General features: G+C 47.0%; 54 protein-coding genes and 1 pseudogene (1 of these 55 running past the window's edge). 27 read left to right on the plus strand and 28 right to left on the minus strand.

From position 1 onward, the window contains the following. Positions 1–299, plus strand: a pseudogene (locus tag BM082_RS07845) (IS4 family transposase); the annotation flags it as partial. A gap of 53 nt (positions 300–352) precedes the next feature. On the opposite strand, the gene BM082_RS07850 reads toward BM082_RS07845, so the two are convergent. Both BM082_RS07850 and BM082_RS07855 read right to left on the minus strand, forming a co-directional pair. After that, positions 353–748: a (deoxy)nucleoside triphosphate pyrophosphohydrolase gene (locus BM082_RS07850; RefSeq protein ID WP_074926428.1), complete on the minus strand. Its 396-nt coding sequence runs from the start codon at positions 746–748 to the stop codon at positions 353–355. 19 nt (positions 749–767) lie between these two features. Continuing rightward, on the minus strand, positions 768–1409 hold the full coding sequence (locus BM082_RS07855) for a YecA family protein (RefSeq protein ID WP_017012071.1): 642 nt from the start codon (positions 1407–1409) through the stop codon (positions 768–770). A gap of 302 nt (positions 1410–1711) precedes the next feature. On the opposite strand from BM082_RS07855, the gene BM082_RS07860 reads away from it, so the two are divergent. Then, positions 1712–2386, plus strand: coding sequence for a Rossmann-fold NAD(P)-binding domain-containing protein (locus BM082_RS07860; RefSeq protein ID WP_074926431.1), 675 nt, complete (start codon positions 1712–1714; stop codon positions 2384–2386). A gap of 113 nt (positions 2387–2499) precedes the next feature. On the opposite strand, the gene dusC is transcribed toward BM082_RS07860, so the two are convergent. Continuing rightward, positions 2500–3474 (minus strand): tRNA dihydrouridine(16) synthase DusC, encoded by a 975-nt coding sequence (gene dusC, locus BM082_RS07865; RefSeq protein ID WP_074926434.1) that lies wholly within the window; start codon positions 3472–3474, stop codon positions 2500–2502. Positions 3475–3476: 2 nt separating this feature from the next. Further along, positions 3477–3920: a YcgN family cysteine cluster protein gene (locus BM082_RS07870; RefSeq protein ID WP_017012068.1), complete on the minus strand. Its 444-nt coding sequence runs from the start codon at positions 3918–3920 to the stop codon at positions 3477–3479. Positions 3921–4114: 194 nt separating this feature from the next. Here BM082_RS07870 and BM082_RS07875 point away from each other — a divergent pair, with 194 nt between their 5' ends. Then, complete coding sequence (locus tag BM082_RS07875) at positions 4115–4381, plus strand: YkgJ family cysteine cluster protein (protein ID WP_017012067.1); 267 nt, start codon at positions 4115–4117, stop codon at positions 4379–4381. 34 nt (positions 4382–4415) lie between these two features. On the opposite strand, the gene BM082_RS07880 is transcribed toward BM082_RS07875, so the two are convergent. Beyond that, positions 4416–5003 carry a sugar O-acetyltransferase gene (locus BM082_RS07880; RefSeq protein WP_017012066.1) on the minus strand — a complete coding sequence of 196 codons (588 nt, stop codon included), beginning with the start codon at positions 5001–5003 and terminating at the stop codon, positions 4416–4418. A 61-nt stretch (positions 5004–5064) separates the two neighbouring features. On the opposite strand from BM082_RS07880, the gene BM082_RS07885 reads away from it, so the two are divergent. Continuing rightward, positions 5065–6519 (plus strand): hypothetical protein, encoded by a 1455-nt coding sequence (locus tag BM082_RS07885; RefSeq protein ID WP_074926436.1) that lies wholly within the window; start codon positions 5065–5067, stop codon positions 6517–6519. Between the two features lie 82 nt (positions 6520–6601). Here BM082_RS07885 and BM082_RS07890 read toward each other — a convergent pair whose 3' ends face one another. From BM082_RS07890 to BM082_RS07930, 8 genes are all read right to left on the minus strand, one after another. Next, positions 6602–7060 (minus strand): FKBP-type peptidyl-prolyl cis-trans isomerase, encoded by a 459-nt coding sequence (locus tag BM082_RS07890; protein WP_017018053.1) that lies wholly within the window; start codon positions 7058–7060, stop codon positions 6602–6604. Between the two features lie 246 nt (positions 7061–7306). Further along, positions 7307–8044: a 3'-5' exonuclease gene (locus BM082_RS07895; RefSeq protein ID WP_017018052.1), complete on the minus strand. Its 738-nt coding sequence runs from the start codon at positions 8042–8044 to the stop codon at positions 7307–7309. A gap of 7 nt (positions 8045–8051) precedes the next feature. Then, complete coding sequence (locus BM082_RS07900; protein WP_017012062.1) at positions 8052–9935, minus strand: DUF294 nucleotidyltransferase-like domain-containing protein; 1884 nt, start codon at positions 9933–9935, stop codon at positions 8052–8054. Between the two features lie 169 nt (positions 9936–10104). Further along, positions 10105–11712, minus strand: a complete 1608-nt coding sequence (locus tag BM082_RS07905) for a BCCT family transporter (protein WP_267867757.1) — start codon at positions 11710–11712, stop codon at positions 10105–10107. Positions 11713–12304: 592 nt separating this feature from the next. Beyond that, the gene (locus tag BM082_RS07910; RefSeq protein ID WP_017012060.1) at positions 12305–13936 is read right to left on the minus strand and encodes a BCCT family transporter; all 1632 of its coding nucleotides are present in this window, start codon (positions 13934–13936) and stop codon (positions 12305–12307) included. A gap of 340 nt (positions 13937–14276) precedes the next feature. Then, on the minus strand, positions 14277–15587 hold the full coding sequence (locus tag BM082_RS07920; protein WP_074926438.1) for a dicarboxylate/amino acid:cation symporter: 1311 nt from the start codon (positions 15585–15587) through the stop codon (positions 14277–14279). 472 nt (positions 15588–16059) lie between these two features. Continuing rightward, positions 16060–17259 carry a putative manganese transporter gene (locus BM082_RS07925; protein ID WP_074926442.1) on the minus strand — a complete coding sequence of 400 codons (1200 nt, stop codon included), beginning with the start codon at positions 17257–17259 and terminating at the stop codon, positions 16060–16062. Between the two features lie 227 nt (positions 17260–17486). After that, the gene (locus BM082_RS07930; RefSeq protein ID WP_017012056.1) at positions 17487–17990 is read right to left on the minus strand and encodes a lactoylglutathione lyase family protein; all 504 of its coding nucleotides are present in this window, start codon (positions 17988–17990) and stop codon (positions 17487–17489) included. A 106-nt stretch (positions 17991–18096) separates the two neighbouring features. Between BM082_RS07930 and BM082_RS07935 the strand changes: the two genes are divergently transcribed. After that, entirely contained in the window at positions 18097–18978 is an 882-nt protein-coding gene (locus tag BM082_RS07935) for a LysR family transcriptional regulator (protein ID WP_026024800.1), read from the plus strand. Positions 18979–19107: 129 nt separating this feature from the next. Here BM082_RS07935 and BM082_RS07940 read toward each other — a convergent pair whose 3' ends face one another. The 3 genes from BM082_RS07940 to BM082_RS07950 all read right to left on the minus strand — a co-directional run bounded on the left by BM082_RS07940 (position 19108) and on the right by BM082_RS07950 (position 22684). Beyond that, a complete protein-coding gene (locus BM082_RS07940) occupies positions 19108–20733 on the minus strand; it encodes a methyl-accepting chemotaxis protein (RefSeq protein WP_074926446.1) in 1626 nt (541 codons plus the stop codon). A gap of 466 nt (positions 20734–21199) precedes the next feature. Beyond that, positions 21200–22063, minus strand: a complete 864-nt coding sequence (locus BM082_RS07945; protein ID WP_074926449.1) for a LysR family transcriptional regulator — start codon at positions 22061–22063, stop codon at positions 21200–21202. A 228-nt stretch (positions 22064–22291) separates the two neighbouring features. After that, positions 22292–22684, minus strand: coding sequence for a hypothetical protein (locus BM082_RS07950; protein ID WP_074926452.1), 393 nt, complete (start codon positions 22682–22684; stop codon positions 22292–22294). A gap of 616 nt (positions 22685–23300) precedes the next feature. Between BM082_RS07950 and BM082_RS07960 the strand changes: the two genes are divergently transcribed. Continuing rightward, a complete protein-coding gene (locus BM082_RS07960) occupies positions 23301–24506 on the plus strand; it encodes a pyridoxal-phosphate-dependent aminotransferase family protein (protein ID WP_017012761.1) in 1206 nt (401 codons plus the stop codon). Between the two features lie 126 nt (positions 24507–24632). Here BM082_RS07960 and BM082_RS07965 read toward each other — a convergent pair whose 3' ends face one another. The 3 genes from BM082_RS07965 to BM082_RS07980 all read right to left on the minus strand — a co-directional run bounded on the left by BM082_RS07965 (position 24633) and on the right by BM082_RS07980 (position 28136). Then, complete coding sequence (locus BM082_RS07965) at positions 24633–25604, minus strand: hypothetical protein (RefSeq protein WP_074926461.1); 972 nt, start codon at positions 25602–25604, stop codon at positions 24633–24635. A gap of 682 nt (positions 25605–26286) precedes the next feature. Then, entirely contained in the window at positions 26287–26496 is a 210-nt protein-coding gene (gene cspE / locus BM082_RS07970; RefSeq protein ID WP_005423776.1) for a transcription antiterminator/RNA stability regulator CspE, read from the minus strand. A gap of 635 nt (positions 26497–27131) precedes the next feature. Continuing rightward, positions 27132–28136: a sialic acid TRAP transporter substrate-binding protein SiaP gene (locus tag BM082_RS07980; protein WP_074926468.1), complete on the minus strand. Its 1005-nt coding sequence runs from the start codon at positions 28134–28136 to the stop codon at positions 27132–27134. A gap of 259 nt (positions 28137–28395) precedes the next feature. Here BM082_RS07980 and BM082_RS07985 point away from each other — a divergent pair, with 259 nt between their 5' ends. The 4 genes from BM082_RS07985 to BM082_RS07995 all read left to right on the plus strand — a co-directional run bounded on the left by BM082_RS07985 (position 28396) and on the right by BM082_RS07995 (position 31825). Next, positions 28396–29460 (plus strand): MBL fold metallo-hydrolase, encoded by a 1065-nt coding sequence (locus BM082_RS07985; protein WP_074926471.1) that lies wholly within the window; start codon positions 28396–28398, stop codon positions 29458–29460. A gap of 185 nt (positions 29461–29645) precedes the next feature. Continuing rightward, positions 29646–29792 carry a hypothetical protein gene (locus BM082_RS25060; RefSeq protein WP_017012045.1) on the plus strand — a complete coding sequence of 49 codons (147 nt, stop codon included), beginning with the start codon at positions 29646–29648 and terminating at the stop codon, positions 29790–29792. 159 nt (positions 29793–29951) lie between these two features. Then, positions 29952–30854, plus strand: a complete 903-nt coding sequence (locus BM082_RS07990; RefSeq protein WP_074926475.1) for a pyridoxal-phosphate dependent enzyme — start codon at positions 29952–29954, stop codon at positions 30852–30854. 101 nt (positions 30855–30955) lie between these two features. Further along, complete coding sequence (locus BM082_RS07995; protein WP_074926478.1) at positions 30956–31825, plus strand: hypothetical protein; 870 nt, start codon at positions 30956–30958, stop codon at positions 31823–31825. Here the strand turns inward: BM082_RS07995 and BM082_RS08000 are convergent, their stop codons facing one another. Then, positions 31826–32719 (minus strand): LysR family transcriptional regulator, encoded by an 894-nt coding sequence (locus BM082_RS08000; RefSeq protein WP_074926481.1) that lies wholly within the window; start codon positions 32717–32719, stop codon positions 31826–31828. 146 nt (positions 32720–32865) lie between these two features. Between BM082_RS08000 and BM082_RS08005 the strand changes: the two genes are divergently transcribed. Continuing rightward, positions 32866–33537, plus strand: a complete 672-nt coding sequence (locus BM082_RS08005) for a type 1 glutamine amidotransferase domain-containing protein (RefSeq protein WP_017017882.1) — start codon at positions 32866–32868, stop codon at positions 33535–33537. A gap of 28 nt (positions 33538–33565) precedes the next feature. Here BM082_RS08005 and BM082_RS25420 read toward each other — a convergent pair whose 3' ends face one another. Then, the gene (locus BM082_RS25420; RefSeq protein ID WP_017017881.1) at positions 33566–33691 is read right to left on the minus strand and encodes a hypothetical protein; all 126 of its coding nucleotides are present in this window, start codon (positions 33689–33691) and stop codon (positions 33566–33568) included. 348 nt (positions 33692–34039) lie between these two features. Here BM082_RS25420 and BM082_RS08010 point away from each other — a divergent pair, with 348 nt between their 5' ends. The 11 genes from BM082_RS08010 to BM082_RS08060 all read left to right on the plus strand — a co-directional run bounded on the left by BM082_RS08010 (position 34040) and on the right by BM082_RS08060 (position 44139). After that, a complete protein-coding gene (locus BM082_RS08010) occupies positions 34040–35293 on the plus strand; it encodes an aromatic ring-hydroxylating oxygenase subunit alpha (protein ID WP_074926484.1) in 1254 nt (417 codons plus the stop codon). Positions 35294–35455: 162 nt separating this feature from the next. Continuing rightward, positions 35456–36571, plus strand: coding sequence for an FAD-binding oxidoreductase (locus BM082_RS08015; RefSeq protein WP_017017879.1), 1116 nt, complete (start codon positions 35456–35458; stop codon positions 36569–36571). A 378-nt stretch (positions 36572–36949) separates the two neighbouring features. Further along, the gene (locus BM082_RS08020) at positions 36950–37468 is read left to right on the plus strand and encodes an Hcp family type VI secretion system effector (RefSeq protein WP_017012035.1); all 519 of its coding nucleotides are present in this window, start codon (positions 36950–36952) and stop codon (positions 37466–37468) included. An 84-nt stretch (positions 37469–37552) separates the two neighbouring features. Continuing rightward, complete coding sequence (locus BM082_RS08025; RefSeq protein ID WP_017012034.1) at positions 37553–39562, plus strand: type VI secretion system Vgr family protein; 2010 nt, start codon at positions 37553–37555, stop codon at positions 39560–39562. After that, positions 39559–40575 (plus strand): DUF4123 domain-containing protein, encoded by a 1017-nt coding sequence (locus BM082_RS08030; RefSeq protein WP_074926487.1) that lies wholly within the window; start codon positions 39559–39561, stop codon positions 40573–40575. Before BM082_RS08025 ends, BM082_RS08030 begins: the two co-directional genes overlap by 4 nt. Next, the gene (locus BM082_RS08035; RefSeq protein WP_017012032.1) at positions 40572–41432 is read left to right on the plus strand and encodes a hypothetical protein; all 861 of its coding nucleotides are present in this window, start codon (positions 40572–40574) and stop codon (positions 41430–41432) included. The genes BM082_RS08030 and BM082_RS08035 overlap by 4 nt, the downstream gene beginning before the upstream one ends. A 2-nt stretch (positions 41433–41434) precedes the next feature. Beyond that, positions 41435–42019, plus strand: a complete 585-nt coding sequence (locus BM082_RS08040) for an SMI1/KNR4 family protein (protein ID WP_017012031.1) — start codon at positions 41435–41437, stop codon at positions 42017–42019. Continuing rightward, positions 42016–42567 (plus strand): SMI1/KNR4 family protein, encoded by a 552-nt coding sequence (locus tag BM082_RS08045; RefSeq protein ID WP_017012030.1) that lies wholly within the window; start codon positions 42016–42018, stop codon positions 42565–42567. Before BM082_RS08040 ends, BM082_RS08045 begins: the two co-directional genes overlap by 4 nt. A 1-nt stretch (position 42568) precedes the next feature. Next, positions 42569–43141, plus strand: coding sequence for an SMI1/KNR4 family protein (locus BM082_RS08050; protein ID WP_074926490.1), 573 nt, complete (start codon positions 42569–42571; stop codon positions 43139–43141). A 1-nt stretch (position 43142) separates the two neighbouring features. Further along, positions 43143–43829 (plus strand): hypothetical protein, encoded by a 687-nt coding sequence (locus tag BM082_RS08055; RefSeq protein ID WP_074926494.1) that lies wholly within the window; start codon positions 43143–43145, stop codon positions 43827–43829. 10 nt (positions 43830–43839) lie between these two features. Beyond that, positions 43840–44139, plus strand: coding sequence for a PAAR domain-containing protein (locus BM082_RS08060; RefSeq protein WP_017017874.1), 300 nt, complete (start codon positions 43840–43842; stop codon positions 44137–44139). A 164-nt stretch (positions 44140–44303) separates the two neighbouring features. On the opposite strand, the gene BM082_RS08065 is transcribed toward BM082_RS08060, so the two are convergent. Then, the gene (locus BM082_RS08065; RefSeq protein WP_074926497.1) at positions 44304–45068 is read right to left on the minus strand and encodes an EAL domain-containing protein; all 765 of its coding nucleotides are present in this window, start codon (positions 45066–45068) and stop codon (positions 44304–44306) included. A 262-nt stretch (positions 45069–45330) separates the two neighbouring features. Between BM082_RS08065 and BM082_RS08070 the strand changes: the two genes are divergently transcribed. From BM082_RS08070 to BM082_RS08085, 4 genes are all read left to right on the plus strand, one after another. Next, entirely contained in the window at positions 45331–48162 is a 2832-nt protein-coding gene (locus BM082_RS08070) for an Ig-like domain-containing protein (RefSeq protein WP_074926501.1), read from the plus strand. Between the two features lie 15 nt (positions 48163–48177). After that, positions 48178–48885: a winged helix-turn-helix domain-containing protein gene (locus BM082_RS08075; protein WP_017012744.1), complete on the plus strand. Its 708-nt coding sequence runs from the start codon at positions 48178–48180 to the stop codon at positions 48883–48885. Next, positions 48848–49357 carry a hypothetical protein gene (locus BM082_RS08080; RefSeq protein ID WP_017012743.1) on the plus strand — a complete coding sequence of 170 codons (510 nt, stop codon included), beginning with the start codon at positions 48848–48850 and terminating at the stop codon, positions 49355–49357. Before BM082_RS08075 ends, BM082_RS08080 begins: the two co-directional genes overlap by 38 nt. Positions 49358–50317: 960 nt before the next feature. Continuing rightward, entirely contained in the window at positions 50318–51466 is a 1149-nt protein-coding gene (locus tag BM082_RS08085; RefSeq protein WP_017012021.1) for an iron-containing alcohol dehydrogenase, read from the plus strand. 82 nt (positions 51467–51548) lie between these two features. Here BM082_RS08085 and BM082_RS08090 read toward each other — a convergent pair whose 3' ends face one another. Together BM082_RS08090 and BM082_RS08095 are read right to left on the minus strand one after the other, a co-directional pair. Next, positions 51549–53078 (minus strand): hypothetical protein, encoded by a 1530-nt coding sequence (locus tag BM082_RS08090; RefSeq protein WP_017012742.1) that lies wholly within the window; start codon positions 53076–53078, stop codon positions 51549–51551. Positions 53079–53126: 48 nt separating this feature from the next. Next, positions 53127–53558 (minus strand): cupin domain-containing protein, encoded by a 432-nt coding sequence (locus BM082_RS08095; RefSeq protein ID WP_017012019.1) that lies wholly within the window; start codon positions 53556–53558, stop codon positions 53127–53129. A gap of 201 nt (positions 53559–53759) precedes the next feature. Here BM082_RS08095 and BM082_RS08100 point away from each other — a divergent pair, with 201 nt between their 5' ends. Beyond that, positions 53760–54419, plus strand: a complete 660-nt coding sequence (locus tag BM082_RS08100; RefSeq protein WP_017012018.1) for a helix-turn-helix domain-containing protein — start codon at positions 53760–53762, stop codon at positions 54417–54419. A gap of 7 nt (positions 54420–54426) precedes the next feature. Here BM082_RS08100 and BM082_RS08105 read toward each other — a convergent pair whose 3' ends face one another. From BM082_RS08105 to BM082_RS08125, 4 genes are all read right to left on the minus strand, one after another. Further along, positions 54427–55680, minus strand: coding sequence for a hypothetical protein (locus BM082_RS08105; RefSeq protein WP_074926504.1), 1254 nt, complete (start codon positions 55678–55680; stop codon positions 54427–54429). A gap of 34 nt (positions 55681–55714) precedes the next feature. Next, complete coding sequence (locus tag BM082_RS08110) at positions 55715–56200, minus strand: hypothetical protein (RefSeq protein ID WP_017012016.1); 486 nt, start codon at positions 56198–56200, stop codon at positions 55715–55717. A gap of 46 nt (positions 56201–56246) precedes the next feature. Then, a complete protein-coding gene (locus tag BM082_RS25290; protein ID WP_244275965.1) occupies positions 56247–56987 on the minus strand; it encodes a hypothetical protein in 741 nt (246 codons plus the stop codon). A gap of 250 nt (positions 56988–57237) precedes the next feature. After that, a protein-coding gene (locus BM082_RS08125; protein ID WP_017012738.1) for a LysE family translocator crosses the window boundary here: on the minus strand, positions 57238–57671 show its 3' portion. The gene runs 199 nt beyond the window's last position; only the last 434 of its 633 coding nucleotides appear in the window; its start codon lies off the right edge, out of view — the gene reads right to left on this strand; it ends in the stop codon at positions 57238–57240.

Below are 57671 nucleotides of genomic sequence, written 5' to 3' on the forward strand. Positions count from 1 at the left end.
GGATCCTGACGTCTTACAATATCGTCCGTTTAGAAATGGCAGCGATGGCGAAAGAGCACAAAGTTGAGCCGCTTAGGATAAGCTTCCTCAATGCGCTATATCTCATCCAAGATGAGTTTATCTGGGCGAGTGGCAGAAGTCCTGGTGCAATCCCAAATGCACTAAAAATGCTTAGAGAAAATGGCAAACGGCTGATATTACCTAACAAGAGAAAGAGGAAAGCGTACCCTCGGGCAGTGTTGAAAAGACCCGCAAAATATCCAACCAGAACCAGAGAGAAAAAAGCCACTCGCTCTTAAGCGAGTGGCCTTATGCCAAGGCAGGGATTTTTTATGGGTGCAGGGTAAGCGAATCAGCGCTGTTCACGCAGCAAAGAGACCAAAGGCTTGTCGGCATCACTGAAAACATATTCCGCAAGCTCTGACGGTGTTACCCACGCCATCGCCTGATGGCAATGCAAGGTAATTTCCCCCGCTTCGCATCGACAACGGTAGCTGCGTAGCAATACCGATTTAGTCGGATAGTGATGTAACGTTTCGGTGAGAAATTCTCCGACCTCAACAGTAACATCGAGTTCTTCTTTCAGCTCACGCGACAAGGCTTCAGGTTCAGTTTCTCCTGCTTCGACCTTGCCACCAGGAAACTCCCATAACCCTTTTGCATCTTCGGTATCATGGCGCTGGGTAATGAGTACACGCTCACCGTCAGTCACCACACCTGCAACCACCCACAGTGGCTTTTCCATCATGATTAGTTACCGCTCTCGCTTACTTGCCGCAGCACTTTTTGAATTTCTTACCGCTACCGCATGGGCAAGGATCGTTGCGGCCAACCGATTTGTAAGGATTCACGGCACGTGCGCCCGATCCTTGTTGCACTTCATCCGCCGCCAGCGCCACTTCGTTAATCATGAGAGGAAGCTGCTGATAGTATTTTTCTGGCGATGGCAGAGACGAAAGGCCCGCTTCTTCCATTTGTGCCAGCGTGCCCTTTTCGTCGTGCAAAAACAGCATGGTGGTCATTAACGCTGACAACATACGACGGCTACCGTCTGATACCGTCACTTCCTGCCACGCAGGTTCAATGTGAGGCCATACCGCCAAGAAGCCTTCTGCAAACGCTTGGTGCGTTTCGGTGCGGGCTGATTCCAATGAAAGCTCAGAAGGCAACGCGTATTCGTGCTTCATGAGCAACACATATTGCTGCTCGAAACGTAGCATGATGTTGCGCTTTTGTTCTGCGCTCAGCGGCTCAACATCGTCTTCTTCAACACCGCCTGTAATGAGCAAAGGAAGCCACATGTCTGGGTCTAGTGGTGCTGGCGATAGATTTGCCGCCAAGAGTGCGCCTTCAATAAACGAGGCTGGCATACCTGCCCAATCGTCATGCAGTTCAACAAGTTTGGTCATTACGGATCTCAAGGTTCAAAATTAGAAAGTAGTCGCCCCTCGCGCGTTACTGATAACAAGCACAGAGGACGATAAATCAGCGAATGTGATAGTAGCAAAAGAGCCGTTACAGATTCTTACGCTTTTCTCTTGATGATTGTCTGATTACGATCATTTCGCTAAAGCGCATTCTACATCGCTTATGCTATTTTTCAGCAAAACAGACGACGATTTGTCTCGAATATCCACATCATCAATATGATCACTTTTCCTCACTTCATGATAGCCTCGTTGTGTTGTCACTTATTTAAAAGGACTTATTAGTGCCATCGTCTCGAAGTGTCATTTTGGCAGGCGCAACTGGCTTGGTGGGCGACGAAATTCTCCATCAACTGCTTGGCGAACCTGACGTTACACAAATACACGTGGTCACGCGCCGCCCTATCGCTGTTAGTTCACCGAAGATCATTGTTCATCAAAGTCAGGATCTTACGGTGACACATTGGCAACCTGAATGGGCTGTTCCACTGCAGGGCTATATCGCCCTTGGCACCACGAAAAAAATCGCGGGTTCCAACAAAGCCTTAGAAGATATTGATCTGCACTTAGTGGTGAAAGTCGCACGCATGATGGCAGTGATGGGCGTAAAACACGTTTCTGTCGTGTCTAGCATGTTCGCCCACCCTTGGTCACCCTCTCACTACCTACGTTGTAAAGGGAAAATGGAACGCGCGCTCTCTGAAATGGGATTTGAGCGCCTGCTTGTCGCAAGACCAGGGCCTCTGCTTGGACAGCGTGATGTTGAAAGAAAAGACGAGCAAATGCTTCAACGCATCATGCCAATCTTCAAACCTTTCCTCGCAGGGCCATTTGCGGATGTTGAACCCGTTGAAGCGGTCAGAGTCGCTCGCGGTATGATCCATGCGTTAACGGAGCAAAACTGGCCGGGAAGGTTAGACATGCGCATCCTCCCAGGCCGCGTATTGACGCTTTCCTGATCACGCCATTATCACTGACAAAGATCGACATGAACGAAAAAGGCAGACCTAGGGTCTGCCTTTTTACTGTCTACATCGCGACATTACTGACGAGATCAATCACGCAGCAGCGTTTAGCACACGCCTACTAAAACGGGTTTCTTCTCGAGCTTGTTAAGCGCATCAACGATGATGGAAAGCACTTTGAATTTGTCGTTGTATTGGCGCAGTTCCATGAACACAGGATGAGCTTCTGGATACTGATCTTTGAGATACCGGAACCATTGCTTCACACGGTTTGCGTAGTACAAGCCCTTGTCGCCACGGATCTCAAACTCTGAGTATCGCACCAATAAAATCAGCACTTCATGCCATGTCATCAGCGCTTGCCCCATTTTAATGTGGGCACCAAGGTTAGGAATATTCAACGCGCCACGGCACACCATTAAGGTGTTGCAACCTGTCACCTCTTGGCAACGAATGGCGTCGTCTTGTCCCCAAATATCACCGTTTGCCGTAACAGGAATGGTGAGGCGATCAGCGATGTCGCCAATCAAATCCCAACGCACCGTGCCCGGTTTATAGGCATCCGCCTTGCTTCGACCATGTACCACGATTTCATTCGCACCCGCGGACTGCACGGCATCCACAATTTCACGGTAAGGCGAACAATCATCAAAGCCCAAGCGCACTTTTGCACTGACAACCGCATCACTAGGCACAGCGTCACGAACGGCTTTCACCACTTGATACATTAACTCAGGGTTTTTCAACAGCGCCGCACCACCGTTGCTGCCATTCACCATTTTTGAAGGGCAACCAAAGTTGATATCGACACCCGCAGAGCCAAGCTCAATGACCTGCGCCGCGTTTTCAGCCATATACTGTGGCGATTGCCCCAACAATTGAATACGCACCGGCGTACCCGATGCCGTTTTACCACCCGCAGCAAGCTCAGGGCTCATCCGGTGATATACACGCGGAGGAAGCAACGCATCAACAACGCGTACAAACTCTGTCACACAGAGATCGTAACCATTAATTTCAGTGAGCATTTGACGCATCAACGCATCAAGCACACCTTCCATCGGGCCAAGAACGAGTTTCACGTCTAGTTGCCCTTGCGCGGATGGTTCAGGATGTGGTCTTCCCAGTCGATCACGTCAATTTCGTACACGACTTTTTCACGCACAGATTCATCCGCCGCGTGCATGGCATCCTTTGAGCCCGTAATGAGCGGGTGCCATTCTGGAAGTGGCTTTTTTTCAGCCAGTAAGCGGTATGCGCACGTGTCGGGTAGCCAGTAAAATTCTTCGATTTTCTCACGAGATAGCTTCAAACAATCTTCGTCATAGCTGAAACGGTTCGTATAGTCTTTGCACGAACAGGTTTTATCATCCAGCAGGCTGCAAGCGACGTTGGTGTAGTACAACTCTTCTGTCTCTTCATCAATCAGCTTGTGAAGGCAGCACTTACCACAACCATCACAGAGTGATTCCCACTCAGTGTCCGTCATGTCGGTCAGTGTCTTTTGTTGCCAGAAGGGTGTTGTCATTATTACGTGTCCTGCCAGAAAATGATGAAGCTATAACGATGTAGCCATGAGGCGGTGTTTATACCACCCACTAACGAAAGTGCAAGGCCTATCAGACAAGATCAATAAGTTACGTGTGAGTGACGGCAACCTTTTGTGTTAGTCACTAACGAGTGATAATGTGCGCGCCTTCTTTTGAGTGTTGAGTGGAATGGATGAAAGAGCAAGAAGTAGAATGTCGACTCGGCTGCGGAGCCTGTTGCATCGCGCCAAGCATTTCATCGCCCATTCCGGGTATGCCAAACGGCAAAGCGGCTGGTGAACGCTGCATTCAATTGAACGAAGAAAATCTGTGTAAGATTTTTGGCCAACCAGACCGTCCCGCGGTATGCAGCCAATTCAAAGCAGATAGAGAGATTTGCGGCGTGACCAACGCCCACGCAATGACAGTTTTGATCGAACTAGAAACGCTTACCTTTTAATATCCAGTAAGCGCTCTACAACGCGGATAAAACGCTATTCCGCGGTTTTCAACGCCACTTCGTCTTCCAACAAGGTTTTCACCACGCGACACGGATTCCCCACCGCAACGCTGTTGTCTGGAATGCTTTTGTTCACTACACTGCCCGCGCCAATCACGCAGTTCTTTCCGATCGTGACGCCGGGTAAAACAATCACCCCGCCACCAATCCAGCTGTTCTTACCAATGGTGATCGGTAAACCGTACTCTTCCAAATTGCCCACGCGGCGCTGCACATCCAATGGGTGCGTTGCGGTCAGCAGTTGAACGTTATTCGCCATCATGACATTGTCACCAATGGTCACAGGCGCAACATCCAAAATGGTGCAGCTAAAGTTCATGAACACGCCTTTACCCACGGTGATGTGCTGGCCGTAATCACAATAAAAAGGCGGTTCGGCATAGAGTGTTTCGCAGGCATTCGGCAACAAATCGCGCTTGGCGATCCTCCACTCATCAGTATCTGGCAAGCTTTGGTTAAAACGTCGCATCGCTTCACGGCAACGTGTTTTGTCAGCCACCAATTCCGGATCGCTTGCACGATATAGCTCGCCACTTAGCATTTTTTGCTTTTCCGTTTTCATATTTACTCATTTTTTCGTCACACTGAATACGTCGCACATTACCCTAAGCTGGAGAATCAAAGTGGGATCAAGGTTCATAACCCTCTGTTTATTAAGCGTATTATCAGGCTGTGTATCAACGCCGCCATCGCTCTACAACGACATCCCCTCGCAGCAGTGTGAAAAACAGCTTCAAGCCTTCTATCAAGAAGTTAAGACCACGCACGCCTCCCTCTTACCTTTCGACTACGATGCGCGCTTTCCTCACCTAGCATTTGATCGCTTCAGCACTTCTTTACCCGCGGCGTTAACAACCCAAGAAGGCAAAAGCCAATGGCTCGCCTATGTACATGGTTTAGGTGAAAAGCAACTTCACACCGCCTTGGCATGGCAAAACGGCCTTACCCCACAACGTCGCGAATCTCTCCAGCAATGCCAAGAACAATTGGCGCAATCAAGCATTGAGAGCGAGTTGTTTTGGACCCAAGTCGACGAAATGCCTGTCGTTATTCCATCCGCGTACCAACCGTGGAAGCGCGTATTCGGCCTCTACCCCATTGCGAGTCTGGTCGTGAAAGGCCAAATAGAAGAAGAGCAGGCACATATCCAACGTGAATTCACACGCCCACTAGCCCATCCTTTTCACTATGACGTACTCGTGAATGCCGAGAACGCGCGCAACGATGCGCACCTCACCATTCAAAAAATGATGGAACAAGCACGTAAAGAGTCCGCGCTGAATTGGCCTATGCTCTCTGAGCCAGAAGCAGACCAACTTCTTAGCCACTATGCGCCCGTCTTTACGGTTGAAACCCTGTCAAAGGCAGACTTGCCGGGAGCCCTTGAACTCGACGATGATGCCTCGCCTACCATCAACACAAACACACCTACGCTGTATCAAGACATCAGCTATACCCAGTTCAATGGCGACACCCTACTTCAACTCAATTACGTCTTGTGGTTCTCAGCAAGGCCCGCAGAAAGCACATTTGACCCGTATAGCGGTGCATTTGATGCAGTGAATATCCGCATAACGTTGGATGAACAGGGGACGCCTTTGATCGTGGATGCCATTCATCAATGTGGTTGCTTTCACATGGTGTATGCACTTAGCCCGGCACTCTCTTTCATCGAGAGTGAACACGAGAAACCGATTCAACAGCACCTCGCGAAACCGCAACCATCAGACCGTTTGCATGTATCGCTGTCCGGCGGCAGACACATGATCACTGATTTACATTTTACCAGTAACATACCTGCAGCTATTGGCCTCAATACGCAACCACTGGATGCCTTGCTTACGTTAAAAGCATCAAACGGCAATGTCCTTAGCCCCTTCAACCAACATGGTGTTCTGGCAGAAAGCGCCCGAGGCGAACGGTGGTTTTTGTGGCCATTTGGGGTAAGAAATCCGGGGGCAATGCGGCAACAAGGGCAACACGCCATCGCCTTTATTGGCGAACGCCATTTTGATGATGCAAGGATATTCAACGCAATTCTGACCACCAGCGACCGACAAGAAACCCCTTCCGAATAACGTTTCAACACAAACTTAATGCTAAAACGAAAAAAGCGAGCCAATGGCTCGCTTTCAAATAAGGATGTTAACCGTTAAACGATTAATGCACGTGGCCGTGCTCTAACTCTTCTGCCGTCGCGTCGCGAACTTCGCGCACAACGCCTTCAAAATGCAAAACCAAACCAGCAAGTGGGTGGTTGCCATCAATGGTCACATCTTCACCCTCGATTTCAACGATAGTCACTTGAATGTTGCCCTGTGGACCTTGAGCGTTGAACACCATGCCAACTTCAAGTTCTTCAACACCTTGGAAGACACTCTTCTCAACGGTTTGAATCAGTGCTTCGTTACGATCTCCGTAAGCATCTTCAGGGTGCACTTCCGCTTGGAATGCGTCACCTTCCGCTTTACCTACAAGGGCTTTTTCCAGACCAGGGATAATGTTGCCCGCGCCAGCAAGGTATGCGAGTGGCTCTTTACCTTCAGACGTATCGATTACCTGACCTGTTTCGTCCTTGACGGTGTAATCAATTTTTACGACTTTGTTTTCTTCAATCATCTTGCCATCCTTTATCGGCAGCGAATGTATATATCTGAACGACCTGACAGATACTGGTCATCCCTCTGCGGGAATACTTTGACTCTAACACAGCGACTTACTTGCAGCGTTTCAACAGCCTAATCTACGCCGATTGAATGAAAAAAACGTGAACTTGCGCGATTCAAGCGGTTAAATGTAAGGATATTCAGAAGTCTATGACGCCCTTCGAAACAAAGAGCGTCATCGGGGTATTGGCGTGTCAGCTTATCGCCACAACGCTTTGACGGGGTAATCAGGACGGAAACGATGTGCCACTTGCGCTTGCAGTAATTCTGCGGTTGCGACCGCATCTGTCAGCGCGTTGTGCCCTTGATAGAAAGGCAAGTTATAACGACGACGACTGTCTGCAAGACGAATTGATGTCAGTGGTTTTTTCAACAACCAAGACCAGAATTTGTTGCTTGGTTTTCGGTAATACCATGATTCCACTTCCAAGGTATCAATCACAGGAAACAGCAACCCCTCACCTAGGCGTTGTTTCACAGCGGTATCTAAAAACTCGCGCTCAATGCGGCGATAATGCACCACCACTATTTTACCTTCGAGGTGAGACAACACTTCTTCTAGCACACGTTGGAAATCGGGGGCATCGCTCACATCAGAATGCGTGATACCGTGGAAACATACGGAATCTTCTTCCAACGGTTTACGCGGCTTAACAATCCAATGTTTGGCTTCTCGGCAATGAATTCGCGACAAGGTAAACGGCACCAGACCAATGCTCACAATGTCGTTGTTCTGTGGATCGAGCCCTGTGGTTTCAAGATCCAGCGCCACAAATTTCACGTCCGACAGCGGCGTATCGCCACTGACCACGCCCGCGTCATAGAAGCGTTCCAGCAATGGCACCTTCGCCCGCTCTTTCAAGCGTTTGATGACGGTTGGCCAATCCGGGCCCGCTTGCACAAGCGGTGCCCCTTTGTTGGGTTCAAGAAATAGCACGGGTCACCTAATTACTGCGGCTGGGTTGATAACGGTATTTCAAAAACTTCTGCGCATTGCTGAGGATTTGGAATGCATCCTTCAGATTTCGACGCTCAAAGTCGGACAGGTTTTCAGGTTCAATGTTGTTATCAGGCTCTTGCTCACCCGCCACATCCAAAGCTTGGTGACGAATGCGCACCGTGGAAATAAACTCCATTGCATCGCGTAAATCCGTACCCCGTCCTTTCGGCAAAATACCCGCTTCAATGATGTCATCTAAACGTTCAAAGGAGTTTTGTGAACGTGAATCCACCGCCAACGCGTGAACACGAATCAAATCCGCCAACGGCGCGGTGCCGCGACGTTTCAGGTTCATCGAATTCTTATGACGGCCATCTTGTTCCAACACGAAGTCTTTAAAGAAACCCAATGGTGGCGTGCGGTTCAGCGCATTTCGCGCCATGCATGCAAGAAAACGATTATTACGACGTGCCCGACGTCCTACAAAGGCTTTAAGTTGTTCTGCCCAGTTGGTCGCACCGTACACACCATCCAAGTCAAAGAAGATGTTACTGTTGAGCAAAGACTTTGGATTCGGTTGATCAATCCATTCCGCAAACGTGGCTTCCCACTCGGTGCGGGTTTTACGCCATTCAGGGTTCGTCGCCATGATGTTACCGGTACAATAGCTGTAACCACAGCGCGCAAGGCCATCACTGACGAACTTCGCCAAGTTCGCAAAATACGGTTCGTGCTCTGCGGGGTCGTATTTGTCGTCCAAGATCATCGCATTGTCTTGATCTGTCACGATCAGCTGCTCATCACGCGCCATCGAGCCCAACGCTAAGAAGCAATATCCCACCGGTGGCGGACCAAATTCTTCTTCGCCAAGCTCCAACAAACGTTGTTTAAAGCTGCGCCCAATCACCGCCATTGCAGAGCCAATCATGTGTGAGTTAGCGTCTTCTTGCACCATGCGCGAGAAACACGCAGGCACGTCTTTCGACAAGACTTCCAAATCTTCGATAGATTGCTGACGGAAAATACTGTTCACGATCACTAAGCTGCTTTGAGATTCGTAACGCACGATGTCAGAGAGCGCAATCACGCCAATGGGCTTTTGGTGACGTAAAATCGGCAGATGATGCAGATTGTTTCGCAGCATCAGCAACATGGCTTCAAAAACATAGGCATTGTGATCAAGGGTGATCACTTGCGGCGTTAAGATCTCAGACACTTGGGTGTCATACGGCATGCCTTGGGCAAGAATGCGCGACCGTAAATCACGGTCGGTAAGAATGCCTAAAATACGCTGCTGTTCACGCTCGTCTTCTTCGATATCTATCGACATCACGAGCAACGAAGAAACCCCTTCTTCCGTCATGATCTGTGCGGCTTCCTGCGCGGTGGCTTCACATCCAACTGTCACAGGGTCACGCAAAATCAAATCCGTGACTTTCGATGTCGTCAGATCATTGCTGTCTTTATGATTCTCAACGGCTTGACGCAAACGAGAGCCATCTTCGATCTCCATGAAATCGCCGAAGGTTTCGTTGTTTTCACACAGATCGTCAAACAGATCCGCAGGAATAAAGTACACCAGGCTGTCTTCAATGGCCTTTGCGGGGAAGCGAACGCGGCGGTTCATCATCAAGCCCCACTGACCGAAGATCCCCCCTTCCGTCAAACGGTTGAATAACTCCCCTTTTCGACGAAAGATCTCGACCGCGCCGCTGCGTACAACGCACAAATCATTCAGCGGCTCACCGTATTCAAAAATCTGCGTGCCTGCACGGTAATAAGAGATGTCAATTTGCTTGGCAATCGCATCTACCGTTTCCTCAACCATTTCATTAAAAGGCGCATACTGTTTGAGAAACGCTGCGATTTCTATTTGTTCCGCTTCCATTAATTCTCAATCTCAGTGTTAGAAAGCCGCTGTTAATCGACGGCAACATAGTTAAACAAAACCAACAAAATGGGGCAGGCACTTGGCCTGCCCCATTTTCTATAGCGTCAAGTACAAAGACCTGTTTCGCTACGTCTATGGTCACCTATGTTTATGGTCACCTTCGACGTTAATCTCTCGGTTCAGACATCAAACCTTTGATCAACGACACACAGGACACCAAAAGCACAATGGTGAATGGGAAGCCTGTCGAGACAGCCATTGCTTGCAGGGCAACCAATCCGCCCCCCATCAGCAATACAATCGCGACCAATCCTTCGAACGTACACCAGAATACACGCTGTGGTACGGGTGCATCTACTTTACCGCCCGCAGAAATCGTATCGATAACCAAAGAACCGGAGTCAGATGAAGTCACAAAGAACACCACCACCAACACGATACCAATGAACGACGTGATTTGAGCAAACGGCAGTGCATCAAGCATCGCGAACAATTGCAGTGGCAATGCCGCTTCTGTGACAGCCGTATAGCCATCATTCACCACTTGGTCGATCGCTGTACCACCAAAGGCGGTCATCCAAAGCACACACGCCGCTGATGGAATAAGCAATACGCAGATGATGAACTCACGCACGGTACGACCGCGGGATACACGGGCGATAAACATGCCGACAAACGGCGACCAAGATATCCACCACGCCCAATAGAAGGCTGTCCAGCCTTGGGTAAAGTTGACATCTTCCCGCCCAAAGGGCATTGCCAACGCGGGGAGATTCTCAAGATACGCACCAAGGTTGCTGAAGAAGCCCGTCATGATGGCAATTGTCGGCCCAGCCACAATCACGAACAGCAGCAACAAGATGGCCAGCATCATGTTGATTTCAGACAGACGTTTTACACCCGCGTCCAAACCCGCAACCACGGAAACCAACGCTAACATGGTGATTAACACCACCAGAATAATTTCAGTCGTCGTACCCAGTGGAGTGCCAAAGAGGAAGTTAAGACCGGATGCAGCTTGCGAAGCACCAAAGCCCAACGACGTTGCCAAACCAAACAAGGTCGCGACAACCGCCAGGATGTCGATCACATGACCAACCCAACCCCAAACACGCTCACCAAACAATGGGTAGAACACCGAGCGCATGGTCAAGGGCAGGCCCTTGTTAAACGAAAACAGCGCCAAGCCTAAGGCCAATACCGCGTAGATTGCCCATGGGTGCAAGCCCCAGTGGTAAATCGTCGCAGCCATACCAAGCTTGCGCGCTTCTTCTGCGTTGCCAGCTGCTGCACCTAACGGCGCCCAGTCTGTGCGCACGCCATTTTCAACAGCAGTACCGCCAAAAGAGGATGCATAATGGGAGAGCGGTTCTGATACGCCATAAAACATAAGACCGATGCCCATCCCTGCTGCGAACAGCATGGAGAACCAGCCAGCGTAGGTGTAGTCAGGCGTTGCCTCTGTACCGCCTAAACGGACTTTACCCAGAGGGCTTACGATCAGGAACAAACACACCGCAACAAAAATATCGCCAGCAGAGAGGAAGAACCAATCTAGATTTGATGTTAACCAACCACGCATTTCACCAAACATCGGGGCGACATCTTCTTGAAAAGCGAGGGTGACAAACACAAACAGGGTAATGAAGAGCCCTGAAATCAAGAAAACACGGTTATGGATATCGAGTCCGAACGGACCAATTTTAAGCGCAATGTTATCTTGTCCGACCTGGTAGTCGGTATCAATCGGGTTGACCTCACCATCAGGTTTCATCAACTCTTCGTGACTTTTATCGCTCACAGTAAACTCCTTTGTCCGTTTTGCGAGTTAAGCAAGTCAATGTCGTTCAATAGGCTTTATGCCGTGACCCTGTTGCGAATACGTGCACACTTTTCGCGCGATATATTCGAGACGATGTCGATAAAAATCGTATCAACAAGAAGCAGATTGAACGCTCACTGACCAACTAAACACTGTAACATATCCTTAGAGTTCAATGCTTCAATAGTGAGAGATTGATCGACTTTGATTCTAGCTTTCGCTACATTTCCAGTGATTATTGCTCTTTTTTTACTCAATAAGCACCGCGACGCCTGACCACAACCATTGAACTCTAAATACTAGGTAGTCCATAGAGCATCCTATGCGTTAGCACATTTAGAAGTTGCGTGTATGCGTCCGCATCGATCCAATTTAAGCCAAGGTGCCCGTCAAGTTATGCACCCAAACTCTCTTCTTTGTTCACATTTTCTTGCGGTCAGAATAAGGCAGTGCAGAAAAATCCGACACGAAAAATAAAAAATAAAGACGGAAAGAAAAAAGAGGAAAAAAACCGGGCGACAAGCACCCGGATTTTTATGTTTCATTACGCGCGTGGTTCAGACATCAAGCCTTTTACCAGTGAGAACGCACAGAGAAGCAGTACGATACAGAATGGCAAACCCGTTGATACCACCATCGCTTGAAGTGCAGATAAACCGCCGCCCAGCAAGAGTGAAATCGCCACCAAACCAACAAACGTACACCAGAAGATGCGTTGTGGGATCGGGGCATCCACTTTACCGCCCGCAGAAATCGTATCGATAACTAGCGAACCTGAATCCGAAGACGTCACGAAGAAAATCACCACCAGCACGATACCCAGCAGCGAGGTAATGCTCGACAAAGGCAAACCATCTAGCATGGTGAACAATTGCAGTGGCAATGCCGCATCAACCACAGCACGGTAACCGTCGTTCAGTTGTTCAATCGCCGTTGTACCGAATGTTGTCATCCAAATCACGCACACTGACGTTGGAATCAGCAACACACAGACGATGAACTCACGCACGGTGCGACCACGCGAAACACGCGCGATAAACATACCTACGAACGGAGACCAAGACATCCACCACGCCCAGTAGAACGCAGTCCAACCTTGTGAATAGTTCGCATCTTGGCGATCAAACGGCATAGACAGCGCAGGCAGGTTTTCGAAGTACGCCACCATGTTGGTGAAGATGCTGCTGAAAATAGCCATCGTTGGACCCACAGCAATCACGAACAACATCAGCAAAGTTGCCAGACCCATGTTGATTTCAGACAAGCGTTTAACACCCGAGTCCAAACCTGCGACAACAGAACTCAACGCCAAACCCGTGATACCAATGATCAAGATGATTTGTGTTGGCGTGCCATTAGGAATGCCAAACAAGAAGTTCAAACCCGCCGCAGCCTGAGACGCACCGAAACCTAATGACGTCGCCAAACCAAACAAGGTAGCGACAACCGCAGTGATGTCGATGATGTGACCTGGCCAGCCCCAAATGCGTTCACCAAACAGCGGGTAGAACACAGAGCGCATAGTCAGTGGCAAACCTTTGTTAAACGAGAACAGTGCCAAAGACAACGCAAGCAGCGCGTAAATCGCCCATGGGTGAAGACCCCAGTGGAAAATCGTGGCAGCCATACCCAAATCTTTCGCCGCTTCTGTGCTTCCTAACGCAGCACCCAATGGGGCCCAGTCGGTACGCACACCATCAACCACATTCACACCGCCCAGTGAGGCAGCATAGTGGGACAAGGGCTCAGAAACGCCGTAGAACATCAAACCGATACCCATGCCAGCGGCAAACAGCATTGAAAACCAGCCTACGTAGGTGTAGTCAGGTTTCGCTTCTGTACCACCAAGGCGAACTCGGCCCAAAGGCGTCACGATTAAGACTAAGCAGAGCAACACAAACACGTTACCCGCAGAAATGAAGAACCAATCCATTTGCGAGGTCAGCGTGTTACGCAGCTCGCTAAATACCGGTCCTACTGAGTTTCGGAACAGCAAAGTAACCGCAACAAACAGCGCGATTAAGGATCCCGAAACCACAAACACTCGGTTATGAATGTCTAGGCCAAATGGGCCGATCTTCAATGCAATGTTATCTTGACCCACTTGGTAGTCGGTATCGATAGGGGTCACTGCACCATCCGGCGCCATCAACTCGTCATGGCTTTTATCACTCACAACTCAACTCCAATTTTTGTATTTTTGCTATTGCAGAGAAAGCACCCTCTTGTGCTTTCTTTGGACCAGAAACTATGCCGCTTCATATTTGCTACGTAAAATGAAACTAAATGCTCATTAGCATCAAACTTTTTCATCAAAGTCAGCTACAAAACATTCACAGTCAATGGGATGGCGCATTCTGCGCATCTCGACCGATGACTTCTTTGATCTCAATCGGTTCACCCCGAGAAATCCACGAATTCACGTTCGAGTGCACAAAAAAACGCCGTGATAAACGGCGTTTTGGGGTCACGAGAAAACGGGGTATCACCCATTCATCGCGCATCAAAAAGAGCAATTACGACTGAGTAGACGGTTTGAATACAATACGTTCGTCTTCTTCACCCGCTTTCATGTCGTTGTAGCGATCAAGGTCAATAGCACCTTCACTCTTCGCCACAATACAGGTCACGGCACAGTCACCGGTGATGTTCACGGCGGTGCGAATCATGTCCAGCAGACGGTCGACACCCATGATCAGTGCGATGCCTTCAAGCGGCAGACCCACTTGGTTCAATACCATCGCCAACATCACCAAGCCAACGCCCGGCACACCCGCAGTACCGACAGACGCCAGTGTCGCGGTCAAAATTACCGTCACGTAATCGGCTAAAGACAAATCCACGTTGAAAGCTTGCGCGATAAACACGGTCGCCACACCCTGCATCATCGCCGTACCGTCCATGTTGATGGTTGCACCTAGTGGGATCGTGAACGAGGCAATCTTGTTATCTGCCCCCATGCGGCGCGTGGTGGTTTCCATAGACACAGGAATGGTTGCGTTTGAAGACGCCGTCGAGAAGGCGAACATGATGGCATCTTCCATCTTCTTCAAGAAGGTAATTGGGCTTAGGCCACTGAACACTTTCAACAAGGTGGTGTATGTGACCAAGGCGTGCAAAATCAGCGCACTGCTTAGCACCAAGAAGTATTCTGCCAAACTTAAAATGGCAGAGAGACCCAGTGACGTGAACAGCTTTGCCATCAAACAAAACACACCGTAAGGCGCTAGGTTCATCAACAGCGCCACCAGCTTCAAGATCACTTCATTCAGATCACGGAAGAAAGCCGCCACACGCTCACCCGGTTTACCCGATGCACTGATCGCGATGCCGAACAATAGGGCGAAAATAATGATTTGTAGTGTGTTGCCTTCTGCCATAGAACTGATTGGGTTTGTTGGGAACATGCCAACAATGACTTCACCCAACGACGGCGCTTCAGCGGCTTGGAAACTTGATGCAGCGGAAAGGTCAGCCCCTTTGCCCGGACCAACCAATAGCGCCAAGCTCATCGCGAATGTGATCGCCAACGCCGTGGTGCCCAAGTAGAAAGTCAGGGTTTTGCCACCCAAACGGCCTAGGGTCGCGATGTCTTTCAGTGCACTGGTACCACAAACCAACGAAACAAACACCAATGGCACAACCAGCATCTTCAAACTGGCAACAAAAATCTGGCCACCAACATCGAATAATCCATTGACGATGTAGCTATTTACGAAGCCTTCATCAGCAAACAGAAAGCGAATCGCAAACCCGGTAACAATACCCATTACCATGCCCACAAGAACGCGAGTCGTTAAGGACATCTTTTTTGTTTCCGTATTCATCCCAGAATACTCCTCTCTAAAATTTACTTTCTTATCACAATATTTTGCCAAGAGAGTAGCAGTGTCTTTGCATATAGCATGAAGTCCTTTTTTTGGTCTCGATCACCATTTTTGCGCCACGTCACACATTTGGCAGGGGCGAGCAACACATTGAAAACAAAGAAATAACAATAACTGCGTAAGTCTGTGTGTTTTTTAATCTCGCTGAATGTTCAAAGATTTAGACACGTCATCACCCCCCCTTCCTAGCGGTCACACAAGGGCAAAGCATCAGCATGAAGGTAACGCAAAAAGGAACATGCACTCGTCGCCAGTGAAAGAGACAGCAATGGTGGCGAGCCGCACTGAAGACGGGCATGAAAGAGAAGTGAACATTTGGACAAAAAAAGAGAGAGGTCCCCCTCTCTCTGGATAATCAATCGACGGCCAAATCGGGGCGTGACGCCCATCCAAAAGGACGATTCAGAAAAGACTATTCAAAAAGGAAAAAGTAGCTGTACGCCGCAATGAGTGCAGGCACTGTTGAATACAGCGTTGCCATCATCGCCGCTTTGGGTGCGAGCGCAATGGCGGGAAATAGCGCATCACCGTCATTCGAAATCGCGTTTCCGACTTGCGCAGACATCGGCACTGCCCCGCTGATGTACAAGCTGGTCACTAAGATTTGAGGGCCACACCCCGGCAATAACCCAACCGCAACCCCCATGAACGGCATCAGTGCGCCCCAGCCGCCAAAGACGTTTGACAGTTCAATGTCGAGCCCCAATATCGTCAATTCAAATGCAAGGAAAGCAGCAATCACCCATACAGTGACAAAGTTAGTGTCTTGAGCAACACGCTGGAACAAGTGCGATTGACGGCATTTGGGATCTTCACCCACCACAGATTCGTAGGTATTCACTTCCCGTTGCAACGACCAAAACGTCACGGTAATCACCGCCAATGCCGCCCCTAGCATTTCAGATGTCCCGGCTGGCAGGCGGAACACACTATCCGTATCCAATTGAAATGAGCCGAGCAACGCCATCACCATGGCAGGTAAAACAAGCCACTGCCAAAACCGACCTTGCGCATTAATAAACCCATGTTCAGATAGCGCTGCCTCTGATTCATCACTGGAATCTAGGTGTTTGCTGCGCGCGACCTTTGGACGAAGAAAATCGCCCCCGTGGATACGATCAACAACCACACCTGATATCAGGCCAACCACAAAGCCCAATCCCACCATCATAAAACCGTCCATGGGGCGGGTCGCGAGCAACAAGAATGCCGCATCCCCCATGGTGGCAGTCAACACAGCCACGACGGCACCAAAACTCAAGTTACCGCGAACATATTGGGTAATCACCACAATCGCGCCGCCGCACCCAGGGAGCGCCCCCATAAATGCGGCGAACAAGACTTGCAGCGAGCTCCGCGTTGAGAGTTGTTTCGTCCATGTCCCTTGACGGTCAAATTTGTCGGTTAAATAGTGAAACAGCGCTAAGGTCGCCGCCACATACGCGGCAACTTGCCAAAAAGCATCAGACAACACACTCAAACTTAATGCACGGGTAGGCGCCGCCATCAGCAAAGCCATCAAAACCACAGGAAATACCAAGCGACGATTTTTTAGCGTCCAGTTTTGCTGTTTTACGATGGGCAAAAGATATTTAGAGACAAGTGTTGTCATTCTTGGCCTTAACCTTTAAATCTTAATGAGAATGATTATCAATATAATTTAAAAGTTAGAAATTGCAACTTTGTTTTGAATAGATTGCTCGATCTTGAGAAGCGAGAAGCGAGAAGCGAGAAGCGAGAAGCGAGAAAGCGTGACGTGCTGAGAAAAGAAAGCAAAGACAAAAACGCCCCACTGAACATTGTGCTCTCAACAGGGCAATCTATAGCGGATTGATCGATTTACTTGTAAGCACCCGCCGCGTAATGCAGTTCATAGCTGTGGCTATAGATTTCTAGGATATTACCGAACGGGTCTTCCATGTAGATCATGCGGTAAGGCTTTTCACCTGGGTAGTAATAACGTGGCGCTTTCATGCGCTTCTTTCCGCCAGCCGCCACAATTTTCTCCGCCAATTCTTCAACATTTGGGTCTTGCACACAGAAGTGGAACACCCCTGTTTTCCAGTACTCGAAGTTATCTTTAGGGTTTTCTTGATTCTTAAATTGAAAAAGCTCGACGCCAATACGGTCACCTGTCGAAAGATGCGCAATGCGGAATGATTCCCAGCCAGAGCCAAAAACATCGGTACACATTTCGCCAATCGCAGAGTCGTCTTCAACGATCTCTGTTGGCTCCATGATGAGATACCAACCAAGTACTTCCGTGTAAAACTTCACGGCCGCTTCAAGATCCGGCACGGAAATACCAATGTGTGAAAAAGTACGTGGGTAAGGCATTTGCATGTGAGTGTCCTCTCTTCTTATTGAATACACTCAGTCTACTTACCCCATTCACGGCTTTAAAATTATGGTTTATTCTTATATCGATAATTTTAATTTATGGTGGAACATGCTGAACCCTAAATGGCTCAATACGTTTGAAACCTTGGCGGAGACGAGCAGCTTTACACAAACGGCTGAGCGTCTTTTTATGACACAACCTGGGGTCAGTCAGCACATTAAAAAATTGGAAGCCGAATTAGGCGAAGTGCTGATCTATCGAGAAGGCAAACAATTTGAGCTGACCCAAGCCGGCATGATGTTGATGGCATTTGTAGCAGAGCAAAAACAGCAGCAAAATGATTTCCTCGTTCGGCTAAAAGCGGACAGTCCTCATCAAGGCAGCATTCGTATTGCTTGTTCTGGCACCATGGCGATGACGCTTTATCCGCTCTTGCTTGCACATCAAAAGCAACATCCTGATTTGTCGATTCACCTCGAGGCCGCACCTGCTGAACGTATTCGTCATTACCTCATGGAGAACCTTATCGATATTGGGATCAGTACCCAACGCATTGATCACCCTTCCATTATGGAAAAACCTCTCGGAGAGGAAGACCTCAGTATTGTCGTGCCTGTTACCGCGAATATCGAAAGCAATGACTATGCAGGCTTGATTGCACTGGGCTATATCAATCATCCAGACGGGCAGCATTATGCTGACTTGGTGTTTACCGCCAATTTCGCCGCGCAATACCGTGGTTTGGAGTCAATGAAAATCAGCGGTTATGTAAACCAACTCGCGCAGATTTTATTGCCTGTCTCCAAAGGACTCGGGTTCACTGTGCTCCCCACCGGTGTCATTGATGGCTTCTCAGCACCGAAAGCGCTTGCCTGTTTTGCGCTAGAAAAACCCATATCGCAGACCGTCTATTTGGCGCAAAAACGCCATCGCGCATTGCCACAACGTTACGAGCCCGTCATCGCACTCATTGAACAGGCGATACAGTAGCGCTTCTCAACCAAAAAAACCGCCCTGATGTTTCCATCAGGGCGGCTTGGTGTATCACTCAACATATGCGCGTATTCGTTACGTGCATCCACGCACTATGAGTCCGCAAAGACGCGCACAAAAAGCGAATTAAACGCGGAAGAACGACAATTCTTGTTTTTGGCTTTCCGCCAGCTTAGACAAGTCTTGGCTGGCCTGTGCACTCTGGCTGATACCCGTAACATTTTGCGTGATGATGCTCGACATGTTGGTGATATTACGGTGAATGTCTTGCGTCACTGCCGACTGCTGTTCCGCTGCGGTTGCCACCAAGGTGTTCATGTCTGTAATTTGTGCCACAGAACGCGTAATGCCATTCAGCGCTTCATTCGCTTCTTGGCTTAGCTCTTGCGTGCGCGCCAGCACATCCATACATGTGCCCATGCTGTCGCCCGCTTGTGCCGCTTGATGTTGAAGACCTTCGATGATTTGTTGAATCTCTTTGGTCGACGCTTCAGTACGCGCAGCCAGCATGCGTACTTCATCAGCTACCACCGCAAAGCCACGACCAGAGTGTCCAGCGCGCGCCGCTTCAATCGCCGCGTTCAGTGCCAACAAATTAGTCTGCTCAGAAATACCACGGATCACTTCTACCACGTGGCTAATGCGCACAGATTGCTCGCGCAGCGTCGTTACGACGGTTGCCGTGTTCTCAATGGATTCCGCCATTTGCACAGCAGCTTGTGAGCTTTGCTCGAAAATCGACAACCCTTGAGACGCCAGTTCATCAGTTTGACGCGCAGCATGATCGGCATTCACCGCGTTATCAGACACATTGTCAGCCGTGCTCGAAAGCTCAGTGACCGCAGAGGCTACTTGTTCAATTTCGCCTTGCTCTTGCTGTGCATTCACGCTCGATTGCGTCATAACCGTCGCCAACTCTGTTGATGCAGCAGCCACGTCATCGCTGATACTGAACAACGTCGTGACAGTACGACGCAGTTGGTCAACGGTCTGGTTCGTATCACGTCCCAAGCGCGCTAACTCATTAGTGCCTTCATCTGATGCTTTTGCATTCAAGTCGCCTTGCGACAACTTACGCATCACATGTTGTAATTCAGACAGTGGTTTCACGATAACGCCAGACAACCACCAGCCAATGATCATCGCGACCAACATTGCCATCATCAGCACAGAACCCGTGGTGATCACCATGTTCTCGCTGTTTTCATCCGACATTTTGAGGTCGTTTTCCACCAACGGATTGATGAATGCAGACATCTCACTCACGGCTTTCATCATGTCTGCGCCCATCACGCGATATTCACTGACCATGTCTTGATAGCTTTTATCATCCACCTGCGCGTTAAAGTACGCTTCAATGGTTGGTTGCGCTTTTACGTTGGTGTAACGCGTGTAATCGCTGATGCTGCGTTCAAGGTCTTGCGACACTTGGCGAAGCTGATCTGAGTGACCCATGTTGCGTAATGTGGTCAATGCCTCATTCGCCAAATCTGCCACGTTGCGATCCATGTTTTTCGCACGATCAGCATCGTAAATGCCGTAAATCGCTTCAACACGCATTGCCCACGCAAGGTCTGCGAGTTTTGCAATCACATCTTTATCTTTAACAACCTGACGGGCTGTTTGGCTCGTTGCAACCAACGAAGTTTCCACTTCACTTTTTGCAAGAATTAAAACCGCAGAGACACTCAGTACTAAAAGGAGGATCGGGATCAGAATCTGATGCCGAATAGAAATATTGTTAAGTGACATTTGTTTAATCTTCCCGCGAACCACTCATTAAAAATCGAGCGCATTATGCGACCTAGATCACTCAATTCCAATAGGGAGAATACGTTTATTTGGATTTATTTTGAACTGCATGTTCGATCGTCAAATGCATGGCTACAGTGTCAAAAAAACCTTGCTGTTCGTATGCTTAGATTCGTCGACAATCCATTCCATAAAACCAACGATGAAAAGGTATTTACAGCAAACAGGCCCAACTAAAAACATCCAACAAACCAGACAAATACAACGCATTTTCCGAGTGCCGTCGTTGTTTTAACCACGTTTAAGCTGCCATTCAATGCACTAAAACCAATGGCGATCGCATCAGGATGGTGATTGTTTAAGCAAGCAACGCTGGGACGTAAACAAAGGACAGCGCGTTTGTTATTTGAGCACAAAAAAAGCGCCTCTAATGGGCGCTATTTTTAATGAGAAATGTCGCGTCAATTTATCCGAAATCGTGCACGGCTTGTTCAGTAAACGCATCAACAAGTGAGTTAATGTCTTCGTGTTTTTCGTTCACAGACAACCACACCATGAAGAGCTCGTTTTCCATGGCTGGACTGTCTTCCACGAGGTGCAGTTTACCCGCATCAATCCAAGGCTGAGCGATGGTGGATGGCAAGTACCCAACACCACCACGGTTAAGCAAAAACTTGGTCGCAGGTTGGCAGCCGTGGCTATGCAGCACAGGGGTTCTTTGCAACGAAGGAATGCGGCTATGCTCCACAGAGAAACGAGTGCCCCAATCAAGGTAAACCAACGGCAAGGCGCCAATGGTTTCCATGGTTTGCTCTGGCTCGCTTGAGACCAGCACCAAGCTGAAATCCGTCAAACGAACTTGCTGTAAGTCTGCCAATTTCGGCGGCTCACTGGTCAGCACTACATCGACTTGTTTTTCAAGTAATGCATTGGAGATTTGCTGACGGCTTAGAGACTCCGTACGCAACGCCCATTCCGGCTGAATCGCTTCTACTTGCTCTAGCCATTCGCTGCTGTTGTCGATTTCCCAAATCAGCGAGGTCGCACCAACCGTCAATTGCTGCTGGTAGCTGTCCGTCAGCGCCACATCCTGACGTGCACGTCCCCACGTTTGGAGAATGCTTTCTGCATACGGTACAAAGCGCTCACCCGCGGCTGTCAGGCGTAAATCGCCACGTTTACGGGTAAAGACGGGCGTACCGAGTTTGATCTCAAGCTGACGGATACGAAAACTCACCGCAGATTGGGTTAAATACAAGTTTGTCGCAGCTCGGCCAAAATGACGAGTCTTGTTCACTTCTAAAAATGTGCGCAGTAAATCTGTATCCATCTCAGCTCTAAAACCATAAAAAATATTAAGATGCGTTATCGGGCAAAAAGCCGATGCGGTCAAGGGTTAACGACACAATTTTACATGGGTATGCGCCCTAACGGTGGCTTTGGGTTTAATTTGTTCACTCAATGCTATCCGTTCACACCGACGTCCCAACATTGCCGCCCTTTCGTGGCATAAAAATGCCCAGACAGACTGGGCATTTTTATGCTGCGTGAGAATACGCTATTTATGCGCTTTGTGTCGGCGATGGAAACGGGTTTTATCGTGTCGTTCTTGCTCTTGTTGATGTTGATGTTGATGCTGAATCTTATACCGAGAAGCACTCAATCGTGCCAATGCATACACACCATGCGCCAAACACCAGCCAAGAATGAAATATCCCCAATGGCCGACCCACATCCCAATCACCGCAGAAGCAGCAAACAGAAAGACTGACAGCAAAACAACATTGAGCACTTTCGCTAAGCGCCAGTTCGCTTTGTAGCTTCGACCCCAGAGGACAAACACGCTCAAATTAATGAAGGTTACCTGCCTCGCATACAGCCGCTCTAAGTAAAACGCGAGCCAAGCGCCCCAAGCGCCACCCATCAGAAAATCACTCCATACATCCAACATCTTGCCTCCTCGTTCGTATTGAGGCTGGTTTATGGTTTCCGTTTTGTATTTCAACGGCGCTTTATATTTCAACGGCGCTGTGTATTTCAACGGCATAGTTCGTGTGAAACTCGCAGTTCCCATGAAACTCGCGGTTCCCGTGAAACTAGCTGTTCCCGTGAAACCTCGTTATTCACATGGAACCTCGTTATTCGTGTGCAACCTAGCTGCTCTCGTGAACCGTTACTCTGGTGGATAGTTACTCTAGTCGTCAGTTGCGTTTAAAAAAGTGTAAGACGCGATGTCTTGGACACGTGTTCGATCAAAGAGACTCAAGAAAGGTTCCTGAGCACCGAAACCTCTCTGCAATAGTCCATAGTCAATCAACAGTGACGCACCGGTTAGCAGAATTCCTTACAAGATCGGGGACTTGAGACAACAGAGGGATAGGAATAACAACCTGTCTGCTCTAAGATGCCAAGACAGTCGTTGGAATTTGAAACCATTTAAAAATACCCAGACAAACTTTACATGCGGGAAGCGCTGCATTTTTAATGTGTGTGGGGAACATGAACATCACCGAGATAGTGCAATAGACCCTCATGAGGTCACGCTGTCCGGTAAACAGGAGTATCGCGTGCGCATATCTGCCCCAATCGTTGAATCATTAGACACCATATTGCCAGATGAACCTTTACTAATGATGGGTGCAGGCCCTGTGCCGATTCCAGCCAAAGTGGCCGCCGCCAATGGCATCGTGATCAATCACCTTGGTGAAACCATGTCACGTATTATCGAGCAGGTAAAAGCCATGTCTCGCTACGTGTTTCAAACCGACTCAACACACATTATGGGCGTTGCAGGCCCAGGCTCCGCTGCCATGGAAATGGCCGTAGCCAACTTAGTCGCCCCTGGCGATGCAGTGCTATCGGTCAGTAATGGGTTCTTCAGTGGTCGCCTTGCTGAAATGTCAGACCGTGTCGGCGGCAATGTAACGCGCCTTATTGTCGAAGAAGGAATAGCCGCAGATCCTGACACCGTGGCAACCGCCATAGCCACGCACCAACCCAAAGTCCTGACCATCGTACAAGGTGAGACATCGAATACCGTCTATAACCACGACCTGCCCGCGATTTGTCGTGCAGCGAAAGCGGCGAATTGTCTCGTCATCGTTGATGCGGTGTGCACACTCAGCACCATGCCATTAGACATGGATGAATGGGGCGTTGATGCAGTGATTACAGGCGGTCAGAAAGGATTAAGTTGTATCCCCGGCGTTTCACTGGTGGCCTTCTCAGATAACGCATGGGAAAAAATCACCACCCGAGAAGACACCCTCCGCCACTGGTGCTTGGACGCCAAACTTGCCGACAAATTCTGGTACCAAAGCTCTTACCATTACACCGCGCCAGTATCCGGCATCATGGCGATTCATGAAGCATTGCGTCTGATCTGCGAAGAAACGCTACAAGCGCGCTTTGATCGCCACTTGAAATGCGCATTAGCGCTTCAAGCAGGCATTGAAGGTTTGGGGCTAGACCTCTGTGTTGATAAGGCATCACGATTGAATTCCGTCGTCGGTATTCATGTACCAAAAGGGTTAAATCAGAAAGACATATTGAGCCACATTTCCCGTGAGTTTCGCGTTGAAATTTCGGGCTCATTTGGCCTAAACATTATTCGTATTGGGCAAATGGGCGAACAATGTCGCGTGCACAACATATTCCGAACCATTCATGCTTTAGGCTCGACAATACAAGCGCTTGGCGGTGAAGCAAACCTCCCTAGAGGTGTTGCCATGTTAGAGAAAACCTTGCAGGAATATCGCCCCGTGTTTGCATAACAATGACACCAGTGAACAAGACTAAAAAAGGCAGCCACGAAGGGCTGCCTTTTTGATTGAAATTGTTTTAAGTACACGAGTTTTAACAGCATTGGGCGAACACTTAACCACCACTTTCTCACACGCTTAATCGTAGATCTCGCCGCGATCCAGCACCACTTTCCCGTGCTCCATCAATACAGTGAACACATGGCTTGGAGACGTTTCTACTTCCTGTGAGCACAACCTTAGGTACTCGCCGTCTTGTTCATACGCATGGTCCACCGTGATGCGGTGGATCTGATTACGGGTTAAATATCGTGAGATGTTAGCCATCGCATTTTTCACCTCCACAGAGGCTTCCGCATCACAGCCCAAAAAGTACAAGCTAAAACTGCGTGAAAGCATCATGAATGACATGTCTATTGATTCATCAGAAAATTCAGTAATGTTGCGGCCTGACTGATCCAAAGCGCGTGTCTTGTTGCTGAAGAGCGACATGTTGTATTCATTGATATAAACCACGAGATCTTTGTCGTCGCTGGTAAACCTTGCAGCTTGGCGCTGCAGCATGACTAACGCCCCTTCTTCTCCCCCCCAATAAGGGGAACAGCTGTAGCCCGATGACACGACTCGGCTATCCAACCCAAGGTCTGCACCGATTGCAGACAAGAAATCATGCACCGACAACGTGATGTTGTCTTTTTCGTTTTTCAGTAGCGTAATAAATTTGGATTCAAGGAAGACTTTGGGATGGGCTAAGTCAGGAAAGAAGTGCTTTCGAACATCCACCTTCAATGACACTCTTCGGCGAGCCTCTCCCACCAAAAAGTGAAACTTCATCTTTCGTGTAAACGGGTTGTAGCTCGGTTTTTTGAAGGAATTGAAGCGCACTTTTTCACGCACGCACATCAGATAAAGACGAGCTTCGCCCAACACATCTTCAATGTGGTGTTTCAAGTTGGCGCGGTAATCGACAACGTATTGGCTGAGCTGCTCGCTTTCTGCGGAAAATTTAGCATCCACAAGAATGTCGCACCAAAACATATCAGTGCCAATAAGTTCTGCATGCCAATGTCGATTGACTGCAGTGAGGGTCTTTCGCAGCTTCGCTTCCAATCTCTAAATCTCAGATACCATTTCAAGGATTTGCAGTTAAAAGAGTAGCTTAATTTGAGAAAATCGCGGTGTGGAAGGCCTGTGAGTGACAAGAAATTAGGGGCGAATCAACAAAACGCTTAATGGGTGACATCAAACAATCGATAGGTGATGAAGGTCGCGCAAGGATGCATTGGGAAACCCAATACGACGATCCTGTGCTGTTGGTGAATGGGGGAAGACTTAGAGAGTGAGCAAAGCATTGCAGCAATGAAGGCGTTTACTTGAATGGGAGGAAACGCCCAGGGCTTACTTTTTCGAACGTGATTTAAAGGTTTTGATCGCGTTGTCTTCACGGGTTTGTTGGAACCAAAATCGTTTTCGACCTGTTGAACGTGACATATTCTTCCTTACTGTTTCTGATCAGCATAAAACCAAGCTATGTGCTGTTTTTTTATCGTGAACACTGCATGGCAACGTCATGATTTTCATTGTTATTTATAGAAATATAGCTGAGAAATATGTAACTGGAAGACAAATATGGAAAAGAGATATTTGGGGAGTTAATAATTTTTGCTAGAAGACGATAAAAATAATGGGGGTGTCGCTGATGGAATGGGTAAAACTAAAGCGTGTTACGAGGAGTGAAACGCTAGATAAAAAAGAGGCGTAAGTAGCAAGCTACCTACGCCGCCTTTCGAAATTACAGAGCTACTACGTTAGCAGCTTGTGGGCCTTTTTGGCCTTGCTCAACTTCGAAAGATACTTTTTGGCCTTCAGCCAAAGTTTTGAAGCCTTCAGAAGCGATAGCACGGAAGTGAACGAATACGTCAGCACCGCCGTTGTCTTGAGTAATGAAACCGAAACCTTTCTCTTCGTTGAACCACTTAACGATACCAGTAGTCTTAGACATAATGTGTCCCTTAATATTTAGTTGATAATAAATTTTCGCGATAATGCGAGGCACTGGCGCTTGAATTATTGAATGTGACGATGAAGCTAAGGGAAACACTAAGGATTACCACGGTTACGAAGAAATCTTGAGGTTTTACTTTGGCTTGAAGTTCCATTAATAAATCTGAACATACAGAGCGAGGCGAATAATACCGTAGCCGAGAGATTAGTAAAGGGTTATTTTCACTTTTTCACGTTAACTGGACGGATCGTGACCTACTACTTCTTTCATCAATTCCGATTGGTGCTTTTTTAATCAATAAGGTATGGCGATCTGTACCAGAGATAAGATGGTTCAATACATTTTTTCGCAGGCTTACACAACGCGCCGTCACATTGAAAAAAACAACCCTTTATGGGATGGAGATCTCATTTACGACCTGCCCACATTTTTAAAGGCGTTCAGACAATTTCTCAAGGTGTCCGGCCCCCTCAATAACGCTGACATCATCAATGAGTATATTGCGCATTTTTCGAGGGGAATTCGGCCAAGCACAGGGCGATTTTTCGTGGTCGCGGTGCCCAAAAAGTTAACACCGCCACACTGAGTGTTGGACAACATCAGGGCAGCGGTTGAAAGAGGTATTAAGCGATTTACAGTGCGTTGATTTTCTCAAGCAAACCATCTGGCCATTGCTTGGCGTAATCAGACTCTAAATAGGCCGCTTGAACCGTGCTTTGGAATGCGTCCAAATCGGGCTCATACACGTTCATTCCCTTATCGATAAAAAACTGCGCCAGTTTTGCTTCTAACGTAAGTTGCTTCTGACGCGCTGATTCAGCCGCATCGTCAGCCGCCTTTTGAACAATCACTTGCTGGTCGACTGTCAGCCTATCAAATACTTTTTTAGAGATAGCGATATAGTTCAAATCGACCAAGTGCCCTGTCAGCACGATTTGTTTGGTGACTTCATAAAACTTCGCATCTTTACTGGTTGGTAATGGGTTGTCTTGACCATCCACAGTGCCGGTTTGCAAACCCGTATACACCTCTGAAAATGCCATGGGGGTTGGGCTCGCACCCAAAGCACGGCCAAGGAATTGCCATGCGTCACTGCCCGGCATGCGTAATTTCACCCCTTTCAAATCCTCAGGTGTTTTCACCTCTTGCTCCGTCCGCAGGTTCAGATGACGTCGCCCAAGGTACATCACACTCAACAGCTTCACGTCCAATAAGGCTTCGGTTTTTTCTTTTAATGGCGCCATAAAATCGGCATCAAACACCCGCTGCTGATGTTCCGCATCACGGTGAACATAACCTGCAGAGAAAATTGAAAACTCAGGGATGAACTCTGCCAATTCCTGAGCAGAAGTGATCGTCATGTCTAGGTTGCCACGCGCAATGGCTTCCAGATCCGTCCCCTGCTTAAACAAAGAACTGTTCCAATGTCCTTCAAAGTCAGCAAATGGCGCGACCGCCTCACCAAACACTGCCGTCATCGCGACCGCACGTTGATCGGTAGCAGACGCTGGCGCAGACATTCTAAGCTTGATGTCAGCCGCTGTCGCGAGGCTAGACGCCCCAATAACCAGTGCAGCAGCCACACCTATTAGGCAACGTTTAACATGATGCTTTGATAAAGGTTCTTTTATTTCCATTTTTATTGACCCTTTCTGATGGCTTTCAATTCAGCGCTTTACGATCACGCTATCCCTAATACTCCTATTAATAATGCTAGGTCACTCGACAACACAATGCCTCAAATGACTCACATTTTATTTGACCGATTTGGTTAACAATCTGTTTCTCGTTACGGCATTTATCGAACAAATAGCGCGCTTTATAGTGCTCATCAACGGCACGAAACAATGCCAATCAGCCGATGAATCCATAACAACAACGCACGAGAGATACGACATGAAAGCATTTAAAGTAAGCCTAATTGCCGCTGGGTTTGCCACCCTGTTTACCACTGCAGTCTTCGCAGAAGAAACAAGATCTTTTACCTACCTACCAGACGGCGGATACCCATCAACCACCGACGCCACCTTTGTAGCGCCTAGCGCAAAAACAGCCCTTAACGTGGGTGACAAAATTGGAAACCTGACCCAACGAAACTTTAACGGTGACGTGATCGTTCAAAAGCTGACGGACAATGCCTATTGGGTTCAAATAGGCTTTTACAACACCGTGTTTCTTGTCGGTGATGACGGTGTGCTCTTGATGGACCCACTGGCCTATGGCAGCGGTGAAGCAGTGCTTGCTGCAATTGCAGATGTCACCGACAAACCTGTCACCGCCGTGGTCTATTCACACCACCATGAAGACCACATTGGTGATATTTCCGTGTTCGAGAAAGCGGCAAAAGACGCCGGCGTGAAGCTTGAAATCATTGCGACAGATGCCACCGCAAAAGGCATGAAAGCGCACGGGAGTGAGGTGACGCCCGCAACCAAAGAACTCAAGTTCAGCGGAGACAGCTTCACGTTTGGTGATGAGACCATCACCGTCTATGGGCTTGCAGATTCTGCGCACACTTACGACAGTGCACTTTGGATATTGGAAAACGCAAAAATTGCGCATATCCCAGATGTGGTTAACCCAGACCAAATGCCGTACCTGAACTTTGGTGGTTCAGACACCTTCGAAGGCTATGAAGATAACCTTGCGTTTATCAAAGCCAAAGAGTGGAAGTATTTCTCAGGCGGGCATGGGAACATTGGCAGCAAAGACGATTTCACGTTCATGCAGGAATACGTGGCTGATCTGAAAGCCGCCACGGGCGACGCGCTCGGCAGCGTGAATCCTGGCGATTACTTTGTGGCGAAATACAACAACCACCAAGCATCAGCAAAAGCCTATTACGATGCCATCACAGCAAAAGCCATGGACACCTTACGTCCGAAGTACGGCGAGTTTTACGGATTTGAAGCCTCTGTGCCTGACCAAATCGTCATGGTACGCGATGCCATCAGCCACTGATTGAACACCTAGGAACCTGCACACAATCAACAAGTGTAAAGGTGCTTTGTCTTACTCTCCGTACAAAATGGTGCCCTAACACAACCATTACGTACACCTAACATTGGTTCACTTGTTTTGAACGACAGTAAAGGTGCTGCAGCAAAACACTACCCAATGACTCCACAGGAAAAGGAGAGTAAGCGATGACAATGCTAAAAACACTGATGTTAGCTCTAGCGGTTTTCTTTACAGGTTCAGCACTGGCTACCTCGACCGATGGGGGCAATAAGTGCCCAGAAGGGTCAGAAGCTCCAGAGTGCCAAGTGAAAGACGATAACAGCGGCTCTTAAACCAAGCCGATAGCAAGCAGGCGCTTTTCTGGGTTGTAGAAGCGCCTGTATTTTTTGTTTGGTTTCTCACTCAGCTTCCCATTCGCCAGCACCTTTTACTCCCCTCTGCACCCACATCGTGTTTATACTGCCTGCGGTTATTTCAATCCAAGCCTGCATATGAAGCTCGCCAACAGTCCCGTTACACAACACGTCTTCGACGGTATTCCTTTTTTCCTCAAGCGTGACGACCAACTTCACGGTCACTTTTCGGGAAACAAAGCCCGCAAGCTGATGTCGCTTCTTGCTTACGATGATCCTAAGATCACCCATTTGATTGGTTATGGTTCACCGCAGGCCAACTCCTTGTTATCCCTTGCGGCGCTCGCGTCCATCAAAGGTTGGCAGTTAGAGTTTTACGTTGATCGCATTCCAAGTTGGCTAAAAGAAAGCCCGATTGGGAATTATCGTGGAGCATTAGATCTGGGCGCGAAAGTCATTGCGATGACAGACATCTGCGCCGAATCTACCCACCCTGCCGATTTCATTCACAAGCACCGACAAGATGAAAATCACCTGCTTGTGCCTGAAGGTGGTCGATCACCGATTGCAGAAGAAGGCGTCAAAACCCTTGCGGACGAAATTCTCGCGTGGTCACACTTCCATCAAGAAAAGCCATTGGCCGTCGCGTTACCTGCTGGCACAGGTACCACGGCGCTGTATTTGCACAAGCATTTACACCCGCACGGCATCGAGGTGCTTACCTGCCCTTGTGTTGGTGGGGAAAGTTACCTTGTTTCACAATTTGAAGAGCTGGCCGAAACCCGCCATCCCACCATTTTGACGCGCGATCAGAAACATCACTTTGGAAAGCTGTACGAACAAGATTATCGCGTGTGGCAATCCTTGCTTGAACAAACCCACATCGAGTTTGATTTGTTGTACGACCCGATGATGTGGCGATGTTTACAGACTTGGTACCCACAGAACGCTGACAAACAACTGCTCTATATTCACCAAGGTGGCATTTTAGGCAACGAAAGTATGCTGCCAAGGTATGAGCGAAAATACGATTTACGCTAACGCGCATTACACACTGGGTCTCATTAAAAACACCCAACCCTTCGCAGCCGAACTGCTAATCTCGCCTTAGATAAAACCAGTTGTTGCACAAGGAAACGTGTATGAAGTTATGGGGATGGGGATGTTTGCTGTTCTTGGTCGGATGTGCGAACACCGACAATAACACGCGTTCGAATAACATAGAGAAAAGCTACACGCATCACAATGTATGTAGTGAATGGGAAAAAGAAGCCCGAAATCCACGCAATATTTTGCCTCGAAAACTCGCCACAGGGCTGACAGCCAAGCGCCTCGATATCATCAATGACGACTTTTCATGCCATATTAATATGGTGATTGAGATTGATGACGATCTGCTCATTTATCCTGATATGGAAGGAAATAACCGAGCAGAAAAGGTCGAAGCCTTCAATTCACCTAAAGGTCAATTGACCCTGTTCGATGGCCTCCACCCCGGCATGCTCGAAAACATTATCGAAGGCAAAAAACACTGGAACGACGTTGAAGGGTTCAAGTTTTCCTTTCAGATCGATTTTACCTCAGGCGACACCAACACGGTGGTCATCAATACACTCGATAACACAGGCTTTGCCGCTGGCGACAGTTGCTACAGCAAATTCATCGCCATTGATTTATGTGCCTATGCGGAAGAAGAAGCATTACTCACACAGAAAAAAGACCTCTACAAGATTCAAGATACCGTCATCTTAGATAAGGTGTCATCTGCCGGAAAAGTGCTGACCCTTGAGTATGCCTATTTACCTGAATTTGATTATGTCTTGGATGGCACCAATGTTCAGCGACAGAAAATCCGAGCGGCCAGCTTGAAAACATTAGAAAGAGAAGTGTGTGGCAAACCAGCCGCAAAAAGAGGCTTTGTGAAAGCTGGCGGTGAAGTGAGGATGATTTTAAAAACCACCAACAATCAGCTCACCTATTCAACAAATGCACTCACCTGTGCTTCACACTAGTTACTCTTTCCATCCCTCAAAGTGCGTCAACAAATGATCGATAGCAAGGCGCGCTTTGAGGGGTAAGAACTTGCGGTTTTGATACACCACCCATGAGGTAATTTTCTGCGTCCAAAAAGGGGCGAGCACCGGAACCAAGTCACCGTCCTGAACCGCTTGTTGGAAACTGCTTTTGGGCATGTAACCAATCCCTAACCCGCCTTTGCATGCCTCCACCAAAGCATTGGCGTTATTACAACGAAAACGCCCTGACACTTTCACAGGTATCTCTTTCCCCGCCTGCTCAAACAGCCATGTATCGTTGTTAGTGATCAAGCAAGAATGCTGCGCTAACGCTTTGGGATGGTTCGGCTCACCATGTTCCAAAAGGTAATCAGGCGACGCAACCGCAATCAAACTGCGGTCAGCGAGCTTTCTGGCGACCAACCCTGAATCTTGCAATCGTCCATAACGGATAGCGAAATCGATACCGTCTTCCACGAAGTTGACGTGGCGGCTACTGAAATCCACTTCAACCGTCAATTTAGGATGTTGTTTGGCAAACTCCACCAGCGCAGGGGCAATGAATTGTTCGGCAAACGACCCAGCCATACTGATGCGGAGCGTGCCTTGCAAATCAACCTGCGCGCCCGTCACCATCTCATTGGCTTGATCGAGCCCGCTCACCAACTCTTGGCATTGTAGATAATACTGCTGACCCGTTTCTGTGAGTTTCACCGAGCGTGTAGATCGCGCAAAGAGCGCCGTGCCAAGGCGTTGTTCTAGTCGCGACACTTGGCGAGAAACGTGGCTGACCGAGCAATTCAAACGACGGGCAGCTTCACTGAAGCCCTTGGCGTCTGCCACTGTCACGAATTCAACAATGCCATCAAAACTGAGTGCGTTTAGGTTCATTTGATTATTGTTATATAGCAAAGACGGTTTTTCATTTTAGCGGATTATCACCTATATAGCGAAAGCATAGAATGGTCGACATCAAACGGCTTAGCTCTGTCCAAAAATGGCGTAGCCACGCCCACTCTCATCAAAAGGATGACGTTATGAAAAAGGTTCTAATCATCGTTACGAATCATGCCACGCTTGGCACAACCGATCAGGCGAACGGTACGTACGCCCCTGAGATGACTCACGCGTTGGATGCATTCTTGCAGGCGGGTTTCAGCTACGACGTTGCTTCTATCAATGGCGGCGCAGTGCCTTTCTACGGTGAAGACATGGAAGGCGATGACGTTAATACGCGTATTTTTAACGATGCAGAGTTCCAGTCTCGCGTGAACAACACCATTCCCGTTAACCAGCTCAACATCGACGATTACGATGCCATTTTCTACCCTGGTGGGTTCGGCCTGCTGTCTGATTTGGCAGATCATGCCCTAACAGCAAGCCTAGCGGCATCGCATTACGAAAAAGGCGGCGTGATCGGTTCCGTGTGTCATGGCCCTGCGGGTCTGCTTCCTATCACTCTGAGTAATGGACAGCCATTGATCGCCGATAAGAACGTGACGGGTTTTACGCGTGAAGAAGAAGTGGATTTCGGCACCATCAACGACATTCCTTTCCTGCTGGAAGAATCGCTAACACGTAAAGCCGCGAAATTTAGCAAAATCCAGCCTTGGGGCGTGCATGTCATCGTTGACGAGCGTCTTGTAACAGGCCAAAACCCAGCAAGTGCACACGGAGTGGGTGAAGCCATGGTCGCATTGCTGAAGTAACGCAAACTGCGTGAAGAAAAGCACAACTTTAAACGTCGGTGACGAGCAAACCACTGCCTTGCTCGGCACTGACGTTTTCTTTATTTCTGTCAGCCATGATCGGGCAAAAAGCCCATGATATTCGCTCATCATCGTGGCGCGCCGCACTGCTCATCTTTCCCAAACCCTCCCGCTCAAACCCTTTCCCCTCTCCTGATGGAGAAATGCCAAGCGTAAAGCGCCTTTCTTATTGATAAATAAAATATTTCACCATCTTTCCGCATTAAACGAATGCGCAGCACGGTTCTCTTTCCGTCGTAAAAAAGCGCGTATCACGTCGTAAATAAATAATTACCCCCAAACAAAAAGAGCCATTATCCAAATGTAGACCTCTCAAATGCCGCAAAGAAAGCGGTTTAAACACGCGCGCGTAGGCGTGTTTGTTGTTCAGAATGTCGACAAAGGATTGCCATTTGAGAGTACAAAATGCATGTCGTGGGCAAGACGAAGGGAAGGAAGCAAGATGAACCAAGTGCCGATTAAACACATCGACAGCGATGTCATTGATAAACACGCTGTCAAAACCATGCTCGAGCGACGCATTCCAGACTTTACGCTTGAACAACCCTTCTACAACAGCCCGGAGATCTTCCGCATCGACATGGAAGAAATCTTCGGCAAAGAATGGATATTTGCAGGCATGACCTGCGAGTTTCCAAAGCGCGGTAGCTTCACCACGCTCGATGTGGGCGGTAATCCCATCATTATCGTTCGCGATAACAAAGACCAAATTCGCGCCTTCCACAATGTTTGTCGTCACCGTGGCTCCAAAATCTGCACAACGCAAAAAGGCAAATCCGCCAAGCTCGTCTGCCCTTACCACCAATGGACCTATGACCTCGATGGCTCATTGGTCTTTGCCGGCGTCGACATGGGCGACGATTTTGATAAATCGCTGTATAGCCTGCATCCCGTGCATTGTGAAAATGCAGGCGGCTACATCTTCGTTTGCCTTGCAGATACACCGCCGCCAATCCAAGAATTTCTCGATGATCTGAATCACTACCTCGAACCCTACGACATGGCGAACACCAAAGTTGCCTTCGAAAGCACCATCATCGAAAAAGCAAACTGGAAACTCGTGGTCGAAAACAATCGCGAGTGTTACCACTGTGATGGCTCCCACCCCGAATTACTGCATACCTTGCTTGAGTGGGATGACAACAATGACCCACGCGCGACACCAGAATTCATTGCTTTAGTAGAAAAACAGCAAAAGCTCTGGTCAGGGCATGACATCCCCTTCAAATTCAAAGGCGCGTATGGCCTTCGAAACCGCATGGTGCGCACGCCACTCAAAGAAGGCACCCACGCCATGACCATGGACGGCAAAGCCGCCAGCAAAAAGCTCATGGGCCGCATCGACACCCCCGATCTTGGCGTGCTAAGGATTCTGCACTTACCGAACTCGTGGAATCACGGTGGCGGCGACAACCTCATCGCATTCCAAATCCTGCCTGTGAGCCCGCAAGAAACCAAAGTTATCACACGTTGGATCGTGCACAAAGATGCTGTTGAAGGGGTGGACTACGACGTTGAAAACCTAATTCACGTATGGATGGCAACGAATGCCCAAGACCGTACGCTCGCTGAAACCAACCAACTGGGCGTGAACTCCAAAGCCTATCAACCAGGCCCATATTCCAAGACGTATGAGTTCGGCGTAATCAACTTTGTTAACTGGTACTGCGAACAGCTAGAAGCCAACCTCGGGTAAGTGTTGGTGCGTTTTGGTATGTGCATGTCGTATTTGCATAAATCGTGAAACGCAAATGGCAACAAAATCCAAGAAAAGTGCATGGTTTTCATACCGAAAACACGAACAAAAATACGTTGGCTATCAGAATAATAGTGCGCTCACTGCTTGGGGAACGAAACAATGAATGACGTAGAAGTGATACCCGACAACAGCCTCAACCCCGTTAATACACAAACCTGGGTCAATGGGCGACACCTTGTGCGCTGTGTGAAAGTGATCCGTGAAACGCATGACGTGAAAACCTTCTGCTTCATGAGTCAAACCCCCATCATGTATTTCTTCAAGCCAGGGCAATTCGTCACGCTTGAGCTAAACATTGGTGGCGAGCAAGTCATGCGCAGTTACACCATGTCCTCTTCGCCTTCCGTGCCTTACAGCTTTTCCATCACGGTAAAACGACTCAAAAATGGCTTAGTGTCGAACTGGCTACATGACAACCTCAATATCGATGACGAAATTGCGGTTCACGGCCCTGTCGGCAACTTCAACTGTATCGACAACCCCACCGATAAAGCACTGCTCCTTTCTGGCGGTGTCGGCATCACGCCAGTGATTTCCATGGCGCGATGGTGGTATGACACCAATGGTGCAGTGGACATCAAATTCGTGCACAGCGCCCAAACCCCGCGAGACATCATCTTCCTCAAAGAACTGGAATTGATGAACGCACGCATTGATAACTTCGATCTCAGCATCATTTGTGAGCGCTACGACCCCGGACAAAGCTGGCACGGTTACAGGGGCTTTCTCACCAAAGAAGTCTTGTTGCTGATCGCGCCCGATGCACTTCAACGCGAAGTCTATTGCTGTGGGCCAGAACCTTACATGGCTGCTGTGCGAAAAATGCTGATGGAAATCGGCTTCGACATGCGCCAATACCATGAAGAAAGCTTCGGCGCGACACCGATAGAAGTGCAGGAAGACGCGGAAGAATCCGCAGAACAGGCACTGATCACCGACGAAATCCCCGTCCCCGGATTCACCGTCGAATTCGTTGATGAAGGCATGTCTGTCACCGTCAGTGAAAATGAAACCATTCACACTGCCAGCACAAAACTGGGTGTACATGTACCCAAAGCCTGCGGCATGGGCATTTGCGGGTCATGCAAAGTGAGATTGCTGTCTGGTGAAGTCACCATGGAGCACAACGGCGGGATAAGCGAAGAAGAGGAAGAAGAAGGCTATATCCTCAGTTGCTGCAGCAAGGCGAAAACAAACGTGTCTATTGAAACCTAATGTGACCGACAAACAAACCCTGTCTTCGCCCCTCTTTGTCTTCATGCAGATATAGAGGGGTAAATAAGAGAGCGAGACTCCCGCGCTTGCTCTCTCAACAACTCATATCACTAGTCAGTCATCATTTGTGCTTGCCACACTCACTTTATCGATAACCTCGCAACTGCGTTTAATCCTAAACGACGTGAGGGATACTTCCCCTTTCTGAGCGGGACAAAATTCGCCCACCGAGCAAATTATCGCCAACCTTTGAGCAAAATGTTGCTCAACCAGAGGAGTTCAACGCCCTAACTGACTGTATTGATTTATAGATACAGTTGGCATTGTTCATGCTGCTCAATAATTGAACAGCGATCATTCATAGACAAGGACAACGCCATGCCAACTCCATGCTATATCTCAATTGAAGGCAAAACACAGGGCAACATCACCGCAGGTGCTTTTACGGCAGATTCGGTGGGTAACATCTATGTAGAAGGCCATGAAGACGAAATGCTCGTCCAAGCCTTTGACCACATTGTGACCGTTCCCACCGACCCTCAAAGTGGTCAGCCATCCGGGCAACGGGTGCATAAACCCTTCAAGTTCACTGTCGCCCTCAATAAAGCGGTCCCCTTGATGTACAACTCTCTCGCGTCAGGCGAAATGCTGCCAACCATTACCTTAAATTGGTATCGCACCTCAGTAGAAGGTAAGCAAGAACACTTTTTCTCCACCGTACTGACTGACGCCACCATTATCGATATCGACTGCAAAATGCCGCACTGTCAGGACAACGAGAAGAAAGAGTTTACCCAGTTGGTCACCGTGTCCGTTGCGTATCGAAAAATCGATTGGGAACACACAGTGGCAGGTACCTCAGGCGCCGATGACTGGCGAGCACCGATTGAAGGCTAAAACATCGATGTCACAACATAATACGGCGTCAGCTATCTCAACATAGCCACTCACGACGCAACAGTTGCTAGGGATAACACCATCATGGCGAGTGCGACAGGGCTACAGTTCACCTTTCAAACCAGCAACCTCGAACCTTCCTTGTTTGGGGTGCTCGCGTTTTCTATCGAAGAAGGGCTCTCCACCCCTTTTTTGGTCAACGTTGAACTCATCAGCCGTGACGCTGGCGTCTCGCCTGACAGCATCGTAGACAAAGATGGCCTGCTCTGTATATGGATAGACGGCATACTTTACCGGCAATTCCACGGCATCGTCAGCCGCTTCACCCGCGGGGATACCGGTCACGCACAAACCTACTACACGCTTGAACTGGTGCCCGCACTACAACGGCTGTCACTAAGACAAAATAGCCGTATTTTTCAATGTGCCGATATCACGCAAATCATCGCTACATTGCTTGAAGAAATGGGCGTCGATAATTTCGCGTTCTCACTGGTGCATGCCCCTGCAACCAGAGAATATTGTGTGCAATACCGTGAGTCAGATTTAGCCTTTGTTGAACGCTTGGCTGCAGAAGAAGGCCTGTTTTATTTCTTTGAGCAATCAGAGGGGAAGCATACCCTAATATTTGCCGATGACCCCTCAACCCTTTCCAGCATCACAACGCCATTAATCTATGAACCCAATATCGGTGGCGTTGCAGAATCTCCCTACATTAGAAGTTTCCGACCTTCTAGCAAAATGGCGTCATCCAGCGCCACGCTAAAAGATTACAGTTTTAAAAAACCAGGATATGGGTTTCTTCATACCCATACAGGGACGGAACTCGCGTTTCAGCGCGCTACCTATGAGCACTACGATTACCCAGGACGATACAAAGATGACGGTTCAGGAAAACCCTTCACACGGTATCGCCTCGAATCACTGCGCGCAGAGAGCATTTACGCAGAGCTCAAAAGTAACATTCCCGCCCTTTCACCTGGCGTTAAGTTCACCGTGGAAGGCCCTGAAGATGTGAGCGATATCAGCCAAGAGTGGCTTGGTATTCGCGTCAACCACGTGGGTACACAGCCACAGGCTGCTGCAGAATTTGGTGGCGAGGGACAAACCACCTACAACAATGATGCCTTTGTCATTCCCAGTTCGCGTCACTGGCGACCCAAACCCAATGTGAAACCCCGCGTTGATGGCCCCCAAATCGCCCTGGTTGTCGGCCCTGCCAGTGAAGAAATATTTTGCGATGAATACGGCCGTGTAAAAGTGCAATTTCCTTGGGATCGCGTCGGTGAATGGAATGAAAACTCAAGTTGCTGGGTGCGCGTCGCCCAAGGTTGGGCTGGCGCAAGTTATGGCGCCGTTAGCGTGCCACGTATTGGGCATGAAGTGATCGTCAGTTTTCTCGAAGGCGATCCTGACCAGCCCATTATCACTGGTCGTACTTACCATGCGGCCAATTTGGTGCCGCAAGCCCTGCCCGCCAACAAAACCCAAACCGTATTAAGAACACAAACCCACAAAGGTGATGGCTTCAACGAACTGCGGTTTGAAGACGAAGCAGATCAAGAAGAGATTTATGTTCACGCCCAAAAAGACGTGAACCGCACAATTGAAAACAATGAAAGTGACGTCGTCGGAAACGACAGACACCGAGACGTGAAAAACAATGAAACCGTGAAAATCGGCGACACACAATCGGTGAGCGTCGGCAATGACCAGCATATAAAAGTGAATCGATTCCTAACAGAAATGGTCGGCGTTGCCAGCACACTGACGGTCGGAGGGGCCTATCAAGTCACTGTTGGTGCGGCTAAAAACGAATCTGTTGCCCTTGTGAGTGCAGAACAAGTCGGCACCATAAAATCCATCGTGGCAGGCAAATCCATCCATTCGAACACCAAGAAATACGTGGTACAAGCCGAGAAAATCGTACTCAGTACCAAAGGCGCGATGATTGAAATGGATGCCTCTGGCATCACCATCAAGGGCACCAAAGTTAAAATCAAAGGAAGCACCATCGACTTCTCAAGCGCAGGCGGCGGTGACAAAGAAAACAAGCCCTTCAAAGAAAAATGTAATGCTAAGGGGGGCAAATGACGCCACACGAACAATTGCGTGAACAGCTACTCAACGCTTGTCTCATCAACAATGATCAAGATTCGCACGACAGCACCGTCCGTTTGCGGATCTTTGCCCTGCTCGATCCCTCTCACAACGAGCAACTTATTGCTGCAGTGCAAGGCATGTCGAGTTCACATCGCTGCTTGTTTGAGGGAGAAGACTATGACGAGTTTGAAGAAGAATCCCCTTGGATAGCAACACTTAACCCAGAAGAACCCTTACTCGATTGGTTGTTGCAAGAAACCTTTGGTCAACAGCAAGCGATTTACATTGTTAGCCACGAGGGAATAGATGCCCTGTTTACGGCGTTTCAGCGAATGAAAGAGATCGTCGAGCCCAGTGGTGAATTAATCTATTTTCGTTTTTACGACGGCAGTACCCTGAACCGCTACCTACCTGTCTTGTCAGAAGGGCAGCGTCGTGAATTTTTTTCCTCTGTCACCACCCTCTTTGCCGAAGAAGGGGAAAACGGATTCTTCCAATATTCGCTCAATCACGATGCAAGCCTCTATTGGGCGGCGCATGGGGAAATTAAAGAGGCAGGTATCTACCCACTCCCAGGAATTCAAACCGAAGAATACGATCCCGAACTGCCGTGGTTCTTCAGTGAAGAGCAATTACAGTTTCCACTGCTCACCCATCGCGACGAATTGATTGATGACCTGATCGAATACCTCGAATATGAAGAAATCGATTCCATCCATTTCTATCCCAAAGGATTTCTGCGCGCCATGATCAACCAAGGCATCGAGCATTGTTTCCACTACAGCATTCTGGATCTCGCCCATATTCGTTTGTTCATCAATATCATGTGGACAATTAACCCACAATTTCACCTTCAACCTATCATTCACCACGTTTTATCTGAATCCGTGCCAACAGAGACAAAATTCGACACCTTATTATCCGATGAATTTGAAGAAACTTGGGTGAGAGCAGGGGCAGAGAAATACAGCGAATGGTGGCCAGAAGAAGGGGCAACACAATGAGTAACGAATACGGCCGTCTACTCGAAGAGGCACGAGACAAAAAGCTCTGGGAAGAAGCTGGCGAGATCGCCAAAAACAACCCGCAGATCATCACAGATATTACAGGGATATTCGATCCCACCCCCGCAAGTGACGGAATTTCAACCATTATTTCTGTCGCCAAAGGTGATTGGCTCGGCGCAGGCTTATCTCTGGTGTCCATGATCCCTTATGCCGGCGATGCCCTCGCCAAGCCCGCGAAATTCGCCAAATATGGCAGCAAGGTTCAAGGTTTGGTCGGGCTAATGTTTAAGAAGTTCGACAACGTTGCCTCTATGACCAAATCTTATGCCAGTGTGTTGTCAAAAAAGCAGATCGTACAAGCGAGAATGCAAGCCCTGAAAAAAGCGAGAGAGCAAATGGTTGCCGCTCGTAAGAGAGCATTCAAGTGCAAAAAATGCGAGCAGTTTAAGCGTAAGCATCGAATGCCAACAACAGAGCATGGCACATGGAAACCCAAGGGTGCTAACGATCCCAACAGCTCTAATTTCGGGAAAGGCGAATTTACGTTCAATAAGAAGATCAAGTTGCCGGATCCCCCTGAAGGGCCTGGAGGGTATGCAAAATCAATAAAATACGATAAAGGCTTCCCTGTTTTTAACTCCTCACATGTAAAAGGTAAACGGTATTTAGCGGACGTGACCAATAATGTGAAAAAAGATACTCAAGCGCTTACCGCAGCAGGTGTTAAACATCCGGGAGATGGTTGGACGCTGCATCACTTTGAAGACGGTGCTGTGGGCTATGTACCCACCGATTTACATAATGCATCAAGTCACGCAGGATCCCGCTCAATCATGAAAACGGAGGCCTTCTGAGAATGAACGACTCTCAAAAAAATCAATTGCTGCGTTACTGGCGAGAACAGTCACAACGAGAAAAGAGTGACATCCCTCGCTTGTCAACGCAGGAAGAAATAGAGGACTTTGAATCTCATTTTTCGCTAAAACTCCCGAACTTCTTTAAGACATATCTTTTGGAATGTGGCATCGCCAGTTTTAACGACATAGATTGGAAATGCAGTGTGTACACAATAGATATCGGCGAAAAGAAGTACCTAGATTATGTAATGCATAACTACATTCGTAATTTGTCTCAGATTGAAAAGGAGCTGCACAACTTAAATAACGCCCTTCCTGACTATTGGGGCACAAACGCCCCATTGATTCCATCTCAGATGATTCCCATCGGAGATAGCTTGTCATCTGATAACGGATATCTGCTTATGAATCTATCAAATGACCACTATGGCTCACTATGGCATTGGCGATTTATCCAAGACGCTTGGGGAAGTGAAGATAACAACGCAATAATTCGAATTGCTGATAGCTTTGAACAATGGCTCGATGACTTAAAAAGTTGTGAAGAGGCAGAAAAAATAGTGCAAACAAGAGGTGGCGAATGAAAGCGATAGAACAACTTTGTAAGCAGATCATTTGGCGTCCTATCGACGTAGACGATGGAGAAAGTACCGAAATCTATTGTTCAAGTGATGAACAACTTTCTGATATTGAATCATTTCTAGGGGTCCAATTGCCCGACGACTACAAATGGTTTATGACACACTATGGGATGAGAATCATTGAAGACGAGCGCGTTAACCTCAATCTGAATGGTATATCAATGTCATTTCTTGGCATGTTTTCCGCCGCGGACGATGCGCTGATTGGAACCAAAATGTGGTCTGATAGCAAAAATGAAAGCCCCCGTATTCCGCCCAAAACACTGATCATTGCAGATTCAATTTCTGATGACCTCGTGATTATGAATCTGAATGATGATCATTACGGGCAGCTTTTTTTCATCAGTAACTTAACGTCTTGGGGAGCCTTTGAAGACGAGGATTATATGGTATTGCTGGCAGACTCTTTTACTGATCTTATGTCTAGAATCGTCCATAACGATGACCCAACAGAATCCGACTTCAACATTCCTGATGACATGATTTGCTGATATGACGAACAAAGAGGAGATCGAGATACTCAGCACACAAATCAAATGGGAGCCAATAGCCTCAGACGGTGGCATGACCGAACAGATGTACCTCTCTTCTGATAAAGAGTTAACAGCACTTAAGCAGTATTTAGGCGCAGAGCTTCCAGATGATTACGTCTGGTTTATGAAAAATATTGGCCGACGATTCTTCAATGATGATCGTATTCATATGAAGCTCAATGGTGTTTCGCTTTCATGTTTAGACTGGTTTAGAGACGCTGTCGATGTATTAACGTTTACAAAAATGGCGTCAGAAAAAGACGATGATGGCGACTTACAAATCCCTGCTAACCTACTCATCATTTCTGACTCGATTTCTCGAGACAATTTTCTACTGGATGTTTCTTCAGAACACTACGGGAAAGTTTGGTTCAGGCATCACGATGCTAAATGGCGAATGATGAACGCTGAGCGCGCAGATGGTTTAGTGCTTGTCGCCAATTCTTTTAGCGATCTCTCGTCAAAAATCATCAAAAACACCTCACCTAGCGACATCGATTTCAACTTTAGCAGTGATGACAAGATAGTCTAACATGGACACCTCAGCGCTTATTCGGATCGAGCAACATGCAGCAGCCGTTGTTGCCACTGAATATCGCCATCTTCCCTCATCGATCGTGTCATACTATTTAACGCCACCCGCTGTCGCCATTGCACTCAATAAGCAACAACTCACGTCAGTACTTTCTCGCAACCTGCGTTATCGCCGCCAATATGGGCTTTCTCCCCGCAATGTCTCTCTCAGCACTCAGCCCAGTATTCAGCAACAGGATTACCTACCCAAATTGGGGGTAGTAAGCTGGAAAGATTGCATCGGCATGGACATGCTACCTAAAGCGCTTCTGCTCCCAAGCGCACAAAATACCACCCTGACGTGTTGGCTCAACAATGTGTCAGATCGCATGGCAATGGTGCTCCATGCTTATCGCGTAACGGAAGAAACACCCACTTTTTACTTATTTCCTTATCTCGACTTTAGCAAGCGTTCAGAGTATCGATTGGCCGTGTCTTACGGTGAGCTAACGCATGTTCGATGCTATCGACGCAGAAACGATTTTCAAGCACAACATATTGAAGTGATCGCTGCTTGGTGGCGAAATATAAAGGATTGGCCGCCCACCGACGTCCTCGCGCACCTGTTCGTTGATGTGGTTGCAGGATCTGATCCTGGCCAATTTTTCATTATTGACGTCAACCCAAACCTTTCAGCCTACCACTAAGGAGAACACCATGGGGAAACCTGTTTGTTTACTCGGTAATATGCATCTCTGCCCTAAAGTGGAACCGGGCCCTGTGCCACACGTTGGCGGGCCAATCATTGATGCTGGGCAGAACCTTGTCACGGTGAATGGTATTCCAATGGCCGTTGTGGGAGGAAAAGCACTGTGCACAGGTGTCGGCATGCCCGATGATCTTACCTCTGGTTCACCACTGGTAAAAATAAACGGTAAAGCCGTTGTTCGAATGGGAGATAGCTGCGCTCATGGAGGGAAAACCGTACAAGGCTGGCCAACCATTACCATGGACTAATCCCTTGAAGCACGTCCTCCGTGGTTGTAGCAAGGCAAAAAAAGTTTCTTATAAAACCTAGAGAAGCGAATCACCTGAAATAAAAACATCAAACGGGTGCCCATCAACGCAGAGAAAAACTAAGTACAGACGAGGAGACTGTACTTAGCTCACCGTTAGTTCCATTAAAGTAACTGTGGATCAGCCAATAAATATCCTTGTAGGTAGTCACAATGTAACGTCATAACCTCTAACATAGACTCTTGAAATTCAACACGTTCAACGATCACTTCTTTACCAAAACTTTCTCTTATTTCAGATACAGTGTTTTTATATTGTAACGCCATATCAAGCTCAATCTTTATAAAACGAAAACACTCATTCGCCACAAGCGAGAAGTCCAAGTGTTGCCCCATTAGATCGAAATCGTCAAGCGCAAACTCAACACCAAGATCAAACAGCCTATATACACTTTTAATATCGAGTAGTTCAATATTTCGTTCCGTAATTTCAATAACCAAATTCGCGCCAGCGTAAAAAAGCGCTTGGTAAAGTTCATAAACCTCCACGGTTAGAAACGATAACACCTCAGGTTCCATATTGACAAATATCAGTTCACCTTCATCGAGGTTAATGTTTTTCTTCCTAACCTGTGATGTTAGGAATTTGATTTGCGCCTCAGCAAGGTTTCTCTTTCTCTCTCGCGATAAACCATCATAAAAAGCGTCCACATCATCAATATTATGTGGTCTAAAGAGTAACTCTCTCGCTTTTTTTTCGAAATGGCCGAATCGCCTAACTATAGGCTGACTAACAACACTAAACCTTACAACCCAACTTTCAATATTGTTGATCGCCCCGATCTGGATAGTATTATTAACGTTAAAAAAATGAAAGTCATCCAGCTTGTAATTACGGACTAAATTCGCAGATTTCTTAGTAGCAAACATTGTAATACCTCAACAAACAAAATTCACCGAGGAATATAAAACAAAAAAAACAAACCAGAAGTAATAAAAAATAATAAAGAATAACAGAGAAAAACCAGCTTAAGTTGATAATATAAAAATCGATCAAAAGCATCACAAAAATCCACCAAACCATTGTTTTACATGGTTTATATTATTTATTATCTTTTATTGGATGAAAAAAATAGTAATGCAACTATCATCAGACTCACTTTTAACCAATGTGGAAAGATGAGTAAAAACCATGAAGCAAGAAGTAAAAGATAACAAAGAAAAAATCAGGTTAATAATATCCGCACTATGTATAACATTGTTTGTTTTATTAGTATCAGGCTGTAACGGTGATAAGACGTCAGTAGCACAACAAGCCGCAGATGTAGAAGCTATTGACGACGCTAATGAGGAAGCGCCATTTCTTGAAGAACTAAGAATCGAATACAATACAAAAATAAAAGGTGATACAAAAACAGGATTAGTATCAGGATTCTCAAATAACTTTACAGCGACTGGATATTTTACTGATGGATCGACAGATGATCTCACTAATAGTCAATATATTAATTGGACATCCAGTGATCTAAAAGTGGCATTCATCAGTTCTAATGGCATAGTAAAAGGATATAATCCTGGTAATACCGTCATTACAGCGACATATAAAGATCCGAGACTAGATGGCTACAATCTTATCGATGCAACCTATGACTTAGAAGTATTAGAAAAACAGGTAATTTCCGTAAATGTAGAGAATCAGCATGCGATAGCGGGTGTAAATAAGCCCTTTGACATGGATATCAGCTTTAGCGATGGATCTCGCATTCAAACGTCGTCTGCTCTCATTGATAAGGGTCATCTTAAAATTGCTAAAAATCAGTCCGCAGTAGGTGACGCACCAACAGTTTCTTTAGATGAAAATAATAACTTGGATCTGACTAACATCAACCAAGCGGCGAAAGTGCCTGTACTTGTGTATTATGGCGAGAAAATTCCAAGCGGTGAAACACCGAATGATAGTTTATGTGAGGAAAAGTGTGTTTCCTTTTATTTCATGTTAGACGTGTCTGAAGCAACGCTTCAAAGCGTCAACTTAAGCGTGAATAAACCAAGTATTCCTGCGGGTATCGAGACATTAGTTAGCGTTAGAGGGACCTACACAAATGGAGTAACAGATGATATCGATATTGAACTAGAGCATATTAAGGCGGAGTATCAAGACGTTACTGGTGTCACTGGTGTCACTGGTGTCACTGGTGTCATCATCAAGAAAGACGGTAGCGGTAACGTTTTATTTTCATCTAAAAAACCAGGTAATATCATTTTAACTTATGAAAATGGAGCTATTTCTCAAAAAATTTCAGTTAAAGTTACAGACGCAGTGCTTCAAACAATAAAGTTAGCTTGGGTTGATGAAAGCGAGCAGACTACTGACTCGTATATCGTAGGTTTGAGCAAAAAAATCCAAGCCACTGCTAAATTTAGCGATGAGAGTTCCAGTATTGTCACCTCCCAAGTTTTTTGGAATACATCTGATAATATTGAAGTCGTTAGAACAAATAGCAAAGATTTAGATCAAAGATATATAAAATTCAAAGATTACGGTCCGGCCTTTGTTAAAGTGGGTTGGAAGGAGATAGAGAGTGATGAGTTTATATTTGATATATCTGATGCGGAAATAGAAGCATTAGTGATAGATATAGATAAAGTCAAACTTAGCCAAGGAAGCAGAACAAAATTTTCTGTCACCGCCACATACAATAATAAGAAGAAATCAGATGTCACTAGTTTAGTTGGGTGGAGATATCAAGAGCAAGATTGGAATAAAATCATCAATATAGAGGACGGCTACATCTATGCATTAAAGAAAGGAAAAGGGGAAGTGGAGATCTCTGCAGCTTTAAATAACTTTGAGTCCGAATCCATAAAATTAGAAGTAGCAGACAAAGAGCTCAAGAAGATCTTTTTCAAAAACTCTGATATCAAAATCCCATCGGGTATAACAACAAAAATTCCGGTTTCTGGTATCTATACAGATGATTCTGTCGGCTATGTGGAGGATGTGATCTTTGTTATCGAGAATAATGGTGACAGTATTAATGTGACTGAACAAAATAACTCTTATTTAACAGCGACTGGTGAGGGAGAATTTTCTCTGCTGGCAAAACTTAAGTCCAACCAACATGTTGCAACAGAGCGTATAATGGTCTCAGTCGACCAAGCATCAAATCTCTTACTTTTTGTAGATGAAACGCCAATGCTAGTCGGTCAGAAAAGAAAAATAGAGACATTAGTAGGTTTCAAAAACAGTAGCTACATGCATAAAGTGCATTTTTCTAAAGCACTAATGAGTGTTACAGGATGCAAAGATAATGACTGTATTGAATTCAATGATTTAACTCAACAACTCATAGCAAAGAAACCAGGTGAGTTTGAAATAACATATTGCTACGAAAAAATGGATGGTCTTTGCGCATCAAGAATAGTCAAGATAGAAAGTTCTGTAGTACTGCCAGCGATGGAAAATCCATATCCTTATCAAATGGTAATAGATAAAGGCAATAGTGTGGTTGCAACTGACATCAACTCTACACATGAAGTAAAAGAATTTAATAATAGTCAAAAATATACATTAAGATTGCATCATAAAAATTTTGAAATAAACAATGAAGCGGATAACATTAGGATAAAGTCGGTCAAATTCCAAGGGCAGAGTACGCTAAACATTAATGGACTAGCTTATATCAAACTCCCATGCAATATATCTCCCGACATAGAAAATAGAGAATGCAACTCGGATGACACCTTATCTTTTGGTCCCGCCACGATAGGAAATAAAGTGTTTTTTTTATTCGAAGTAGAGCAAGATGTATATGATAACCAATTTTCAACCATCTCAGGTAGTGGAGAAAAGAAAACACTAACCACCTATTTCGTAGAGAAGTTTGACATAAAAAAACCATCAACTGGTGGCTCAACTGGTGGCTCAACTGGTGGCTCAACTGGTGGCTCAACTGGTGGTTTTAATCCTGATTGCGTTTCGGACGACCAATGTGGATTTCCATTCCCATGTTGTAATCTATAATAGGTAGGAGAGAGAGTGCCTTCATTGATTCGAGAAGAAAATATGCACAGCTACATTTTTGATAGGTTGAAAAAAACTATTTTTAACAATAGCACTGGAGAAGTGTCAAAGCTAAGTATGTCTGAATCAATGGTACTCTCTCATCTTATTGAAAATAAAGATAATGAGGTCAAAAAATCAGATCTTATTGCTGCTGGTTGGCCGATGCGAGTGGTAGGTCCAAACTCTTTGACCATGGCAATAAAAACTATTCGCCAGTCACTTTCAGACAAAGGCGAAATAATAGAAACGCTGCCCGGTAAAGGGTATATGCTTCACTCTGGCTTTATAGAAGATAGTTTAGATGAAAAATTAGGCGATGCGCCTAATGTTAAAGACAGTGCGACAGCTGAACCAACCGTGTCTGAGAATAACGATCCCGTTGCACGTTTTTATGAAGGTGAAGAATTCAAATCAATACCGCATAAAAAAGAAAATGTAATTCATAATAAGAAAACAAAATTAGTCTTGATTACGTTGTTATTCTTCATTTATGCATTGGCGTTTTTTGTTTCTTTTGTTTTGCAATCCCATCAAGCATCGCTTGAATGTATCACTGTTGACGGTAAAGTTGTTTGTTCCACAAGTAGCGATATAGGGGACATTTCAGGGTTAGAAGATGGTGAATACCTATATGGACACTATAATGGCGAAGCTGAAGCATCATTTAAAAAAGTCGAATAGAGAATATTCTGTACTTACAGCTCTCATCGTGTTGGGTTTACTTATGTTCCTCTGGAATATCAAGCCTTTCATAAATGGCACCGGATGCAAGTTCAAATTCAATAGTGAATCGGAGAACTTGAAGTCTCAAGGTGCATGTATAGATGGCATATTGACATCAGTAGTGCATCAGAAAAAATCAGGAAGAATATACACGAAAAAGTATATTTGGGGTTATTGGGGTAGCGATATATTTCTCTATTTAGTTTCAGAAAAGTGGCAGAAACCTATCGATATATCAAGAAAAATAGATATCGACTTACAGGATTTTGAATATGACCATATTAATTTTTTGTCTGCAAAGATATTCAAATCCTCAGAGGGGAAAATTTACTCAGTTTATGACTACCCCATTGATTTAATCCATGAGGATAATATTAACGGTAAGTTTGGGTTTATTGATTACGAACCAACATTCATCGGTGTTGAATAGAAATAAAAACAGAATAAACTTTAAATTAACCCTTAATTGCACAGTGTTTTATATTAATGGGCCAATGCTTTCCTTGTCCTAATCTTTTAGCGGCAAACTTTTGCACGGATTGAGTCAGGATGAATCGTCAAGGACCTCAACATTTAATAAAATTGAAATTAGGAAGTACAACGTGAAAGAATTATTATTGCTTTAATTGTGTCATCAATTACAATGCCGACACTTGCAAGTGTTAGTAACGGTGACGTTTATATTTTTGTCGGCGGAAAGAGTGAAGATGGCATGAGCGGCTTTTCGCTAGGTTCTGGTTACACCATTAATGAATATACTTAGGTCGAAACCTCTTATGCCTATGGTGACAACAAAAGCACGGCAGACTCCGTACTCGGCCACACTAAAGTTAGCCGCACTGGACATTTTGATGCCGTATTTGGGATCGATGCCAATCCCTATCTCCGTCCATACTTTAAACTAGGCGCTGCGTACAATAAAAGTAAGCGTACGGCTAACGAACCCAATAATAAGGTCACTGTCATCCGTGATAGTGAATTTAGACCACATATTGCAACAGGTTTCCAGTTCTCCGCCCCATCATTAAGTGAAAACGTTTTTGCCAACTTCGAATATAACCAATATCTCGGAGGATATTCTCAATTCAATAGCTGGGGGACTGTATCCTTAGGTTATACCTTCTAATAAACTCAAAATAGTACTGATTAAAATTGTAAATAAGGCTCTATAACGCTTTTTATTAGCTTATGGAGCCTTCTCTTCCGTACTAACTATAATCAACATTTTGGAACTTCACGCTTATCTACCCTTTACAAAAGCAGGGATTGAAAATGTTGGACGATCAGGCAAGAAGTCGCGAGAAATGCCCTATCGCAAGACGGCTTGTCGGGACTATTATGTGTGCAAGATAACGATCTGGCGGCATGCCATAAAGAGCACGAGGTCCACATGCAATTTACCTATTCCAACCCAACGCAAATCCATTTTGGCCAAGGCCAAATTGCAGCCATTGCTGATGTCATCCCAGCACAAAGCAAAGTATTGGTGATTTACGGTGGCGGTTCCATCAAGAAAAACGGCGTTTACGACCAAGTGACTGACGCATTGAAAAACCACACTTGGCTGGATTTTGCAGGCGTTGAACCGAACCCCACCAAAGAAACCTTGGACAAAGCCGTCGCGATTGCCAAGCAAGAACAGATTGATTTCATTTTGGCCGTGGGTGGTGGGTCAGTGATTGATGGCTCGAAATACGTTGCTGCTGCAGCAAAATACGACGGCGACGGCTGGGATATCCTGACCGGTAAATACACCATTGAAAGTGCGCTGCCTATCGGTGCGATCTTAACGCTGCCAGCTACGGGTTCAGAATCAAACCCGGCCGCGGTCATCACCAAAGCGGAAACCCAAGACAAACTGCCGTTCATGCACCCAAGTGTTCGCCCTGTTTTCGCCGTGCTCGACCCTGATGCCATGAAAACACTGCCAGAACGTCAGCTTGTTAACGGCATTGCCGACGCGTGGGTACATACCTGTGAGCAATACATCACTCGCCCAACAAATGCGGCGGTACAAGACGGCTATGCAGAAACCTTGCTGCGCAATCTGAAAACGTTAGGCGAGCAGTTTGCAGTGCGCGATAACGATGCATGGCGCGCCAACCTGATGTGGAGTGCTAACCAAGCCCTCTCAGGTTTGATTGGACAAGGCGTACCGCAAGACTGGGCAACGCACATGATAGGCCACGAACTCACTGCGCTTTGGCACGTCGACCACGCCCGTTCGCTCACCATCATTCAGCCTTCACTGCTGCGTAACCAAATCGATTACAAGCGCGCCAAGCTCGAACAAATGGGCCGTAATGTCTTTGGCTTCGCGAACAGCGATGATCTGGCAGAACGCACCATTGATGCGATTGAAGCCTTCTACAAGCAATTGGGGTTAGAAACCAAACTGACGGAGCACACAGGCAACAAGGAAACCGCCATTAATGCCGTGATCGACCAACTGACAAAACACGGTCTGACCTCACTGGGTGAAAACCAATCGATCACGCTAGAAAAAAGCCGCGAGATCTTAGAAAACGCGATCGGTTAACTCATCACTCCATGTGTCCCCTTGTCCCTTTCGATGAGCCACGCACTGTCAGCGCATTGAAAGGGACACAATGAAGAAAACGTCAGTTCGACACATTTGCCATTAACACAGGTCGACATGTACTGTCTTCCGTTGGCACCATCCCTAACGACGCGTCAATTTGAGGTGGCTCAACGTAACTGACAGGTTCTGAAACCGAAGGGTAGGTTAACGTGAGCGCTTCAGGCACGTTCTGGCGGTCCGGATTTTTAATGCCTTTTTCTGTGTTATAGGGGTCAGTGAATACACCGTATTCACCGGGCTGCATTTTGTATCTTACGGATGTATTTCGAAAACCCGCATTCGCAAGATATTTCGAGGGTTCCTCCCAAGAGCGGTTATCCAAGTTGGTGAAGAATTTAATGTCCACCAGCACAGCATCACACAATGGGGTGACTTCCTCATATTGCGTCGGCCAGCCCGCACCACCAGAGGTGTCAGGATAGCGCCCCCAATCGCCGCCTTTTAATGGGCAAGCGCCACCACCGCCATAGACGGCTCGGTTAGGGTGATGCACCCCATAGACAGGCAGGCCAACCGCCCTCTCTTCTTCACCACCAAGAAAATGAAAGCGGGGTTGGTAGGTGACTTCTGTTTTTAACTGCTCAGGCTGAGAAAGCGACGAAAAATAGGCCCCATCAGGACGCACATACCGATGATCATCGTTATCTTGATTGTCATACACTGCCGTCACGAAAAGGTAAGGCTTATTAAAAAACGTTCGCTCAACCAGGTAATACTCTGTCTGGGTTTTATCTGCATCGATTGCTTTCCATTCAACATGTAATGCATCTTTACCGGGTTGACCTACATTGACCCACGTTTTTGCATCAGGGAAATGTTCCAGTCTCAACACATTGAGGTAATTCTCTCTGATGTCGAGCCCTGCTCGTTTACCTAATGGCCCTACTTTATTGGCAGCCTGTTGGCTGAACGCAAAGTTCATGGCTTTTTTCGCATAGGGGTAATCATTTGCCGACATGGTGCAATACCAATTCGCCAAATCTACAGGTTCGTGGTCTGCATATTTTCCTTTGAAAAAAGGATGCGTTATTGGCACATCGATATAATTCAACGTGTTATTTTCCGTTACTCTCTCATCGGGGAATTTATAACCAGACCAACTTTCATCTTCTAAATAATATCCATATTGATTTCCTATTTTCTTTATAACGTCTTGTGAATATAAATCAGTACCAACAGGTAAGCCTTCTGCTTGTCTTCTTCGGTACAGTCTGACATTCCCATTTTCTTGAACACGCCATAAACCATGTTTACCTTCGCCAATCATGGTAAAAACTTGCTCAGCAATACTGACAAACCGGTAGGTGGCGTTGGTGTTCATATAGCCCATGTAAAAGGGCAAGTGAGGAATTTGAGAATGGGTTCTATCAGGTCGACCAATACCCAGTAACACTTTTATATTATTATCAGCACTGACCGACTGGTCGCTGGTATAGAAAAAAGGATCATTATGGGTTAGGTCTGTAAGGTTCTGATTTGCATAAAGGTACGGTGATGGAAACAAGAGTAAGGTAAAGGGGAATACAGATTTCGATAGGGATATATCCATGACTATCTCTCCCTGATATCACAGGTTCAGTGATATACATACAAAGAACTAAAACAACTTACGCTGACCACATGCGAATGCTAAGCCTTCATCATCCGTGGAGAAAGTGATGGTCGAGCCCTTTGGAAAAAACAGCACATCACCCACTTCGCCTTTCACCTTCTGAGTCCCATCAGAGAAATAAATATGCCCGTCTAAAATAATTTTACTGTCATCGTAGTCATAGGTGTAAACAAGCGGATTTCCCTTTTCAATTTTGAATATACCGCATGCAATAGGCGCACTTGGGCTGGATGATGCAACGATATCCTCAAAATAGGCATTCACGCCTGGTTCATTCATAGACGCAATAGACATTGAGGGTACATTTTTGAATATCTGTAGATTTTTACTGTCAGCAGAAACTTGAACGCCATGTGAAAATACAAACGTTGAAGATACGCAGAGGCATAACAGAGTAACCAATTTTAATTTCATCATTTTTCATTCCATTTTGGGTTTATTATTTATGCGCAAAAACACATATCGGCAGGTTTTTTTGTGCGCACAATGATCTATAGAAGTTAAAAAATTACCCGTCAAGTAATAAATTACCCAACAAGAAATCCCCTTTAAATTCCGATACTTCGTGCTAAGATTTATTTCACTAACCTGCTCTTCTATTCAAATTAGGAACCCTAAATGGATCAAAGCGGCTTCAGCGACCGTCTAAAGCACCTTCTAAAACAAAAGAAGAAAACCCAAGCCCATGTCGCTACTGCAATCGGCACCTCAGTACCCTCTGTGCACCGATGGACCAAGGGCGGGCAGATCGAATACAAGAACCTGAGAAGCCTTGCAGATTACTTAGGGGTTAATTGGATTTGGCTACGATATGGCGATGAAGCGGTAGAAAGCGTTCAGCAGATGCAGACAGAGGACGCAGCAGCCACAAGCAGACGCAGAGAATACCTAAACCAAATCATGGACAGTGAAAATCGCATGCGCCAAGCGCTTGATATGGCTGATATTGTGACGTGGGAATGGAATGTATTGACAGGTTCTGTTGAATGTTCAAAGAACGCCTCGACCCTCTTCAACGTGGATGAAAACGCGCTCCCTAACTGCATGCTCCCTTACACTGACAATACCATCGAAGAACTCATCGACATCTTTGGTAGAAACGCGCCTCATGTCTGGGATTTTTCAGTAAAATCCTCAGATAAAGCCGTGGTCTGGTTTACATCAAAAGCAAAGCTCTACTTCGATGTGTCGGGAAGACCCACCAAAGTGATTGGCGTCAGCTTTGAAACGACAAAGCATAAAGTCGATATACCGTCATCAACATCCGTGAAACCCTGACGCGCGATCAATGCACGCTGTCTCGCGTGCAATCGGTAATGACGACAGTATCCGCATTCATCATACCTTGCGCATCCAATTGGCCTTCACCATCACTGAAAATCACCGAGACAGCACCTGAATTCACCAACGACGAAAGGCTTCGACAATCCGATGGTTGTTCAATGTAGATACGCTCGGCGCCAGAGTGTGCAAGTGCGCCCCAATCTTCCGTATTAACCTCAGAGAACACCAAATCAGCCTGCACGTTCGACATGTCACCGAATGAAGAAATGGTGCTTTGCTCAATCAGTACCTGAGATAACGCAGGCATGTCGTTCAATGGCGCAAGAGATTCCACATCAACACCGCTCAGTGTCACCACTGCCAAGCCCGGAAAGCTCGCGAGATCGTCTAAACGGATCTTGGCATTCTTCGGCAGATCGCAAAGCAGGGTAGACAGATCATTGACGCGTGTCGCCTCACTCACCTGTGCCGCCATCGACACGCAAGATGCCATCTCTGGATCGATAAATTCAACCTCTTCAATGGGTTGAGAAAGTGGCGCAGGCTCATTCATTTCGTCGCCCACAGCCTCTTCATCCTGCCACATGTCATCAGGCAAAGGTTCAAGCACGCCCTGCCCTTCGGCAAGCTCTACCAAATCAGAAAACGCCTCGCCGCTCATGTCACCGAAGAAAGCTTCGAGCACAGGCGCGGCATCTTCAAGAATACAGGCATTCGCGACAACAAATGCGCCAGGCACTTCCGCCACACCCACGCCGTGCATGCCCAACTGCACCACAGCGGCCATGGCCTTGTCTTCTTCAGTGATGGTTTTGAAGGTCAAAATGGTCGCGCTTGAATCGCCCAACGCGTGAATGCGATCATAGAAATCAGACACTAATTCAGGGCGATAACACGCCGATTCGGGGTCAACGTCGTTCAAAAAGGTTTTGTATTGTTCAATGTAGCGCTCCGCCAATGCGGAATTGCTTTTTGCCAGCGCAATACGCGTATCTATTTTCGCCACACGCAGCGCCATCAAGCCACTGCCTGTCGATTCAAAACGCTCAGACAGTTTCTGCGTCAGCACCTCGTATTCACCCACATTACTCAACGCTTCATCAATCAAAGGCGCCGTGTTGTTTTGCAACTTTTCAATGGCAGCCATGTTTCGCTCAATGTCCGTCTCCGCCGCCACGGAAAAGGGAAAAATAAAACAGAGAAAAACCGCAGAAAGACGACATAAAAACGCGAACGAACCAGAAAAATAGCGCATGGGGGACTCCCGTGAACAACGACGATAAATCAAACTATGTTGATTCTTCATCCACAAAAAAAGGCTTATCGCACAAGGCGGCGATTTCACGACCTTCAACAATCAGTTTCGCCTTATTGCCAGCTAAGAACGGTTGCCGTTCACCGGAGGCAAACAACACAAATATTTGGTGAACCTTCAGGCCATGCTGATCGCGTCGATGCTTGGCGCGTGCCACCACAAAACCACGCACAGCGTCTAAGTTCGCTTCAAAGCGGAAAACGGGATACACACTGGAAATCACCCGCGACATCAAACCTTTTTGTCGATTCACGGTCACATAATGACGTGCGAACACCATGTGCCAGCCAAACGCCGCTAAAGAAGCCCAAACAAAGACAAACGACGGCGACTCAACGTTGCCAAACCCAAGTTGATAGAAAGTAAACCCCAAAAACAGGCACCCGATTGCTTTTCTGACAACACCCGCGCCAAAGGTAATGACTATTTCGCCAGTGTTCGCGCTATGTGTCTTCTTCATATCGTCATATCTTCATATCTGCCTGACCACACCTTCACCTTGGCCGTTACAACGATGCGATGAAAAGGAGAGCACCAAGCACAAGCATGACAGGAAAAATCCACACCAAACGCCACAACGAGCCTTCGACACGAAACGGCGTTTCCGAGTGTCGATAGGAAGCAGGCTGATGCGTCACATCGTGAGCAACAGCCTCAGGTTCAACATTACCTAACTCAGCCATTTCTTTCTCTGACGGCACCACCATCAAGGGCTTTGAATCCGGCCAGTCGGTCACGCCATCAAAAATCGCTATCTGATGGTAATGACACATGAAAAGTGCCAGTTCGACCGTTTGCGCAACGCTACCAATACTGTTTCGCCATACCTGCTTGCCATTGATGGACAATTGAAGCCAGCACCCTTCTTTATGCTCAGCAATAGGGATCACAGTTAAACGGCAATCCGATACTGACCAGTCATCAACAAGAGTTACACCTAGCCCTTTCCAGCCAATCAAGTGCTGCACTCTGTCAGCGTCAAAAGAAAACCGCTCACGTCGGGAAAAAAAAAGCACGCAGAGAAAACCAAGCAGAACGGCGGCAGGAAGGAAAAAATAACGCGCGTTGTCCCCGTTAAACCAAGAAAGGGCAGCCATCACTAAGCATACACCAAGAGGAACCAGCGTGATGAAACCATAAATCGCGAAGTTTTTCTGCTTCACACCAACCAGATAGTCATTGCCAGACTCGTCCCGCTTGAGGTGGTAACGGGCACCCCAAGAGAGCGCGCCATATTCCTTTATCATGCATTGCCCTTTCAAAAACCAGACAACCCCACCTTAAAACGCATTCAAAACAGGGTCGACACACTGACTGTTTTATTCGTAGGACTGGCGAAGAGAATCAGAATGAAAAACCGTCACATGTCGACGATTTGAACCACATTAGCAGTTTCAGCCCAAGCACGTTTTCGCGCGCAGAAAGCGCACATTTTGGGGAATAAAAAGGAAGCAGCACAAGATAGTCACCACTTCCCTCGCTTTGATTTCATCAAACTTACGGCTTTTCCATCAGGGCCAATCGCACACCAAGGCCGACAAGGATCGTCCCGAGTGCTCTATCTAACCATGCACAAAACCGGCGGCTGTTCCTCAAAAACCGCGTGGCTTTATCCGCCAACAGCACAAAGAGAAACTCGATAGTCAGCCCCACAACAATCACAATGACACCAAGAACAATAAGCTGCACCGTCACGCTGCCTTCGTTGGGCCTTACAAACTGCGGCAAGAAAGCCATGAAGAACACCGCCACTTTGGGGTTCAACACATCAATCAACACGCCTTGCTTGAACGCATCCCAGAAGGAGACATTTTTTTCGCCTGAGGATTCGGTATCAAAACTCTCCCCAGCCGAACGAAGGGCTTTGTAACCTAAGTAAATCAGGTAGGCTGCACCGACGTATTTGACCACAGTAAATGCCATGGCAGAGG

It is taken from the genome of Enterovibrio norvegicus DSM 15893, assembly GCF_900115495.1.
GTDB classification, from domain to species: Bacteria; Pseudomonadota; Gammaproteobacteria; order Enterobacterales; family Vibrionaceae; genus Enterovibrio; species Enterovibrio norvegicus.

Bases quoted from the DNA above. Each gene is read 5' to 3' on its own strand.
- BM082_RS07850 (WP_074926428.1), bottom strand. From the start codon at position 748: ATGATGGAAAAGCCACTGTGGGTGGTTGCAGGTGTGGTGACTGACGGT.
- BM082_RS07855 (WP_017012071.1), bottom strand. From the start codon at position 1,409: ATGACCAAACTTGTTGAACTGCATGACGATTGGGCAGGTATGCCAGCC.
- BM082_RS07870 (WP_017012068.1), bottom strand. From the start codon at position 3,920: ATGACAACACCCTTCTGGCAACAAAAGACACTGACCGACATGACGGAC.
- BM082_RS07875 (WP_017012067.1), top strand. From the start codon at position 4,115: ATGAAAGAGCAAGAAGTAGAATGTCGACTCGGCTGCGGAGCCTGTTGC.
- BM082_RS07880 (WP_017012066.1), bottom strand. From the start codon at position 5,003: ATGAAAACGGAAAAGCAAAAAATGCTAAGTGGCGAGCTATATCGTGCA.
- BM082_RS07890 (WP_017018053.1), bottom strand. From the start codon at position 7,060: ATGATTGAAGAAAACAAAGTCGTAAAAATTGATTACACCGTCAAGGAC.
- BM082_RS07900 (WP_017012062.1), bottom strand. From the start codon at position 9,935: ATGGAAGCGGAACAAATAGAAATCGCAGCGTTTCTCAAACAGTATGCG.
- BM082_RS07905 (WP_267867757.1), bottom strand. From the start codon at position 11,712: ATGAAACCTGATGGTGAGGTCAACCCGATTGATACCGACTACCAGGTC.
- BM082_RS07920 (WP_074926438.1), bottom strand. From the start codon at position 15,587: ATGAATACGGAAACAAAAAAGATGTCCTTAACGACTCGCGTTCTTGTG.
- BM082_RS07925 (WP_074926442.1), bottom strand. From the start codon at position 17,259: ATGACAACACTTGTCTCTAAATATCTTTTGCCCATCGTAAAACAGCAA.
- BM082_RS07930 (WP_017012056.1), bottom strand. From the start codon at position 17,990: ATGCAAATGCCTTACCCACGTACTTTTTCACACATTGGTATTTCCGTG.
- BM082_RS07935 (WP_026024800.1), top strand. From the start codon at position 18,097: ATGCTGAACCCTAAATGGCTCAATACGTTTGAAACCTTGGCGGAGACG.
- BM082_RS07940 (WP_074926446.1), bottom strand. From the start codon at position 20,733: ATGTCACTTAACAATATTTCTATTCGGCATCAGATTCTGATCCCGATC.
- BM082_RS07945 (WP_074926449.1), bottom strand. From the start codon at position 22,063: ATGGATACAGATTTACTGCGCACATTTTTAGAAGTGAACAAGACTCGT.
- BM082_RS07950 (WP_074926452.1), bottom strand. From the start codon at position 22,684: ATGTTGGATGTATGGAGTGATTTTCTGATGGGTGGCGCTTGGGGCGCT.
- cspE (WP_005423776.1), bottom strand. From the start codon at position 26,496: ATGTCTAAGACTACTGGTATCGTTAAGTGGTTCAACGAAGAGAAAGGT.
- BM082_RS07980 (WP_074926468.1), bottom strand. From the start codon at position 28,136: ATGGAAATAAAAGAACCTTTATCAAAGCATCATGTTAAACGTTGCCTA.
- BM082_RS07985 (WP_074926471.1), top strand. From the start codon at position 28,396: ATGAAAGCATTTAAAGTAAGCCTAATTGCCGCTGGGTTTGCCACCCTG.
- BM082_RS25060 (WP_017012045.1), top strand. From the start codon at position 29,646: ATGACAATGCTAAAAACACTGATGTTAGCTCTAGCGGTTTTCTTTACA.
- BM082_RS07990 (WP_074926475.1), top strand. From the start codon at position 29,952: ATGAAGCTCGCCAACAGTCCCGTTACACAACACGTCTTCGACGGTATT.
- BM082_RS07995 (WP_074926478.1), top strand. From the start codon at position 30,956: ATGAAGTTATGGGGATGGGGATGTTTGCTGTTCTTGGTCGGATGTGCG.
- BM082_RS08000 (WP_074926481.1), bottom strand. From the start codon at position 32,719: ATGAACCTAAACGCACTCAGTTTTGATGGCATTGTTGAATTCGTGACA.
- BM082_RS08005 (WP_017017882.1), top strand. From the start codon at position 32,866: ATGAAAAAGGTTCTAATCATCGTTACGAATCATGCCACGCTTGGCACA.
- BM082_RS25420 (WP_017017881.1), bottom strand. From the start codon at position 33,691: ATGAGCAGTGCGGCGCGCCACGATGATGAGCGAATATCATGGGCTTTT.
- BM082_RS08010 (WP_074926484.1), top strand. From the start codon at position 34,040: ATGAACCAAGTGCCGATTAAACACATCGACAGCGATGTCATTGATAAA.
- BM082_RS08015 (WP_017017879.1), top strand. From the start codon at position 35,456: ATGAATGACGTAGAAGTGATACCCGACAACAGCCTCAACCCCGTTAAT.
- BM082_RS08020 (WP_017012035.1), top strand. From the start codon at position 36,950: ATGCCAACTCCATGCTATATCTCAATTGAAGGCAAAACACAGGGCAAC.
- BM082_RS08025 (WP_017012034.1), top strand. From the start codon at position 37,553: ATGGCGAGTGCGACAGGGCTACAGTTCACCTTTCAAACCAGCAACCTC.
- BM082_RS08030 (WP_074926487.1), top strand. From the start codon at position 39,559: ATGACGCCACACGAACAATTGCGTGAACAGCTACTCAACGCTTGTCTC.
- BM082_RS08035 (WP_017012032.1), top strand. From the start codon at position 40,572: ATGAGTAACGAATACGGCCGTCTACTCGAAGAGGCACGAGACAAAAAG.
- BM082_RS08040 (WP_017012031.1), top strand. From the start codon at position 41,435: ATGAACGACTCTCAAAAAAATCAATTGCTGCGTTACTGGCGAGAACAG.
- BM082_RS08045 (WP_017012030.1), top strand. From the start codon at position 42,016: ATGAAAGCGATAGAACAACTTTGTAAGCAGATCATTTGGCGTCCTATC.
- BM082_RS08050 (WP_074926490.1), top strand. From the start codon at position 42,569: ATGACGAACAAAGAGGAGATCGAGATACTCAGCACACAAATCAAATGG.
- BM082_RS08055 (WP_074926494.1), top strand. From the start codon at position 43,143: ATGGACACCTCAGCGCTTATTCGGATCGAGCAACATGCAGCAGCCGTT.
- BM082_RS08060 (WP_017017874.1), top strand. From the start codon at position 43,840: ATGGGGAAACCTGTTTGTTTACTCGGTAATATGCATCTCTGCCCTAAA.
- BM082_RS08065 (WP_074926497.1), bottom strand. From the start codon at position 45,068: ATGTTTGCTACTAAGAAATCTGCGAATTTAGTCCGTAATTACAAGCTG.
- BM082_RS08070 (WP_074926501.1), top strand. From the start codon at position 45,331: ATGAAGCAAGAAGTAAAAGATAACAAAGAAAAAATCAGGTTAATAATA.
- BM082_RS08080 (WP_017012743.1), top strand. From the start codon at position 48,848: ATGGCGAAGCTGAAGCATCATTTAAAAAAGTCGAATAGAGAATATTCT.
- BM082_RS08085 (WP_017012021.1), top strand. From the start codon at position 50,318: ATGCAATTTACCTATTCCAACCCAACGCAAATCCATTTTGGCCAAGGC.
- BM082_RS08090 (WP_017012742.1), bottom strand. From the start codon at position 53,078: ATGGATATATCCCTATCGAAATCTGTATTCCCCTTTACCTTACTCTTG.
- BM082_RS08095 (WP_017012019.1), bottom strand. From the start codon at position 53,558: ATGATGAAATTAAAATTGGTTACTCTGTTATGCCTCTGCGTATCTTCA.
- BM082_RS08100 (WP_017012018.1), top strand. From the start codon at position 53,760: ATGGATCAAAGCGGCTTCAGCGACCGTCTAAAGCACCTTCTAAAACAA.
- BM082_RS08105 (WP_074926504.1), bottom strand. From the start codon at position 55,680: ATGCGCTATTTTTCTGGTTCGTTCGCGTTTTTATGTCGTCTTTCTGCG.
- BM082_RS08110 (WP_017012016.1), bottom strand. From the start codon at position 56,200: ATGAAGAAGACACATAGCGCGAACACTGGCGAAATAGTCATTACCTTT.
- BM082_RS25290 (WP_244275965.1), bottom strand. From the start codon at position 56,987: ATGATAAAGGAATATGGCGCGCTCTCTTGGGGTGCCCGTTACCACCTC.